General features: G+C 74.5%; 51 protein-coding genes and 1 pseudogene. 20 read left to right on the top strand and 32 right to left on the bottom strand.

The features are described from left to right. Positions 1 to 210: 210 nt before the first annotated feature. The 9 genes from IE330_RS17845 to IE330_RS17810 form a co-directional block, all read right to left on the bottom strand. Positions 211 to 1,446, bottom strand: a complete 1,236-nt coding sequence (locus IE330_RS17845; protein ID WP_190137026.1) for a TrbL/VirB6 family protein — start codon at positions 1,444 to 1,446, stop codon at positions 211 to 213. Between the two features lie 248 nt (positions 1,447 to 1,694). Further along, positions 1,695 to 3,746, bottom strand: coding sequence for a glycosyltransferase (locus IE330_RS17840; RefSeq protein WP_229925724.1), 2,052 nt, complete (start codon positions 3,744 to 3,746; stop codon positions 1,695 to 1,697). Between the two features lie 267 nt (positions 3,747 to 4,013). Next, positions 4,014 to 5,657, bottom strand: a complete 1,644-nt coding sequence (locus IE330_RS17835) for a dipeptide ABC transporter ATP-binding protein (RefSeq protein ID WP_190137024.1) — start codon at positions 5,655 to 5,657, stop codon at positions 4,014 to 4,016. After that, positions 5,654 to 6,706 carry an ABC transporter permease gene (locus tag IE330_RS17830; protein ID WP_229925723.1) on the bottom strand — a complete coding sequence of 351 codons (1,053 nt, stop codon included), beginning with the start codon at positions 6,704 to 6,706 and terminating at the stop codon, positions 5,654 to 5,656. The genes IE330_RS17835 and IE330_RS17830 overlap by 4 nt, the downstream gene beginning before the upstream one ends. Then, positions 6,703 to 7,854, bottom strand: coding sequence for an ABC transporter permease (locus IE330_RS17825; protein WP_190137023.1), 1,152 nt, complete (start codon positions 7,852 to 7,854; stop codon positions 6,703 to 6,705). The genes IE330_RS17830 and IE330_RS17825 overlap by 4 nt, the downstream gene beginning before the upstream one ends. 19 nt (positions 7,855 to 7,873) lie before the next feature. Beyond that, the gene (locus tag IE330_RS17820) at positions 7,874 to 9,604 is read right to left on the bottom strand and encodes an ABC transporter substrate-binding protein (protein ID WP_190137022.1); all 1,731 of its coding nucleotides are present in this window, start codon (positions 9,602 to 9,604) and stop codon (positions 7,874 to 7,876) included. A 212-nt stretch (positions 9,605 to 9,816) separates the two neighbouring features. After that, entirely contained in the window at positions 9,817 to 9,909 is a 93-nt protein-coding gene (locus tag IE330_RS40050) for an Ms4533A family Cys-rich leader peptide (RefSeq protein WP_349239331.1), read from the bottom strand. A 67-nt stretch (positions 9,910 to 9,976) separates the two neighbouring features. Continuing rightward, entirely contained in the window at positions 9,977 to 11,512 is a 1,536-nt protein-coding gene (locus tag IE330_RS17815) for a DUF3152 domain-containing protein (protein WP_190137021.1), read from the bottom strand. An 8-nt stretch (positions 11,513 to 11,520) separates the two neighbouring features. Further along, positions 11,521 to 12,573, bottom strand: coding sequence for an alpha/beta fold hydrolase (locus tag IE330_RS17810; protein WP_190137020.1), 1,053 nt, complete (start codon positions 12,571 to 12,573; stop codon positions 11,521 to 11,523). Between the two features lie 224 nt (positions 12,574 to 12,797). Here IE330_RS17810 and IE330_RS17805 point away from each other — a divergent pair, with 224 nt between their 5' ends. The 4 genes from IE330_RS17805 (at position 12,798) to IE330_RS17790 (ending at position 14,805) form a co-directional block, all read left to right on the top strand. Then, entirely contained in the window at positions 12,798 to 13,016 is a 219-nt protein-coding gene (locus IE330_RS17805; protein ID WP_190137019.1) for a hypothetical protein, read from the top strand. 166 nt (positions 13,017 to 13,182) lie between these two features. Further along, positions 13,183 to 13,824, top strand: a complete 642-nt coding sequence (locus IE330_RS17800; RefSeq protein ID WP_190137018.1) for a TetR/AcrR family transcriptional regulator — start codon at positions 13,183 to 13,185, stop codon at positions 13,822 to 13,824. Between the two features lie 143 nt (positions 13,825 to 13,967). After that, on the top strand, positions 13,968 to 14,195 hold the full coding sequence (locus IE330_RS17795) for a DUF3107 domain-containing protein (RefSeq protein WP_190137017.1): 228 nt from the start codon (positions 13,968 to 13,970) through the stop codon (positions 14,193 to 14,195). A 340-nt stretch (positions 14,196 to 14,535) separates the two neighbouring features. Beyond that, entirely contained in the window at positions 14,536 to 14,805 is a 270-nt protein-coding gene (locus IE330_RS17790; RefSeq protein ID WP_190137016.1) for a hypothetical protein, read from the top strand. A gap of 154 nt (positions 14,806 to 14,959) precedes the next feature. Here IE330_RS17790 and IE330_RS17785 read toward each other — a convergent pair whose 3' ends face one another. Further along, a complete protein-coding gene (locus IE330_RS17785; RefSeq protein ID WP_190137015.1) occupies positions 14,960 to 15,733 on the bottom strand; it encodes a ferritin-like fold-containing protein in 774 nt (257 codons plus the stop codon). Between the two features lie 502 nt (positions 15,734 to 16,235). Here IE330_RS17785 and IE330_RS17780 point away from each other — a divergent pair. Together IE330_RS17780 and IE330_RS17775 are read left to right on the top strand one after the other, a co-directional pair. After that, a complete protein-coding gene (locus IE330_RS17780; protein ID WP_373314675.1) occupies positions 16,236 to 17,717 on the top strand; it encodes a DEAD/DEAH box helicase in 1,482 nt (493 codons plus the stop codon). Between the two features lie 324 nt (positions 17,718 to 18,041). Next, on the top strand, positions 18,042 to 18,923 hold the full coding sequence (locus IE330_RS17775) for an alpha/beta fold hydrolase (protein WP_190137014.1): 882 nt from the start codon (positions 18,042 to 18,044) through the stop codon (positions 18,921 to 18,923). A 25-nt stretch (positions 18,924 to 18,948) separates the two neighbouring features. Here IE330_RS17775 and IE330_RS17770 read toward each other — a convergent pair whose 3' ends face one another. Beyond that, positions 18,949 to 19,863, bottom strand: a complete 915-nt coding sequence (locus IE330_RS17770; RefSeq protein WP_190137013.1) for an NYN domain-containing protein — start codon at positions 19,861 to 19,863, stop codon at positions 18,949 to 18,951. A 216-nt stretch (positions 19,864 to 20,079) separates the two neighbouring features. Here IE330_RS17770 and IE330_RS17765 point away from each other — a divergent pair, with 216 nt between their 5' ends. Then, positions 20,080 to 20,232, top strand: a complete 153-nt coding sequence (locus tag IE330_RS17765; RefSeq protein ID WP_190137012.1) for a DUF8834 family protein — start codon at positions 20,080 to 20,082, stop codon at positions 20,230 to 20,232. Between the two features lie 105 nt (positions 20,233 to 20,337). Here IE330_RS17765 and IE330_RS17760 read toward each other — a convergent pair whose 3' ends face one another. From IE330_RS17760 to IE330_RS17745, 4 genes are all read right to left on the bottom strand, one after another. Beyond that, on the bottom strand, positions 20,338 to 20,940 hold the full coding sequence (locus tag IE330_RS17760) for a MarC family protein (protein WP_190137011.1): 603 nt from the start codon (positions 20,938 to 20,940) through the stop codon (positions 20,338 to 20,340). Positions 20,941 to 21,114: 174 nt separating this feature from the next. Then, positions 21,115 to 21,990 (bottom strand): PHP domain-containing protein, encoded by an 876-nt coding sequence (locus tag IE330_RS17755; protein ID WP_190137010.1) that lies wholly within the window; start codon positions 21,988 to 21,990, stop codon positions 21,115 to 21,117. A 382-nt stretch (positions 21,991 to 22,372) separates the two neighbouring features. Then, complete coding sequence (locus IE330_RS17750; RefSeq protein WP_190137009.1) at positions 22,373 to 23,014, bottom strand: DUF6758 family protein; 642 nt, start codon at positions 23,012 to 23,014, stop codon at positions 22,373 to 22,375. A gap of 656 nt (positions 23,015 to 23,670) precedes the next feature. Continuing rightward, entirely contained in the window at positions 23,671 to 24,264 is a 594-nt protein-coding gene (locus tag IE330_RS17745; RefSeq protein ID WP_190137008.1) for a suppressor of fused domain protein, read from the bottom strand. Positions 24,265 to 24,765: 501 nt separating this feature from the next. Between IE330_RS17745 and IE330_RS17740 the strand changes: the two genes are divergently transcribed. Next, positions 24,766 to 25,881, top strand: coding sequence for a magnesium and cobalt transport protein CorA (locus tag IE330_RS17740; protein WP_190137007.1), 1,116 nt, complete (start codon positions 24,766 to 24,768; stop codon positions 25,879 to 25,881). A 42-nt stretch (positions 25,882 to 25,923) separates the two neighbouring features. Beyond that, positions 25,924 to 26,451: a hypothetical protein gene (locus IE330_RS17735; protein ID WP_190137006.1), complete on the top strand. Its 528-nt coding sequence runs from the start codon at positions 25,924 to 25,926 to the stop codon at positions 26,449 to 26,451. A gap of 33 nt (positions 26,452 to 26,484) precedes the next feature. On the opposite strand, the gene IE330_RS17730 is transcribed toward IE330_RS17735, so the two are convergent. Then, complete coding sequence (locus IE330_RS17730; protein WP_190137005.1) at positions 26,485 to 27,267, bottom strand: hypothetical protein; 783 nt, start codon at positions 27,265 to 27,267, stop codon at positions 26,485 to 26,487. A 272-nt stretch (positions 27,268 to 27,539) separates the two neighbouring features. On the opposite strand from IE330_RS17730, the gene IE330_RS17725 reads away from it, so the two are divergent. From IE330_RS17725 to IE330_RS17715, 3 genes are read left to right on the top strand one after another with little or no spacing between them, the layout of a single operon-like run. Next, positions 27,540 to 28,814, top strand: coding sequence for a magnesium transporter MgtE N-terminal domain-containing protein (locus IE330_RS17725; RefSeq protein ID WP_190137004.1), 1,275 nt, complete (start codon positions 27,540 to 27,542; stop codon positions 28,812 to 28,814). Continuing rightward, positions 28,804 to 29,400, top strand: a complete 597-nt coding sequence (locus IE330_RS17720) for a DUF1003 domain-containing protein (protein ID WP_190137003.1) — start codon at positions 28,804 to 28,806, stop codon at positions 29,398 to 29,400. Before IE330_RS17725 ends, IE330_RS17720 begins: the two co-directional genes overlap by 11 nt. A 44-nt stretch (positions 29,401 to 29,444) precedes the next feature. Further along, on the top strand, positions 29,445 to 30,578 hold the full coding sequence (locus IE330_RS17715; RefSeq protein WP_190137002.1) for an Mrp/NBP35 family ATP-binding protein: 1,134 nt from the start codon (positions 29,445 to 29,447) through the stop codon (positions 30,576 to 30,578). A gap of 133 nt (positions 30,579 to 30,711) precedes the next feature. Here IE330_RS17715 and IE330_RS17710 read toward each other — a convergent pair whose 3' ends face one another. From IE330_RS17710 to sigE, 5 genes and pseudogenes are all read right to left on the bottom strand, one after another. Then, entirely contained in the window at positions 30,712 to 31,386 is a 675-nt protein-coding gene (locus IE330_RS17710; protein WP_229925722.1) for a hypothetical protein, read from the bottom strand. A 241-nt stretch (positions 31,387 to 31,627) separates the two neighbouring features. Next, positions 31,628 to 32,092: a sec-independent translocase gene (locus tag IE330_RS17705; RefSeq protein WP_190137000.1), complete on the bottom strand. Its 465-nt coding sequence runs from the start codon at positions 32,090 to 32,092 to the stop codon at positions 31,628 to 31,630. A 141-nt stretch (positions 32,093 to 32,233) separates the two neighbouring features. Further along, a pseudogene (locus IE330_RS17700) lies at positions 32,234 to 33,865 on the bottom strand (S1C family serine protease); the annotation flags it as partial. A 612-nt stretch (positions 33,866 to 34,477) separates the two neighbouring features. Further along, entirely contained in the window at positions 34,478 to 35,464 is a 987-nt protein-coding gene (locus tag IE330_RS17695; RefSeq protein WP_190136998.1) for a zf-HC2 domain-containing protein, read from the bottom strand. After that, complete coding sequence (sigE, locus tag IE330_RS17690) at positions 35,461 to 36,231, bottom strand: RNA polymerase sigma factor SigE (RefSeq protein WP_190136997.1); 771 nt, start codon at positions 36,229 to 36,231, stop codon at positions 35,461 to 35,463. The genes IE330_RS17695 and sigE overlap by 4 nt, the downstream gene beginning before the upstream one ends. Positions 36,232 to 36,366: 135 nt before the next feature. Between sigE and IE330_RS17685 the strand changes: the two genes are divergently transcribed. After that, positions 36,367 to 37,065, top strand: coding sequence for an O-methyltransferase (locus IE330_RS17685; protein ID WP_190137031.1), 699 nt, complete (start codon positions 36,367 to 36,369; stop codon positions 37,063 to 37,065). A gap of 352 nt (positions 37,066 to 37,417) precedes the next feature. On the opposite strand, the gene IE330_RS17680 is transcribed toward IE330_RS17685, so the two are convergent. Continuing rightward, a complete protein-coding gene (locus IE330_RS17680) occupies positions 37,418 to 37,585 on the bottom strand; it encodes a DUF3117 domain-containing protein (protein ID WP_003966491.1) in 168 nt (55 codons plus the stop codon). A gap of 358 nt (positions 37,586 to 37,943) precedes the next feature. Here IE330_RS17680 and chcB point away from each other — a divergent pair, with 358 nt between their 5' ends. Further along, complete coding sequence (gene chcB, locus IE330_RS17675) at positions 37,944 to 38,744, top strand: 2-cyclohexenylcarbonyl CoA isomerase (protein WP_190136996.1); 801 nt, start codon at positions 37,944 to 37,946, stop codon at positions 38,742 to 38,744. 19 nt (positions 38,745 to 38,763) lie between these two features. Here chcB and IE330_RS17670 read toward each other — a convergent pair whose 3' ends face one another. Then, positions 38,764 to 39,351, bottom strand: coding sequence for a DNA-3-methyladenine glycosylase I (locus IE330_RS17670; RefSeq protein ID WP_190136995.1), 588 nt, complete (start codon positions 39,349 to 39,351; stop codon positions 38,764 to 38,766). Beyond that, the gene (locus IE330_RS17665) at positions 39,348 to 39,803 is read right to left on the bottom strand and encodes a DivIVA domain-containing protein (RefSeq protein WP_190137030.1); all 456 of its coding nucleotides are present in this window, start codon (positions 39,801 to 39,803) and stop codon (positions 39,348 to 39,350) included. The genes IE330_RS17670 and IE330_RS17665 overlap by 4 nt, the downstream gene beginning before the upstream one ends. A gap of 245 nt (positions 39,804 to 40,048) precedes the next feature. Between IE330_RS17665 and folP the strand changes: the two genes are divergently transcribed. Next, the gene (gene folP / locus IE330_RS17660) at positions 40,049 to 40,909 is read left to right on the top strand and encodes a dihydropteroate synthase (protein ID WP_190136994.1); all 861 of its coding nucleotides are present in this window, start codon (positions 40,049 to 40,051) and stop codon (positions 40,907 to 40,909) included. A 252-nt stretch (positions 40,910 to 41,161) separates the two neighbouring features. Here folP and IE330_RS17655 read toward each other — a convergent pair whose 3' ends face one another. Next, the gene (locus tag IE330_RS17655; protein WP_190136993.1) at positions 41,162 to 41,914 is read right to left on the bottom strand and encodes an LOG family protein; all 753 of its coding nucleotides are present in this window, start codon (positions 41,912 to 41,914) and stop codon (positions 41,162 to 41,164) included. Between the two features lie 140 nt (positions 41,915 to 42,054). Then, the gene (gene dapE, locus IE330_RS17650) at positions 42,055 to 43,146 is read right to left on the bottom strand and encodes a succinyl-diaminopimelate desuccinylase (RefSeq protein ID WP_190136992.1); all 1,092 of its coding nucleotides are present in this window, start codon (positions 43,144 to 43,146) and stop codon (positions 42,055 to 42,057) included. Between the two features lie 162 nt (positions 43,147 to 43,308). On the opposite strand from dapE, the gene IE330_RS17645 reads away from it, so the two are divergent. Next, on the top strand, positions 43,309 to 44,226 hold the full coding sequence (locus tag IE330_RS17645) for a heavy metal transporter (protein WP_190136991.1): 918 nt from the start codon (positions 43,309 to 43,311) through the stop codon (positions 44,224 to 44,226). Between the two features lie 301 nt (positions 44,227 to 44,527). Beyond that, the gene (locus tag IE330_RS17640) at positions 44,528 to 44,929 is read left to right on the top strand and encodes an ATP-binding protein (protein WP_190136990.1); all 402 of its coding nucleotides are present in this window, start codon (positions 44,528 to 44,530) and stop codon (positions 44,927 to 44,929) included. Positions 44,930 to 45,049: 120 nt separating this feature from the next. Here IE330_RS17640 and IE330_RS17635 read toward each other — a convergent pair whose 3' ends face one another. Continuing rightward, positions 45,050 to 46,135, bottom strand: a complete 1,086-nt coding sequence (locus IE330_RS17635; protein WP_190137029.1) for a bifunctional succinyldiaminopimelate transaminase/glutamate-prephenate aminotransferase — start codon at positions 46,133 to 46,135, stop codon at positions 45,050 to 45,052. Between the two features lie 148 nt (positions 46,136 to 46,283). Beyond that, complete coding sequence (fdxA, locus tag IE330_RS17630; RefSeq protein ID WP_030686520.1) at positions 46,284 to 46,604, bottom strand: ferredoxin; 321 nt, start codon at positions 46,602 to 46,604, stop codon at positions 46,284 to 46,286. Positions 46,605 to 46,747: 143 nt separating this feature from the next. On the opposite strand from fdxA, the gene IE330_RS17625 reads away from it, so the two are divergent. The 3 genes from IE330_RS17625 (at position 46,748) to IE330_RS17615 (ending at position 49,804) form a co-directional block, all read left to right on the top strand. Continuing rightward, complete coding sequence (locus tag IE330_RS17625; RefSeq protein WP_190136989.1) at positions 46,748 to 47,812, top strand: GNAT family N-acetyltransferase; 1,065 nt, start codon at positions 46,748 to 46,750, stop codon at positions 47,810 to 47,812. A 142-nt stretch (positions 47,813 to 47,954) separates the two neighbouring features. Continuing rightward, positions 47,955 to 48,809 (top strand): transglutaminase-like domain-containing protein, encoded by an 855-nt coding sequence (locus IE330_RS17620; protein ID WP_190136988.1) that lies wholly within the window; start codon positions 47,955 to 47,957, stop codon positions 48,807 to 48,809. A 95-nt stretch (positions 48,810 to 48,904) separates the two neighbouring features. Continuing rightward, positions 48,905 to 49,804, top strand: a complete 900-nt coding sequence (locus IE330_RS17615; RefSeq protein ID WP_190136987.1) for a transglutaminase family protein — start codon at positions 48,905 to 48,907, stop codon at positions 49,802 to 49,804. An 8-nt stretch (positions 49,805 to 49,812) separates the two neighbouring features. On the opposite strand, the gene IE330_RS17610 is transcribed toward IE330_RS17615, so the two are convergent. From IE330_RS17610 to IE330_RS17595, 4 genes are all read right to left on the bottom strand, one after another. Next, positions 49,813 to 50,448, bottom strand: coding sequence for a response regulator transcription factor (locus IE330_RS17610; protein ID WP_190136986.1), 636 nt, complete (start codon positions 50,446 to 50,448; stop codon positions 49,813 to 49,815). Positions 50,449 to 50,473: 25 nt separating this feature from the next. Beyond that, entirely contained in the window at positions 50,474 to 51,736 is a 1,263-nt protein-coding gene (locus IE330_RS17605) for a sensor histidine kinase (RefSeq protein WP_190137028.1), read from the bottom strand. 53 nt (positions 51,737 to 51,789) lie between these two features. Continuing rightward, complete coding sequence (locus IE330_RS17600) at positions 51,790 to 52,608, bottom strand: ABC transporter permease (RefSeq protein WP_190137027.1); 819 nt, start codon at positions 52,606 to 52,608, stop codon at positions 51,790 to 51,792. A 143-nt stretch (positions 52,609 to 52,751) separates the two neighbouring features. Further along, the gene (locus IE330_RS17595) at positions 52,752 to 53,696 is read right to left on the bottom strand and encodes an ABC transporter ATP-binding protein (protein WP_229925721.1); all 945 of its coding nucleotides are present in this window, start codon (positions 53,694 to 53,696) and stop codon (positions 52,752 to 52,754) included. Positions 53,697 to 53,895 lie beyond the last annotated feature (199 nt).

The raw sequence follows: 53,895 nt of genomic DNA, 5'->3' as shown, positions 1-53,895 counted from the left end.
GGGCGTGTCGCGGCCGCGGGGGTGCGACAGGTGTGGCGCGCCGGGGGCGGGGGCGCGCGTGGTGGGGGGCGTGGCGGGGTGCCTGGCGTGGTTGGGGCGGCGCGCACCAGGGGTGGGGCGGCGCGCACCAAAGGCGGGGCGGCGCGCACCATGAGCCAGGCGGCGCACACCGCGGCTGGGGTGGTGCACACCGTGGCTGGGGGCGTGCGGTCATGCCCCACCCCCGGCGGCGTGCGCGGAGGCGCGGCCGAGGACGCGGACGGCGCGGACGAGCAGCACCACGGCTCCGGCCCCGCAGGCGAGGGCGGGCGCGCTCCAGGTGAGCGCGGCGGTCTCCGCCGGGGACGCGAGGAAGCCGCACCCGGGCAGTCGGGCCGCGCCGACGAGGGCCAGGGGTGCCGCCTGGGCCGTGCCGACGGCCGCGTACACCAGGGCGGGGGCGCGCGTGGAGCCGTGCGCCGCGAGCATCCGGCCGAGCCACAGCAGCACGGCGAGCGCCCCGGCGCCCGCGCACACCGCGCCGCTGCCCGCGGGCCCGGCGGGATCCGCGACCAGACCCGTCACCGGGCCCGTGGCGAGGCTCGCGCCAGGGGCCGCGTCAGGGCCCGTCTCAGGGCCCGCGGCCAGGTCGCCGCCCACCGCGCCGAGCACGGAGTCCGCCCCGGCGAACGCCAGCGCCACCGCGCCCGCGTACAGCGCGACCACAGTGATCAGCAGCGGCCGTACGGACGCGGCGAACTCCGCGAGGCCCCGGCTGGCGCCGAGCCGGCGGCGGGCCCGCGCCGTGAACAGCCGCGCGCACGCCATGCCGGGGGCGACGGCTGCGGCGAGCCCGAGGACCACCACGGCCGACGGGGCCCAGGGCCGGCCGGTTCCGTCCGGCACGGTGGCGCGCAGCAGCCCGTCGCCCAGGACGGCGTACGCGAGCAGCCAGCAGACCCACGCGCGCGTGGCCGCCCCGGAGCGCGCGGCGCGCGGCGGCGCGTGCCGCAGGGCGGTGGTCAGGGGCGCGGCGAGGGCGAGCGCCCCCGCGAGTGCCTCGGCGAGCCGGACGCCGCGCTCGGGCAGGGCGAGCCCCACGACGGCGAGGGCGCACACGGCGCCCGGCAGGAGCGCGCACACGGCCCAGCGCGCGTGGAGTACGGGCCGGGCGCCCGCCCGGGAGGTGTCGTGGCCGGTGCCCGCGGCGCGCGGGTCCCCTCCGGGCGCGGTCCCCGGCGCGGTCGCCGGGGTGTCGCAGACGGCGCTGTCGCGCGGCACGCGCGCGTACATCTCCTCGGCGAGGGAGAACACGTCGCGGTGCCGGTACCGCGCGGCCGTCCGGTCGGTCATGCCGTGCGCTTCGAGCGCCGCCGCGATCTCCAGGGGGTCCACGGCGCGCTCGCACAGGGCGCGGTGGCGGTGCAGCAGCGCCTTGACGGGGTCCCCGGGCGGAGGGCTCGGCACGGCACCCGGGGCCGGGTCAGCACCACCGGAGGCCGCGCTTCCGCCCGGCCGGTCCGGAGCACGGCCCGGCCCGTCGGCGGCTTCGCCCGGCCGGTCCGCGGCTCGACTCGGCCGGTCGGCCTCCCCGGGGGCCCCGGACGCGGCCGGTCGTCCAATCCCGCGCCCCCGCGCCAGTTCGTCCGAGCGCGGGTCCCACCCGGCCGCGCCCTCAGGCGCCCGGGGCACGTCCGTCGACGGTTCGATGCGGGTCACGAGGCCGCCTCCCGCAGGTGGCCGGGCAGGCCGTGGCGGGCGGCCCAGCTCGGCCCGGCGGCGGGCGTGGAGCCGCCGAGCGCGCCACCGGGCGCTCCGGGCGCACTGGGTACTCCGGGTACGCCGAGGGCTCCGGGTACGCCGAGGGCTCCGGGTACTCCAGGTACTCCATGAGCCGAAGCGCCCCCGTACGAGGCGACCGCCGCGCCCCCGTAAGGCGCGACCGACGACCCCCGTCCGGCCGTCCACCGGCCCGGCACCGACGCCTCGGCCGGGTGCCCGAACGGCACCGGTGCGCCGGCCTCGTCGACGGCTTCGCGGCGTACCGGGCAGCGCGAGACGATCTCCAGGTACAGGCCGTGGAACGCGGCGACGTTCTGCTCGACCGTGAAGAGTTCGAGCGCCCTGGCGCGCGCCGCCGCCCCGAGGCGCGCGCGCCGCGCGGGGTCGCGCAGCAGCGCCACGCACGCCTGCGCGAGCGCCCGCGGGTCGCGCGGGGGCACCACCAGGCCGGTGCCGCCGACGACCTCGACCACCGCGCCGACGTCCGTCGAGACCGTGGCGCGCCCGCAGAGCATCGCCTCGACGAGGCCGACCGGGAAGCCCTCGACGACGCTGGAGAGGACGACCACGCCTGAGGCGGCGTACACGGCCGCGAGGTCGGGCACCCCCCGGCCGCCGCCGACCTCCTCGAAGGACACCGGAGGCACCGGGGGCACCGGAGGCACCGGGTGGGGGCCCGCGGCGCCCGTACCGCCGGCCCCGGCCGGGAAGAGCTGGGCGGCCAGCTCCCGGCAGTGCGCGAGGTACGTCGAGGCCCCCGGCCCGTCCGCGGCCGTGCCGACGACGCGCAGCCGTGCCGCGGGCACCGCCTCGCGGACCTCGGCGAAGGCGTGCAGGAGGGAGACCAGGTCCTTGGCGGGCTCGATCCGGCCGACCCAGAGGAGGGTGCCCGGGTCGCCGGGGCCCTCGCGTTCGCCGACCTCGGCGAAGCGCTCCGCGTCCAGGCCGGGGTGGACCGTGCGCAGCGTGGCGCGGTCGGCGCCGCACCGTTCCTGCCAGCGGCGGGCGTGGGCGCTGCCGGACGTGACGACGGCGGCCCTGCGGTAGGCCTCGGCGGCGAGCCTGCCGTGGAGGGCGGCGACCAGGGCCCGCGCGGGCCCACCGGAACCCGCCGCCCCTCCCCCGGGGCCCCCTCCGCCGAACCCCTCGGGCACGCGCACGCCCTCCGCGACCGCACCCGCATCCGCCCCGGCCCCGGCCCCGGCGTCGGCCACGCCAACTCCAGCCCCAACCCCAGCCCCAGCCCCAGCCCCAGCCCCAGCCAGATAGTGCGCCCGCAGCCGCACCCCGTACTCGGTGACGAGCAGCGGGACGCCCGCGAAGTGCCGGGCGAGCAGCCCCGGCAGGGCGGCGGCACCGGTGGACGTGGCGTGGCAGAGGTCGACCGCGCCGAGCGCGTCGTCGCCGTACCAGTCGAGGGACAGCGGGCGCAGCAGCCGTTCCAGCTCCGCCGCCACGGCGAGCAGGTCGGGGACGCGGGCGGCGCGTGCGGCCCGGTGCGCGCCGGGTGCCCGGCAGGCGCGCTCCAGGGCGGCCACCGCGGCCTCGGAGCGCAGGGCACCGCTGAGGGGGCCGGTGTCGCGGGCGAGGTCGGCGAGCCCGTAGAGCCCGCTGCCGAAACGGTCCGCCAGAGCGGCGGAGCCCTCCTCCGCGCCCTGTTCAGGGGGTGGCGCCGCGCCCTGTCCCGCTCCCGCGCACACCGCCGCGGCGAGCTCGCCGAAGGCCTCGGCGAACCGCCGCCCGGCGCGGCGCCGGCCCCACCGGACCGGCCGCCCGGGGGGATCGCCCCACAGGGGGGCGCTGCGTACGGCGCGGACCTGGGGCGGCAGGGCACACCGGCCGAGCGCTTCCTGGTGGGCGCTGCGGCTCAGCGCGTACACGTGGAACTCGTGCTGCCCGAGCCCGCGCACGAGCCGGTCGCACCAGAGCCGGGCCTCACCGTCCACATACGGATAGCCACCCTCCGTAAGCAGTCCGACGCGCACGTGTGCACCCCCGTTCTCCCGTATGGGGAGCCGCCGTTGGACCGACGGCTCGCAGCGGGACGAACGTATGCGGACATGCCGGTGGCGCGACGGACGGTTGTCCATCGCGCCACCAAAAGGGGTGAAGCGCAGTAACTTTCCCGCGTCGGCGGCGTTCCGCCGCGCTATGGACGGCTCACGCCGCGCCGACGGGCGCCCCGGCCCGGCGCCGTGAACTCCCGTACGGGACGGTGTTCACACGTCACCCGCACGCCGCGCGTCAAGGCGTCACACCGCGGCGAGCTCCTCGGGCACCGCCGCCGACCGTGCCTGCGCGCGGCGCGCGGCGCGCCGCTCGGCCGCGACCGCCGGGTCGAGGGCGGGCACGGCGGCGAGCAGTTCCCGCGTGTACGGGTCCCGGGGCGCGCCGTAGACCTCGTCCACGGAGCCGTACTCGACGAGCCTGCCGCGGCGCATCACGGCGATACGGTCGCTGACCTGGCGCACCACGGCGAGGTCGTGGGCGACGAAGACCAGCGCGAGTCCCAGTTCGCGCTGCAACTCGGCGAGCAGCGCGGTGACCTGGGCCTGGGTGGTGACGTCCAGCGCGGAGACCGGTTCGTCGCAGACGATGAGCCGGGGTTCGGCGGCGAGGGCCCGGGCGATGCCGACGCGCTGGCGCTGGCCGCCGCTGAACTCGTGCGGGTAGCGGTCGTAGTGCGCGGGGTCGAGGCCGACGCGCTCCAGGAGGTCGCGTACGCGGGCGCGGATGGCCCCCTCGTCGCGATCGCCCCGTGCCCGCAGCGGGTCGGCGACGGACTCGCCCACCGAGCGGCGCGGGTTGAGCGAGGAGACGGGGTCCTGGAACACCATCTGGGCGCCCGGCACGGGGCCGGGGCGCTGCTTCTCGGCGCCGCCGTGGAGCAGCCGGCCGGAGGTGGGCTCCAGGAGCCCCACGAGCATCCGGCCCAGGGTCGTCTTGCCGCTGCCGCTCTCGCCGACGACGCCGAGGGTCTCGCCGGCGCGCACGGTGAGGGAGACGTCGTCGACGGCGGTGAAGGCGCCTCTGCCGCGCCCGAACGCGCGCCGCAGCCCCTGGGCCTCGACGACGACGTCGCCGAGGTCCCCGCCGCGTTCCTCGCGGGGGGCGTCCACGCGCGGCACCGCGCTCAGGAGCCGCCGCGTGTACGGCTCGCGGGGCGCGGCGAGGACGTCGGCGACGGGGCCGCGCTCCACGACGCGGCCGTGGCGCATGACGAGGACGTCGTCGACGCTCTCGGCGGCCACGCCGACGTCGTGGGTGACCAGGAGCAGGCCCGTGCCGGTCTCCTCGCGCAGGGTGTGCAGCAGGTCGAGGATCTGCGCCTGCACGGTCACGTCGAGGGCCGTGGTCGGCTCGTCGGCGACGATGAGTTCGGGTTCGCAGGCGAGGGCCATGGCGATCAGGGCGCGCTGGCGCATGCCGCCGCTGAACTCGTGCGGGCGGGAGCGGGCCCGCCGGGCGGCGTCGGCGATGCCGACCCGGTCGAGCACGTCGACGGCACGCGCGCGTGCGGCGCGCCGCGAGGCCCCGGAGTGGGTGCGGTAGACCTCGGCGATCTGGTCGCCGACGGCGTAGTACGGGTCGAGCGAGGACAGCGGGTCCTGGAAGACCATGGCGGCGACCGAGCCGCGCAGCCGCCGCAGTTCCTGGTCGCCGGCGGCGCCGACGTCGACGCCGCCGACCCGGACGGTCCCGGTGACGCGCGCCCCGGTGTCCCGGTGCAGGCCGAGGAGCGCGGCGGCGACGGTGGACTTGCCGGAGCCGGACTCGCCGACGAGGGCGAGGGCCGCGCCGCGCTCCAGCGTGAAGGAGACCGCGTCGACGGCGCGCACGTCGCCGAAGCCGACGCTCAGGCCGTCCACGCGCACCAGGTGTTCGTCGAGGCTCATGCGAGCACCACCCGTCGGTCGGCCACCGCGTACAGGACGTCCGCGACGGCGTTGGCGAGGACCACGAAGAAGCCGGTGACGAGGACCATGCCGACGACCACCGGCAGGTCGACGACCCGGACCGCCTGCACCAGCTCGCGGCCGAGCCCGGGCAGGCCGAACAGCGTCTCGGTGAGCAGGGCGCCGCCGAACATCGTGCCGAAGTCGTTGGCGCTGAGCGCGATGACGGGCGCGAGGGCGCCGCGCAGCGCGTGCCGGCCGATGACGGAGCTCTCCTTGACGCCGTACGCGCGGAAGGTGCGCACGTGGTCCTCGGCGAGGGTCTCCAGCATGGCGGAGCGGGTCAGGCGCGCGTACTTGGCGGACTCGATGAGGGCCAGCGACAGCCAGGGCAGCAGCAGGTTCCACGCCCACTGCTGGGGGTCGTCGGTGAACGGCACGTACTGCGGGAACGGCAGCCACTGGAGCTGGCCGCAGACCACGATCATCAGGAGCAGGCCGATGACGAACACCGGGGTGGCGGTGCCCGCGAGCGTGACGGCGGTCAGCACGCGCTCGGTGAGGCGGCCGCGCCGCCAGGCGGACAGCACGCCGGTGCCGACGCCGAGGATCAGCCAGAGCACCATGGCGCCGAGCGCGAGGGAGCCGGTGACCGGCACCTTGTTCAGGATCAGGTCGGTGACCTGCTGGTCCGTCTGGTACGACAGGCCGAGGCAGGGCGCGTCGCAGTGCAGCACGCCGGTGCCGGTGGAGTAGTCGTGGCCGGCGACGATGCCGCGCAGGAAGTCCACGTACCGCGTGTACAGGGGGTCGTCGAGCCTGAGCTGCTCGGCGACCTGGTGCACCTGGGCGGGCGAGCAGCGCGGGCCGCAGGTGATCTGGGCGACGTCGCCGGGGGCGACGTAGAAGACGGCGTAGATGACGACGGACAGGACGAAGAGGGTGACGACGGCGCCGACGGCGCGGCGCGCGACGAAGCCCGTGAAACCGGTGAGGCCGAGGCGGCCGGTGAGACCGGTGCGGCCGGTCGGGCCGGAGGTGCGCATCATGCGGAGGCCTCCCCCTTCTCGGCCCGGTCGACAGACTCGGCCCGGTCGACCTGCTCGGCCCGGTCGACAGGCTCGGCCCGGTCGACCTGCTCGGCCCGGTCGACCTGCTCGGCCCGGTGGGTCTGCTCGGCCCGGTCGACCCGCTCAACCTGCTCGGTCTTCCTGGTCCGCTTGGCCCCCACCCGCAGGCGGGAGGCCGCGCGCGGGTCGAGGGCGGTGCGGACGCCGTCGCCGAGGACGGTCAGGGCGAGCACGGTGGTGAACAGCGCGGCGGCGGGCAGCAGCAGGTACTGCGGGGCCGCCTGGTACCAGACGTCGGCGGAGGTGAGCATCTGCCCCCAGGACGCGGTGGGCGGCTTGACGCCGACGCCGAGGAAGGACAGGGCCGCCTCGACGACGATGTTCGTGGGGAAGAGCAGCGCCGCGTACGTGATGACGGGCGCGGCCAGGGCGGGCAGCAACTCGCGGCGGGCGACGCCCACCGTACGCCAGCCGCTCAGCCGGGCCGCCGCGACGTGGTCGAGGGACTTGAGGGTGATGGTCTGGGCGCGGACGAGTTTCGCCATGCCGCCCCAGCCGACGAGGCCGACGACGAGCGCGACGAGGACCGGGCGCGGGAAGCCGCTCGGCACGACGGCGAGGAGCCCGAGCGCGAGGACCATCAGGGGCAGCGCCACCATGACGTCGGTGGCGCGGCTGAGCGCGAGGTCCACCCAGCGGCCGCCGAGCCCGCTGGTGAGCCCGACGGCGACGCCGAGCACGACCTGGAGGAACGTGGCCACGAGCGCGACGCCGAGCGAGACCCGGGCGCCGTACACCAGGCGGGCGAACAGGTCGCGGCCGGTCTGCGGCTCGACGCCGAGCCAGTGCTCGGCGCTCACGCCGCCGAAGGAGCCGACGGGCACGCCGCCGCGCGCGGAGTCGACGAGTCCGGGGTGGTACGTGGTGGGGTCCTGGCCCTCCAGGGCGGTGAGCAGCGGCGCGGCGAGCGCGACCAGGACGAGCAGGGCGACGACCGCGCCCGCGACGAGGGCGGCGCGCCGGGTGCGCAGCCGCCTCCAGAACTGACGGGCCCCGGAGGTGACGGGAGCGGCCGCCGTGACGGCGCCCGCTCCCGCGCTCTCCGAGGCCAAGAGGGCCTCACTCATGGCTGTGACCTGACCGGCCCTACTTGACCGCGACCTGGGACACGTCGAGGACGCCGGTCCAGTCGCTGATCACGACGTTCTTGACGTCCTTGCCGTACAGCCGCTTGTAGACCGGGTGGAACAGCGGGACGTTGACGGCCTTCTCGCCGATCTTCTTGTCGAGGGCGCCCCAGCGCTTCGCGGCCGCGGCGTGGTCGGTGAGCTCGTTGATCTCGTCGATCTCCTTGTTGACGGCCTTGTCGTCGAGGAAGGAGGAGTTGAAGTTGTAGCCGTCCTTCACGATCTGGCGGCCGTCGAAGATCGGGGCGAGGAAGGGGCCGCCGGAGGGCCAGTCGGCGCCCCAGTGGGCGAGGAAGAGGCCCGGCTCCTCCTTGGCGTCGTGGACCTTGTCCTCGTAGTCGTTGTCCTCCAGGCCCTGGAGCTTGACGGTGATGCCGGCCTTCTTCAGGGCGTCCTGGAGGGCGGTGGCGATCTCCGGGCTGGTCTCGAAGTTCTTGGCGTTGGAGTGGGTGAGGGTGATGGTCAGGCCGTCCTTGTGACCGGCCTCCTTCAGGAGTTCCTTCGCCTTCTCGGGGTTGCCGGACGCGCCCGCAGGGAAGTGGTCGAACTTCTCGTACCCGAAGGCCTTCTGGTTCGGCAGGAAGGTCGTGGCGGGCTCGGCGAGGGAGGAGCCGCCCGCGGCGTTGACGACCGAGGAGCGGTCGACGGCGTAGGCGATGGCCTGGCGGACCTTCGGGTCGTCGAAGGGCTTCTTCTTCGGGTTGAAGGCCAGGTAGTTGGTGTAGCCGAAGTGGCCGGTGCCGACCTGCGCGGCGAGCTTCTTGTCGCCGGTGACCTTGGCGAGTTCGGCGGGCCCGAGGTTGGTGTCGGTGGTGACGGCCGCGGCGTCGGCGCCCTGGCTCGCGGAGAGCCGCTGGTTGATCACGGAGGAGTTGAGGCCGGAGCGGACGTCGATGGTGTCCGGGTAGGCCTTGCGCTCGGCGTCGGTCTTCGCCGACCAGTGCGGGTTGCGCTCCAGGCGCAGCCGCTCGCCGCCGTTGGTGTTCTCGACGACCTTGTACGGGCCGGAGGAGACGGGGTGCTCCTCGTACTTGGTGCCCTTGTCCTTGGCCTTCGGGACGGGGGCGAACGACGTCTGGGTGGCCACGTAGTCGAAGTCGCCGACGGGCTTGTTCAGATGGAAGACGATCGTCCGGTCGTCCGGCGTCTCGACGGACTTCAGGCCCTTCTTGTCCTTGTAGGGGCCTTCGTACGTGGCGCCGCCGATGAGCCAGTCGCGCAGGAAGGGCGCGCCGCCGGAGAGTTCGGCCGCGAAGGAGCGCTCGATGCCGTACTTGATGTCGGCGCTGGTGATCGGCGAGCCGTCCTCGAACTTCAGGCCCTGCTTGAGCTTGTACGTCCACACGGTGGCGTTCTTGCTCGGCTTGCCGAGGCTCTCGGCGAGGTCGGGTACGACCTTGGTGCCCTCGGCGCCGTCCTCGCGGTTGCGCGTGGTCAGGGTGCGGAAGACGAGGCTCGGCACGTTGCCGCCGCCGGAGGTGTACAGGCGGGCGGGGTCGAAGTTCTTCTGGGGGTCGCGGTTGAGGATGGTGAGGGTGCCGCCCTTCTGCGGCTTGCTGTCACCGCCCGCGTCGTTCTTGTCCTCGGGTCCCGCGCAGGCGGCGGCGCCCGAGGCCAGCACGACCAGGGCGGCGGACGCCGTGACCAGGCGGCGGGATATGACGGACGGTGAGCGACGCAGGCTGCGCATCGGAGTGCCTCTCGGAAAGCGGAAGGGAAGAGCGGAAAGGACGAGAAAAGGGGGGAAGGGCGCGAGGGGGCCCGCCACGGGCGCGCACACCGATGACCGCCGGTCCACCATGTGGACGATGGTCCGCATCGTGGACGGCGCACGGAGCGCGGCCACACGCGGGACGGCACGGGGAAAAGGGAGGAACGCGACGCACGCGCCGGAGGCGGGCGTCAGCGACAGTGAATGTCGGCCACGCAGAGCGCGGTCACGCCGAACAGCGCCAGCTCAAGGGCGGCGCTCGGGGAGGCGTGACGGATCGACATGGGGAGAAATATGGACGATGTCGCGTGTCATGTCAACGCGACGTCTCACACTCCGAGCCGAGGCGTCTCACTTTTCGGGAAACGCCCAGGGGTTGGGCTTGCAGTGGATGCCGTCGTGGTCGAGGAACTTGGTCTGCTGCTGCATGACCGGGGCCAGCTCACCGTCCCGCCGGCAGTCCACGTGGCCGTGTCCGAGCCGGTGCCCCACCTCGTGGTTGATCAGCATCTGCCGGTACGGGTGGATGCGGTCGCCGTAGGTCTTGGCGCCCTGCGCCCAGCGGTAGGCGTTGATCATGACGCGGTCGGTGGCGGCCGAGTCGCACGACACGTTCTGCTGCAGGGTGTCGAGCCCCGACTTCGCGCACCACTTCGCGGTGGTCCCCGGGCTCGCCAGCGTGATGACGAAGTCGGGCCGCCCCGAGGAGATCCGCTCGAAGGTGCGGGCCCCGCCGTGGGCCCAGCTCCGCCGGTCGTTCAGGGTCTTCTGCACGGCCTGCGCGAACAGCTCGCCGTCCAGGCCCATGCCCTTCTCGACGTCCACGCGGTAGCGGAACTTCCGCCCCTTGCCCGGCCCCCGGTCGAAGCCCGCGATCGCCGCGAAGTCCCCGGACGCGGTGAGCTTCGCGTCCAGCGGGTACTTCCTGCCCATCTTCTGCTCGTACGTCTCCGGGGTCGGCGAGTCCGAGGGCGTGGGCCGGTTGTCCGAGCGCGAGGCGGAGTCGCGGGCGTCGCGCCCGCCGCCCCGCTCGTCGTCGGCGGCCCGCGTACCGGGCCCCGAGCCCTTGGCGTCCCCGGCGACCTGACCGGCCACGACGACGGCGAGGGCGGTGGTGACGGCCGCGGCGTCGATCCCGGTGACCGTACGGACCCGGCCGCGGCGGCGCGGCGGGGTGGCGTCGGCCACGGCGCCCGGCGCGCCGGTGTCCGTGCCGTCGCCGTCGTCCCCGGCGTCGGTCCCCCACGCGGTCACGGACGCGTACGGGTCGCGGGGGCGGGGGGCGCGGCTCACCGGCTCGGCCCCTGCCGCGTACACATCCGCGCCCTCGAAGCCGTCCGGGGCGCCGAGGGCGTCGAAGGCAGCGATGTCCTCACGTCTCGGCCCCGACACGCGCGACACCGCTCCCCCCGCGCGGGTGCCGGACCCGCCGGTCTTCGGCGCGGCGCCGCCCACCGTGCCCCAGCCGCCCCCGGGTTCACGCTGCTCCGGGTGGCCGCCGCGCACCCGCGGGACCCCGCGGGGAGGCGTGGCCGGGGAGGCCTGGTGTGCGGGGGTGCCGTGCGGCGGCGTCCCGTGCCCGAACGTTCCGTCACCGGGGGTGCCGTCCTCCTTCGCGCCGCGCACGGGGGTGCCGTGGGCGGGGGTGCCGTGCGCGGGTGTGCCGTGGGCAGGGGTGCCGTGCGGCGGTGTCCCATGTTCGGGGACGGCGCCCGGCGGTGTCCCGTAGGCGGGCGTCCCGTGCGCGGGCGTGTCCCCCTGGGAGGTGCCGCGTCGGCGGCGGCCGGTGCCGACAGGTCCGGGAGGGCTCGCCTGGGCCCGGGGTATGCCGGACGCATCGGCGGTGTCTGCGGTGTCGGCCGGGCCCCGGCGGCTATGACGTCCCACGCGGCGCCTCAGCTCCTCGTACCCGGTTCACGGCGGTCCTTCGTACCCGGCTCACGGCGGTCGTCCGTCACACCAACACCATCGCGCACCTCATGGGGATCGCTCAACTCACCCGTATCAGCCAGGAGTTCGCGGATCGCGGCAGCCACAGCGGCCGGCTCCTCCATCATCGCCACGTGCCCCGCCTCCGGCAGCGTGAGCAGCCGCGATGCGCGGAAGGCCGCGGCGGCCCTGCGCGCCATCCGGTACGACACGAGCTGGTCCCGGCCGCCGTAGACGAGCAGGGTCGGCGCGAGCACGCGCTCGGCCTGCCGCCACAGGCCGTGCTGGCCGCCGAGGGTGTACGCGTTCACGATGCCGCGGGCCGTGCGGGCCATGGCGTCCCAGAAGTAGGGGTGCGCGAGCCGGCGCTCCATCTCCCGCACGGCGACGGCGAACGCCTCCGGCGAGACCTTGGCCGGATCGCCGTAGCAGAGCTCCATCACACCGCGGACGCGCTGCTCCGGCGTCCAGTCCTTGGTGAGCCGGGTGAAGAGGGCGGCCACGCCGGGCAGCGCCAGCAGGCCCGTCGGCACGGCGGTGCGCTGCACGCGCAGCTCCGGCAGGGCGGGCGAGACCAGGGTGAGGGTGCGCACCAGGTCGGGGCGGACCGCGGCCACGCGGGTGCATATGGCGCCGCCCAGGGAGTTGGCCACCAGGTGCACGGGGCCGCGGCCGCGGGCGTCCAGCAGGCGGATGACCGCGCGCGCGTGCCCGGTGACCGAGTAGTTCCCGTCGTCCGGGGGCGGCGAGTCGCCGAAGCCCGGCAGGTCGAGCGCCTCCCCGTCCACGACGTCCGTGAGCAGCGGCATCAGCGCCGACCAGTTCCGCGAGGAGCCGCCGAGCCCGTGCACGTACAGCGCGGGCGGCAGGCCCGGGGCGGCGCCGGGCCGGGCGCGCACCGAGAGCGTGAGGCCGGGCAGCGCGACCGTCTCCGTGCGCTCGCCCTCCGTGCCGCTCACGACACCCGGCTTGGGGGCGGCGGTGGCGGCAAGCACGTGCGGCAGCTCGGTCGAGGACATGCGGCAATGTTACGAGACGATCACGCCAGGGATCACGTGTTCGGGGTCACAGGTACCGTTCGGGTCGCGTAACAGATCGCGTAGCGGCCCTGCCGGGTGTTGCCTACGCTCAGAGGGAACTCGCGGGTAAGAGGCGCGAGCGGGGCACTCGTACCGCAGGCCGTTCCGCACGGGGACCGACGTCCCGGGCGGAGGAGATCAGAGATGAGCCGAGGAGTTCCCACATGACCGTTGACCCGACCGACCCGGACACGTTCGAGACCGAGGAGCCCGAGGGCGGCCTCGGCCAGGAGACGCCCGAGGCGGACGCGGCCGAGCAGCACGCGGAGCTGGCGCCGCAGCGGGACGAGCCGTTGCGGGACGTCGACCCGGAGGCCGGCAACGTGGCCGACCTGGCGGAGCAGGCCCGCGTCGTCGACCTGGACGAGGACGACTACCGCTGAGCGGGGCGCACGTCCGCGGAGCTGCCCGTGTTCGCCCTGCTACGCACCGCTTCCGCGGGCATCCAGTCCGTGAAATTCTGCGCTCGCACCGCGCACATCACAGTTACCGAAAAGTACGATGGCGGCGCGGCGCACACCGCGACTAAGGACGATTCTGGGAGGCGGCGTGACAGCCATCGAGCAGACAGAGGCGGCACGCCCGCGGGGCACTCGCCTGCCGCGCCGTGCCCGACGCAACCAACTCCTCGGCGCGGCCCAGGAGGTCTTCGTCGCGCAGGGGTACCACGCTGCCGCGATGGACGACATCGCCGAGCGGGCGGGCGTCAGCAAGCCGGTGCTCTACCAGCACTTCCCGGGCAAGCTCGACCTGTACCTGGCCCTGCTCGACCAGCACTGCGACAACCTGCTGCAGGCGGTGCGCGCGGCCCTGGCGTCGACGACGGACAACAAGCAGCGCGTCGCGGCGACGATGGACGCCTACTTCGGGTACGTGGAGGACGACGGCGGCGCGTTCCGGCTCGTCTTCGAGTCGGACCTGACCAACGAGCCGGCGGTCCGCGAGCGCGTGGACCGGGTCACGCTCCAGTGCGCGGAGGCGATCTGCGAGGTCATCGCGGAGGACACCGGCCTGCCCACGGCCGAGGCGATGCTGCTGGCCTCCGGGCTCGGCGGCCTCGCCCAGGTGGTGGCGCGCTCCTGGCTGCACAGCGACGGCGGCGTGCCGCGCGAGAAGGCCGTGCAGCTCCTCACGTCGCTCGCCTGGCGCGGCATCGCGGGGTTCCCGCTGCACGGGGCCGAGGGCCACTGAGGCCGGCGGGCGCCGGTCCGCTCCCGCCGCGTGTTCGCTCCTGGCGTGCGCGGCCGGAGCCGTCCGCGTCCCCTCACCGGGCTAATCTGTGCTGGTACGGCGCGGGCGGCCGCGCACATCACTGACCGGCGGAGGGACAAAGCGTGGAGGTCAAGATCGGCGTGCAGCACGCGCCGCGCGAGATCGTTCTGGAGAGCGGTCAGAGCGTCGAGGAGGTCGAGAGCGCGGTGGCCGACGCCCTGGCGGGCAAGGCCCGGCTGCTGACCCTGGTGGACGACAACGGCCGCAAGGTCCTGGTCCCCGCCGACCACCTCGCGTACGTGGAGATCGGCCAGCCGACCCCGCGCAAGGTGGGTTTCGGCGCGCTGTAGGACGCACAGCCAGGCGCGCCGGCAGGGCGCGCGGAGAACGGCCCGGTGGGTGACCCACCGGGCCGTTCTCGTGTGTTCACTCCCTGTTCATCCGGCGTACGGGGACCATCGGTGCGAACCGGACATGAATGGGGGTGGAGGGTTGCGTTCCGAACGCCGGGGGTAGACCGGCTAGGACCGATTTGCCCCACGATTCAGCCCCCACGATCCACACACGGATCACACGATCCACACCGGCCACACGATCCGCACGGCCCCGCAGTGCACCGCACCGCACCGCACCGCACCGCACCGCACCGGCCGCACGATCCGCACCCGGCCATGAGGGAGGGAACACACCGTGATCCTGGAAGCACTCGGCTCCGCACTCCTCGGCCTGGCCCTCGCCTGGGCCACGGTCCACCGCCTCGCCCACCGCCTGCCGGCCCGCGCCCTGGTTCTGGGGACCGGGGTGGGCGGGGCCTTGGTCGGCGCGTTCATCACGCACATGGCGCTCGGCTCGGGCCGGGCGCCCATGACGCTCCTGGGCGCCCTGGCCGTCTCGACCGCGCTCCTCTCCCTCCTCCTCCGCCCCGACCCCCGCCTACGCCGCCACCAGGCCCCGGCGTAGGTCCGCACGCGCAAGGCGAGGCCCGCACGGGTGGGCGGGTGGGAAAAGGAACGCACAACGGCGGGAAAGCGCTACGCGCCCGGGCCGCAGGTCGAAGCAGGGAGCCACGGGTGGGCGGGCGGGAAGGAAAACCCCGCCCAAGGCCAGAGGCCAGCTACGCCGCGAGCCCCAGCGCAGCCATCCGCTTAGTGTGCGCCTCCGTGATCCGCGAGAACATCCGCCCGACCTCCGCGAGGTCGAACCCGTCCGCGACCCCGCCGACCAGCATGGTCGACAGCGCGTCCCGGTCGGCCACCACCCGCTGGGACTGCGACAGGGCCTCCCCCATCAGCCGCCGCGCCCACAGCGCGAGCCGCCCGCCCACGCGCGGGTCCGCCTCGATCGCGGCGCGCACCTTCTCCACCGCGAAGCTCGCGTGGCCGGTGTCGTCCAGGACGCCGAGGACGAGCCCGCGCGTATCGGCGTCGAGCCGGACCGCGACCTCCCGGTAGAAGTCACTGGCGATGGAGTCGCCGACGTAGGCCTTGACCAGGCCCTCCAGCCAGTCGGACGGCGCGGTCTGCCGGTGGAAGCCGTCGAGCGCGGCGACGAAGGGCTCCATGGCCTCGGTAGGCTCCACGCCGATCGCCGCGAGCCGGTCCCTGAGCTGCTCGAAGTGGTGGAACTCGGCGGAGGCCATCTTCGCCAGCTCGGCCTTGTCGGCGAGCGTCGGTGCCAGCTTGGCGTCCTCCGCGAGCCGCTCGAACGCCGCGAGTTCCCCGTAGGCGAGCGCGCCGAGCAGGTCCACGACCGCGGCGCGGTACTGCGGGTCGGCGGAAGCTTTCGCCCAGTCCTGGGCGGCCACCCCGGTGGGGGCCTCGGCGGCCTCGGCGTCGGCTGCGTCGTTCGCGGGCTGAGCGGCGTTGTCAGGCGTCTCCATGAAGCGCACAATAGCCCGCCTGCCCGGTGGCGGAAGGCCCTGGTCAGCCACTGTGACGCCATCGACGTACCGCCCGCTACGGCGGACGCGGACCGGCCCCGCGCGCGGGGGCGCGGGACGAGTGACGCAAATCGCCGGACACGCCTGCGGGATTCCGGGGTACAGTGGTAATGCGCCCGCCGAGTATGTCGACGGGCCGCATGAATGAGGATGCCCGGTCGGTGGCCCGATCGGCTCCGACCAGACAGCCCTCCAGGGCCGGGCGCACCGAGCGCGCGGCATGCGGAGGGACCCCCTCAGCGGTGTGAGCGCTCGAGCGTCGGCAGTGGTCCCGTGCCACCCGGTTCGCCCGGCTCGATCCAACAGGCGGCCGGCAGTCCCCGGCACGGTCACGACCCCCAGCGTTCGCCTCGCGCCGCGGCTCACAGAAGAGGCCATAGCCCTGACTACGACTTTCCGGGATCTCGGGATCCTCCCCGAGACAGCCGAGGCCCTCGAGGCCGTCGGCATCGTGAACCCCTTCCCCATCCAGGAGATGACGCTCCCCGTCGCCCTCTCGGGCACCGACGTCATCGGCCAGGCCAAGACCGGCACCGGCAAGACGCTGGGCTTCGGTCTTCCGCTCCTCGAGCGCGTCGTCGTCCCCGCCGACGTCGAGGCGGGCCGCGGGACCCCCGACGACCTCACCCAGGCCCCGCAGGCGCTCGTCGTCGTCCCCACCCGCGAGCTGTGCACGCAGGTCACCAACGACCTGCTGACCGCCGGCAAGGCGCGCAACGTCCGCGTCCTCGCCATATACGGCGGCCGGGCGTACGAGCCGCAGGTCGAGGCCCTGAAGAAGGGCGTCGACGTGGTCGTCGGCACCCCGGGCCGGCTGCTCGACCTCGCCGGGCAGCGCAAGCTCGACCTGAAGCACGTCAAGTGCCTGGTCCTCGACGAGGCCGACGAGATGCTCGACCTGGGCTTCCTGCCCGACGTCGAGAAGATCATCAACATGCTGCCGGTGAAGCGGCAGACCATGCTGTTCTCCGCGACCATGCCGGGCGCCGTCATCGGCCTGGCCCGGCGGTACATGTCGCAGCCCACGCACATCCGCGCCACCGCGCCGGACGACGAGGGCCAGACCGTGGCGAACACCGCGCAGTTCGTCTACCGCGCGCACTCCATGGACAAGCCGGAGATGGTCGCCCGCATCCTCCAGGCGGAGGGCCGCGGCCTGGCGATGATCTTCTGCCGTACCAAGCGCACGGCCGCCGACATCGCCGAGCAGCTCGAGCGGCGCGGCTTCGCCTCCGGCGCGGTCCACGGCGACCTCGGCCAGGGCGCCCGCGAGCAGGCCCTGCGGGCCTTCCGCAACGGCAAGGTCGACGTGCTCGTGTGCACCGACGTCGCCGCGCGCGGCATCGACGTCGGCGGCGTCACGCACGTGATCAACTACCAGACGCCCGAGGACGAGAAGACGTACCTGCACCGCATCGGCCGCACCGGCCGCGCGGGTGCCTCCGGTACGGCGATCACGCTGGTCGACTGGGACGACATCCCGCGCTGGCAGCTCATCAACAAGGCGCTCGACCTGGACTTCGGCGACCCCGTCGAGACGTACTCCACGTCCGAGCACCTCTTCGCCGACCTCGGCATCCCCGCCGGTACGAAGGGTGTGCTGCCGCGCACCGAGCGGACCCGGGCGGGGCTCGACGCGGAGGAGCTGGAGGACCTGGGCGAGCCCGGTGCCCGGGGCGCGAAGGGCCGCTCGCGCGGTCGCGGGCGCTCTGGCGCTGCCGCCGCCGAGGAGACCGAGGCCGAGCGGGCCGCCGCCCGGGGCGAGCGCAGGCGCCGCCGGACGCGGGCCGGGGCTCCGGTCGCCGGTGCCGCGGAGGGTACGGCCGCTGTCGCGGAGGCCCCGGCCTCCGCGCCCGCCGAGCCCGCTGCGGCGGCGCCTCGGCGGCGGCGGCGTACGCGGGGCGGCAAGGCCTCCGAGGCCGCGGAGCAGTAAGCCCCTCCGGGGCTCTCTCCCACCCGCCCACCCGTTCCACCCCGGCTTTGGACGCCCGGCCCCGACGCACTGCGCCGCAGCCGGGCGTCCGGCTTTCCGCCGCTACCGCGGCGGTGTTTCCCACCCACCCACCCGTTCCACCCCGGCTATGCCCGCCCGGCCCCGACGCCCAGCGCTGCGGCTGAGTGCCCGCCTTCCCCGCCGGTGGCGCGGCGGGGGCTGGGACAGCACCTAGGTGCCGCGCGACCGTTTCGCGAGGGCCCAGGCCAGGTGTGGCGCCGCAGGGCAGCAGCGCAGGGGCGCGTACGCGTTACCGTACGGCGTATGAGTCGGCCGCCCACCTTCACGCCCCCGCCCGGTGTCGTCGCCCGCCCGCTGGTGACCTCGCGCGGCACCTTCGCGACCCTGGACGCCGCGCCCGCCGGCCAGCTCAAGGGCACCGCGCTCCTCCTTCCCGGGTTCACCGGCAGCAAGGAGGACTTCATCGTGCTGCTCCCGCTCCTGGCCGCGGCGGGCTACCGCGCGGTCGCCGTGGACGGGCGGGGCCAGTACGAGTCGGAGGGGCCCGACGACCCGGCCGCGTACGCCATGGAGGAGCTGGGGCGTGACGTCCTGGCCCAGGCCGCCGCCCTGGGCGATCCGCCCGGCACCCCGCTGCACCTGCTCGGCCACTCCCTCGGCGGCCTGGTCTCCCGCACCGCCGTCCTGCTCGCGCCCGCGGGCACCTTCGCCTCGCTCACGCTGATGTCGTCGGGCCCCGGCCGCGTCGCCCCCGCCCAGCGCACCCGCGCCACCCTGCTCACGGACGCGCTCGCGGCGCACTCGATGGCCGCCGTCTGGGAGATGATGCGCGCGGTGCAGCCGCCGGAGGACGCGGACATGGCTGGTGCCGACGGTGCCGACGGTACCGACGGCGCGCTGCGGGCCCGCTGGCTGCGCAACAACCCCGTGCAGCTCATCGTCACCGGCAGGCAGCTCTGCGTCGAGCCGGACCGCGTGGACGAGCTGGCGGCCGTGGACATCCCCCGGCACGTGGTGTCCGGCGAGCGCGACGACACCTGGCCGGTGCCGCTCCTGGACGACATGGCCCGGCGGCTCGGCGCGCACCGCACCGTCGTCACCGGCGCCGAGCACTCCCCCAACACCGACCGCCCCGAGGCGACCGCGACCGCGCTCGTCGCCTTCTGGGACCGTACGCGGCGGTGAGCCGCGGCGGGCGCCCGGCGGCGCCTCAGTAACACTTCTGGAGGTGCTCCCAGAAGCCGTCCCGCAGCACCCGCCGCAGGTCGGACTGGCCCCGCAGGGAGTAGTCGAGCAGCCGCTCGGCCTCGACGAGGAGCTCCTGGTCGACCGAGCCGGGCAGGTAGGGGTGGCCGGGCAGCAGGCCCACCAGGGCCTCGCGGCCGCGCGCCGACAGCCACTTGGCGGAGATCTGGGCGCCGACGAACCGTACGTCGTCCCGCGAGGGCCGCGGGGCCGCCGACAGAGCCTCGTAGGGCACGGCGGGACGGCGGGTGATGTACGGCTTGAAGAAGTCGGCGTCGAAGGTGCGCTGGCTGTCGACCTCCCACAGCAGCGGCTCGGCCTGGTTGCGCCCCTCGGGTGCCTCGATGCCCCACAGGTGCACCCGCGCGCCGTACCCCTGCGCCGCCTCGACCGCCGACACCAGATCCTCGTCGCCGCCGATGAGGGCCGCGTCGCTGATGGCGCGGTGCCGGGCGAGGGACTCCAGGTCGGTGCGGATGAGGGAGTCGACGCCCTTCTGCTGGTTGTTGGCGTTGAGGTTGCCGAGCCGCACCTTGACGTCGGGGAGCTCGGCGATGGACTGCTGCTCGATGGTGTGGATGCGGCGCCGCGCGCCGTCGTACCAGTACACGCGCAGCAGCCTGCTGTCGGCGAAGATCGTGCGTGCCCGGTCGATGAGCGCCTCGATGAGGCCCTCGGCGTCCAGCTCGAAGGCGCGCCGGTCCTCGGTGCCCACCGCGAGCCGGCCCGCTGCGGCGTACAGGTACCCGGCGTCGACGAAGATCGCGTGAGTGGACGGGGTCTTCGCCACCTCGGCGAGCATGCGCTCGAGGAGGCCGTTGGTGCGCTCCAGCAGGGCCGTGACCTCGCCGGTCTTGTGGAGGGTCTCGTCCGTGTCCATACGGAACGCATTGTCGCGTCCGTCACACAGGGGGCACAACCGGTGGCCGTTACTCAGCGAACACAACCAGCCGCGCTACGGTGATACCCACGGACACTCCTTAGCCTCCCAAAAAATTTCCTTAGCGTAGGGAATGTTTAACCGAGGCAACTCGTTACACCCGTACGTAGCAAACAGTTCTCCTCCAGGAGGATCACCGGACGAAGGGAGAAGCCCATGCGCTTCGAGATCATGCGACTCGACGACGTCGACGGCACCGCCGTGGACTCCACCGTCGTGGACGCCGCCTCCGTCAACCGGATCGTGCAGCAGGCGGCCGCCACCGGCCAGCGCCTCTACATCCGCCCGGCCGACACCACGGCCTCGTAACGCCCGCGCACGTCCCCTCACGCTCCAGAGCCCTGTACGACACCGGATTCCGCCGATGTCGTACAGGGCTCTGTTGGTGTGCGCGCCGGGTCCGCGCGGCGGGCGTCAGCCGCCGCGGATGACCTGGGTGACGCCGTTGATGATCTGCTGCACGGCGATGGCCGACAGCATCATGCCCGCGAGGCGCGTCACCAGGACCACGCCGCCGTCCTTGATGACCCGGATGATCAGCAGCGAGAAGCGCATCGCCAGGAACAGCACGACGTGGATGGCGAGGATCGCCGCCCAGACGGAGACCTGCTCCATGCCGCTGGCGTGCTGGACCGCCAGGATGACCTGCACGATGGCGCCGGGCCCGGCGAGCAGCGGCATGCCGAGCGGCACGAGCGCGACGTTCACGTCCTTGGTCTGCTGCGGCTCGTCGGTCTTGCCGGTGAGCAGGTCGAGCGCGACCAGGAGCAGCAGCAGCCCGCCCGCGATCATCAGGGCCTGCGTCGAGACGTGCAGGTAGTCGAGGATCTGCTGCCCGACGACGCCGAAGACGGCGATGACGCCGAAGGCGACGCAGACGGCCTGGAAGGCCATCTTCTTCTGCACCTTGACGGGGCGGCCCGCGGTCAGCGCGAGGAAGATCGGCGTGATCCCCGGGGGATCCATGATGACGAAGAGGGTGAGGAAGAGGGAGCCGAAGACGGCGACGTCGAACACAGTGATGGCCTTGCGGAGAGTCGTACGAAGGGAGGGGTGGGGGGAGGTGGGGGAAGTGGGGGCAGGGGCGGGGGCGCGGCGGGCGCCGCGGGGCGTGCGCGCCGCCGGGTGGGGGCGCGCCGATGACGCGTGCGCCTGAGGGGCGCGGTGTGCGAACGGGTGGGTGCGCCGCCGCTAGGCGGGCAGGTCTCCGCCCGCGCCCGGCACCGGGAACGCCCCGGTGGCGCGGCGCGTGATCTCGCCGTAGATCTCGGGGTCGGTGGTGAACTCACCGAGCGAGACGGTCTTGCGGCTGCCGTGGTAGTCGCTGGAGCCGGTCACGAGGAGGCCGAGGTCGGCGGCGAGGCCGCGCAGGCGGGGGCCCGCCTCGGGCGCGTACGCCAGTTGCTCGGGGTGGTCGACCTCGATGCCGTCGAGGCCGGCGGCGGCGAGCTCGGCTATCGCCGACTCCGGGACGATCTTGCCGCGCTGGGCCGCGGCGGGGTGCGCGAAGACGGTGACGCCGCCCGCGGCCTTGACGAGGCGGATCGCCTCGAAGGGGTCGAGCTCGGTCTTCTCCGCGTAGGCGCGGCCGCCGTCGGCGAGCCACTGGGGCGTGAAGGCGTCGGAGACGCTCGCGACGACGCCGAGCTCGACGAGGGCCTCGGCGACGTGCGGGCGGCCCACGGAGCCGTCGCCCGCGATCCGCGCGACCTGTTCCCAGGTCACGGGCACACCGAGCTCCTGGAGCTTGCGGACCATCTCCCGCGCGCGCGGCACCCGGTCGTCGCGCACCAGCTCGCGCGCGCGGGCCAGCTCCGGCTCGTCCGGGTCGAAGAGGTACGCCAGCATGTGCAGCCCCACGCCGTCGAGGCGGCAGGACAGCTCGGCGCCGGTGACGAGGGTGAGCCCGGGGGGCAGCGCGGCGACGGCCTCGGCGTGGCCGCGGGTGGTGTCGTGGTCGGTCAGGGCGATGACGTCGAGCCCCGCGGCGGCGGCGTTGCGGACGAGCTGGGCCGGGGTGTCCGTGCCGTCGGAGGCGGTGGAGTGGGTGTGCAGGTCGATGCGCACGCGGGGCTCCACGCTTTTCGGGACGGACAGGGCCCTTAAGGATAACGGCCTGGCCGGGGCTGCGTCCGCTACGGGTCCTCCCCCACCCACCCGCCCCCCACCGGCCTGGCGGCCTCGTCCTCAAACGCCGGACGGGCTGGAATCGTCCGCCGGGCGCCGTCGTCGGCTGCGGGACGAACGACGACCGCGAGTCAAGGACATCTCACCCCGTCCGGCCGACGACGGCGAGACGGGGCACTTTCAGCCCGTCCGGCGTTTGAGGACGAGGCGCGGAGCGCCGATGACGGGGGAGAGGGGCGGAGCCCCAGACGGGAGGGCGGGGGGCCGGGGGCGGCAGCCACCGGGATCGGGGAGGGGTGGGGCTGGGGCGCGCCGTGCGGGCTCAGGGCGTGAGGAGCCGGGGCGAGAGCGCCCCGCACGGCAGCAGCTCCACCTCTGCCCCCGCGTCCCGCAAATCCGTGAGCACCAGCTCGTCGTACATCAGCAGCCCCGACTGCTCGGGCCAGGCGATCGCCCACAGCCACAGCCCGCACGCCTCCCCCGCGAACACGGCCCGGTCCTCTGGCGTGCCGGAGACGTGCCACAGGGGCGTCGGGCGCCCCGCGGCGAGCACCTTGGCCGCGGGCGGCTTGCCCACGTTCATGGCGGCGCCGGGGTCGGGGCCGTCGATGCCCGCGTAGCGCGCGCCGAGGCCGATGCCCAACTCCTCGGCGACGAGGATGAGTTCGCCGACACCACCGAGCGGCGCGGGCCCCGAGCAGGCCACGGCGGTCGCCCGGCCGCCGCTGCGGTCGTCGCCCGCGCAGGCCACGCCGGTGAACAGCCACCCGACCGGCAGGGGCCAGGGCATCCAGACGGGGACCTGGGCGCGGTGCACCACGACGCCGAGCGCCTCGACACTGGGCGGGATCACGGGCTGCAGTGGATGCACGGTGCCGTGCACGTCGCACTGCCAGGAGTCGGCAAAGAGGCCGGGAGCCCTGACCCGGCCACCACACTTCGGGCAACTGGGTTCGCCCCTCATAGCGCCCCACGGTCCTCCCCGGCGGACGCCTCGTCAAGGACGATCACCCGTCCGGAGTGCGGCCGCAGCGCCCCCGCGGCCACCCCGCGAGCAGCCGTGCGCGGCCCCGGCGCAGGTCCGGGCGGCCGCGAACGGACGCACGGCGCCCCGGGCCGGACCCGGGCGAATCCAGAATGGCTCAGGGAGGGATCGAGCCGCCCCTGGGGCACCGGACGACAGGGCGGCGACCGGAAGGCCCCGGAAACGCATCGCCCCGACGGACGGCAGCCGGAGCGCCCCGGCTCACACCCGGGCGGAGCCCGCCGCGACCGGGGCGGTCCGGACGAGGCCGGGGCGCACGCGGCCCGGCCGAGCGCCGGGCCCGCACTGCCGGGGCAGACGGGCCCAGAACAGCATCCACGTATGCCCCTGGGGCGCACGCGAGGCACGGAGCCCACGGGGCAGACGGGGGCGCAGGGGACAGACGGGCAGACGAGGCAGGCGGGCAACGAGGCAGACGATCGGACGGACGGGCGGACACAGTCCAGCCCAAGCCCGCCCCGGAAACGCGGAAGCGCCAAGCCCCAGTCAGCCCACCCGCGGTGAACCCCACCCCATGGCCTCAGCACCAGCCCCGCCCCCGATACGCACCGGCCCCCGCCCAGGGCAGGCCCGGCTCAGTCCAGGGCCACCGTCGCCCGCAGCGGGTCGCGCAGGTCCGTGCCTCTGTTGAGCCACCGCTCCTGGAGGGCCTGCGCCCCGTGGACCCGCTTCCAGGCGGCCTCGTTCGGCGTCATGGGCAGCAGCGGCAGGAACCGTACGGGATCCATCGGGTCGGGCAGTTCCAGGTCGGGGACCAGGCCGCCGGGCTCGGCGACGAGTACGGCGGTGAAGGGGGCGCCCGGCCACAGCGGGCCGCCCACGTCCAGCGAGGCACCGGGCATGACCACGACGCCCTCGACCTGCGGGGACGCGGCCAGCACGGCCAGCGGCCTGAGCACCTTGTCGGTGTCGGCGAGGCCGCCCCGCACGGAGAGGATCAGCTCCGCCCGCGGGCCCTTCACCGGGTCGGCGAGCACGGCCGTGGGGTCGCTCATCGGCTGGGCGGACATGCCGAGGGTGGCGTACCGCACGACCCCGTCGCCGTCCCCGGCCGGGAACCGGAGGACCTCGACGCGGTCCGTGCCGAGGAACGTCACCGCCGCGCGCGCGTCCGGTTCGCCCAGGGCCTCGCGGAGCCGGGCCTCGACCGGAGCAAGAACATCAGCCATGCGGGGAGCATAGAACTCGTCAGTGATGGGTAAAGCTCGGGGTTTGGCGGACCGGTCGGCTGATACTGTTGGCTGCTGGCCCGGGCGGCACGCAGAAGCGTCGCTCTCAAGCCCGGACCTCAGGGCCCTCGGGTCCGTACTCGACGGACGGCGCCACGCGCGCCTGGGAACTCCCCCACGGGGGACCGGCCGGAGGAGGTGGGGCTGCAGTGGATCGAAGTCGACCGTGCAGTACCACTCGCTCTTCCGCCCGCTGACTCCCCGCAGCAGCGACGCTGCGGCTGTGTGCCCGGCACTTCTCGACCCTCCCGGCCGTGGCCGGCCCGTGCCCCGCACGACGGAAGAGCTCCGCGTTTCACCTGATCTGCATCAGTAGCGTTGCTGCCACCGCGACGGTGCGGTGCTCCCCGCTTTGCGGACGTGCCCCCAGCACAGCCGGACGTCCCCATTCCGGGTAGTTCCACCCGTCGCAGGCGGCCCTTTCGTCGAAGGAGCCTGCCCATGTCGATGATCCGCGACCTGCGCGCCGCAGTCCGCCCCGCCCTGCGGAAGGACAGCGTCTCCTACAGCTCGTACGACACCACCCGCGACCCGCGTGCCGCCTCGGCCGTCGTCGACTGCGCCGTCTACCGCGACGGCCGCCGCGTGTCCCGCGATGAGGCCCTCACCCCGCACGAGGCGATGCTCCAGGTGCGCCGCGACGGCGGCTTCGCCTGGATCGGCCTGCACGAGCCGACGGAGGCCGAATTCGCCGGTATCGCCGCCGAGTTCGGGCTGCACCCGCTGGCCGTGGAGGACGCCGTCCACGCCCACCAGCGGCCCAAGCTGGAGCGCTACGACGACACGCTGTTCACGGTCTTCAAGACCATCCACTACGTCGAGCACGCCGAACTCACCGCGACCAGCGAGGTGGTGGAGACCGGCGAGGTCATGTGCTTCACCGGCCGGGACTTCTTCATCACCGTGCGGCACGGCGGCCACGGCTCGCTGCGCACGCTGCGCCGCCGCCTCCAGGACGAGCCCGAGCTGCTCGCCAAGGGCCCCTCGGCGGTGCTGCACGGCATCGCCGACCACATCGTCGACGGCTACCTCGCGGTCGCGGACGCCATGCAGGTCGACATCGACGACGTCGAGAACGAGGTGTTCGCGGTCACCGGCAAGGGCGTCTCGCGCGGTGTCGACGCCGGGCGGATCTACCAGCTCAAGCGCGAGGTGCTGGAGTTCAAGCGGGCCGTGCAGCCGCTGCTGCGCCCCATGCAGCTCCTGAGCGAGCGGCCGATGCGGCTGGTCGACCCCGACATCCAGAAGTACTTCCGCGACGTGGCCGACCACCTGGCCCGCGTCCAGGAGCAGGTCCTCGGCTTCGACGAGCTGCTCAACTCCATCCTCCAGGCCAACCTCGCGCAGGCGGCCGTCGCGCAGAACGAGGACATGCGCAAGATCACCTCCTGGGCGGCGATCATCGCCGTCCCGACGGCGGTGTGCGGCGTGTACGGGATGAACTTCGACCACATGCCGGAGCTGCACTGGCGCTACGGCTACCCGATGGTCCTCGGCCTGATCGGCGTGGTCTGCTACACGATCCACCGCACCCTCAAGCGCAACGGCTGGCTCTGAGCGCGGGCGTCCGCCCCGGGGGCCGCTGGCTAAGCTGCCGTCATGACCGCTGACACACTCCTCGGGCGCGCCCTCGTCGAGGAGGCCACCAAGAAGTCGGGCCTCATCTGGGTGCGCGGCGCGGGCCCCGACCGCGCGCTGTGGCACGTCTGGCACGACGGCGCCGCCCACCTCGTGGGCGACGGCCCCGGCGAGCAGCCGTTCCCCGAGCTGGCCGACGGCGCCACGGCCGTGGTGACCGTACGCAGCAAGGACAAGGGCGGCCGGCTGCTGTCCTGGACGGCGACGGTGACGGAGCTGGCGCCGCGCTCCGAGGCGTGGGAGGCGGCGGTCGCCGAGCTCAAGGGCAAGCGCCTGAACGCCCCCGACGGCGAGCGGGTCGTCGAGCGGTGGGCGGAGCAGTGCCGGGTCCTGCGGCTCACCCCGCGCGAGGCGGACCTGGAGCCGCCCGAGGGCTCCCTGGCGGCCCCGCCCCTGCCCACGCCGGTGACGACGCGCGAGAGCGCTCCGGAGGCGCTGCCCCGGCTGCTGCTGCGCCGCGGGAAGAGCCGCGGCAAGAAGCGCCGCTGAGCGCCGGCCGCGCCCGGCCGCGCCCGGCCGCCGCTACGAGGTGGGCAACTGCTGGCCGTAGTCCACGGTCTCGCCCTTGTCCGGCTCCCGCAGCGGCACGAGCTGCCCCCACTCGCTGAGCCGCAGCGTGCCGGTGCCGCCCGCGCGCCGCAGGGTCAGCGGGTACGGCTTGCCCTTCAGGGACACCTCCAGGGTGCCGCCCGCGCCCTTGTCGCCGCTGATCCTGACGAACCGCCCGGCCCCCGTCCCGCCGCGCTCGCCCTTGGCCAGGGTGCCGTGCAGCGCGAGGGTGCCGTCGAGCAGGACGCCCTTGTCGGTGAACCCGCTCAGGCGCCGGTACGCGGGGTCGCCCTGGGGCACCTTCACGTACTTGCCGTCGAGCTTGGCGGCGGCCCCGCGGTCCGCGCCGCCCGTGCCCCCGGCGCCCTGGGCGCTCTCTTCCTTGTGCGCCCAGAAGTCCGCGTCCGCCTTCAGGTACAGGTTCCGGTCGACGCGCAGCAGCTCGAACGTGCCGCCCTTGGACGTCACCGTGCCCGTGCCGCCGTTGTGCGTGAGCCGCATGTCGAGCTTGTACGTGTGGCCCTTGCTGACGACGGTGCCGGACAGCCGCACGGCGGGCGCGGCCTCGGCCACCTGCCGGGCCTTGCTCTGGATCCGGGCCGCGGAGAGCTTGCCGACACCGTTGGTGCCGGCGTCGGGGTCCTCGCCCCCGCCTGATCCGCCGCCGCACGCGGTCAGTCCCGCACCGCCCACCACGAGCCCCGCGCACACCGCGCCCACCAGCGCGAACCTTCGGGAACGGGGGGCCGGTCGCATCGCAGTCACAGGTGGCGCTGCCTCTCGTGCCGACGTCGTCTACGGCCAGAGCCGTACCCCTGGACGGCCTGGCGTACCGCAGCGTACCGGTGTCTCCCCCGTCCCTCCGCGCCCGTCCGTCCGGACGCCTCACCAGGGCGGATACGACGGGTACGGGCTAGCCTGAAGCCCCCATACCCGGCATGCGGGACACACCCGGCGAACCGCGGTCCGCACGCCCCGTCCCCGTCCCGAGCACATGCCCCGTCCCCGTCCCGAGAAAGGCGCGGCACATGGCAGGAGGCGCGCCCCGGATCTTCGTCTCGCACCTGTCCGGCACCGCCGTCTTCGACCCGAACGGCGACCAGGTCGGCCGGGTGCGCGACCTCGTCGCCATCCTGCGCGTCGGCCGGAAGCCGCCGCGGCTGCTCGGGCTGGTCGTGGAGGTCGCGACGCGGCGCCGCATCTTCCTGCCCATGACCCGCGTGACCGGCATCGAGTCCGGCCAGGTCATCACCACCGGCGTGCTGAACGTACGGCGCTTCGAGCAGCGCCCCACCGAGCGGCTCGTGCTCGGCGAGATGCTGGACCGGCGGGTGCGCCTGGTCGAGACCGGCGAGGAGGTCACCGTCCTCGACGTGTCCGTGCGCCAGCTCCCGGCCCGCAGGGACTGGGAGGTCGACCGGGTCTTCGTACGCCGGGGCAAGGGGGGAGCGTTCCGGCGCAAGGGGGAGACGCTCACCGTGGAGTGGTCCGCGGTCGAGGGCTTCTTCCTGGAGGAGCACGGGCAGGGTGCCGAGAGCCTGCTCGCCACCTTCGAGCAGCTCCGCCCCGCCGACCTGGCGAACGTGCTGCACCACCTGTCCGCCAAGCGCCGCGCCGAGGTCGCCGCCGCCCTGGACGACGACCGGCTCGCGGACGTCCTGGAGGAGCTGCCCGAGGACGACCAGATCGAGATCCTCGGCAAGCTCCAGGAGGAGCGCGCCGCCGACGTCCTGGAGGCCATGGACCCGGACGACGCCGCCGACCTGCTCGCCGAGCTGCCCGAGGAGGACAAGGAGCGCCTGCTGACCCTGATGCAGCCGGACGACGCCGCCGACGTGCGCCGGCTGATGGCGTACGAGGAGCGCACCGCGGGCGGCCTGATGACGACCGAGCCGATCGTGCTGCGCCCGGACGCCACGGTCGCCGACGCCCTCGCGCGGGTGCGCCAGCAGGACCTGTCGCCCGCGCTGGCGGCGCAGGTGTACGTGTGCCGCCCGCCCGACGAGACGCCGACCGGCCAGTACCTGGGCGCCGTGCACTTCCAGCGGCTGCTGCGCGACCCGCCGTACACGCTCGTCGGCTCGATCCTCGACGACGACCTGCGCCCGCTCACCCCCGAGGACCCGCTGCCGGTCGTCGCCGGCTTCTTCGCCACGTACGACATGGTCGCGGCGCCCGTCGTCGACGAGGGCGGCTCGCTGCTCGGCGCGGTCACGGTCGACGACGTGCTCGACCACATGCTGCCGGACGACTGGCGCGAGACCGAGTTCCACCTCCCGGAAGGGGCCGGCCATGGCGCGTGACCGGGAGCCCCGGCCCCCCGGGCGCGACCGCGAGGCGCGGGACGAGCGGCGCGAGGCGCGGCCCGAGGGGCGCCCCCGGTTCCGCCTGGACCAGCCGCGCGCACCGCGCCGCAGGCTGCTGCCGGAGTACGACCCGGAGGCCTTCGGGCAGTTGTCGGAGCGCATCGCGCGCTTCCTCGGCACGGGGCGGTTCATCGTCTGGATGACGGTCGTGATCATCCTGTGGGTGGTCTGGAACGTCACCGCGCCCGAGCACCTGCGCTTCGACCGCTACCCGTTCATCTTCCTGACCCTGATGCTCTCGCTCCAGGCGTCGTACGCGGCCCCGCTGATCCTGCTCGCGCAGAACCGCCAGGACGACCGCGACCGCGTCACCCACGAACAGGACCGCAAGCAGAACGAGCGCTCCATCGCCGACACCGAGTACCTCACCCGGGAGATCGCCGCGCTGCGCATGGGCCTCGGCGAGGTCGCGACCCGCGACTGGATCCGCTCCGAACTGCAGGACCTGGTCAGAGAGGTGGAGGAGCGGCGCGACGTATTCCCGTCGGCGACCGGCCGGGCACGTGACGTAGGCGACCGCTGACCGGGCTTCCGGACCCCCCTACCGGGAGCCGTACCATCGAGTACATGGTTACGGAAGACGCGGTGCGCGAAGCGCTGGCGACGGTGAACGACCCCGAGATCCAGCGGCCCATCACCGAGTTGGGGATGGTCAAGTCCGTGGAGATCGGCGCGGAGGGCGCGGTCGCGGTCACCGTGTACCTGACGGTCTCCGGCTGCCCCATGCGGGACACGATCACGACGAACGTGACGGACGCCGTCTCCCGCGTCGAGGGCGTCACCCGGGTCGACGTGACCCTCGACGTGATGAGCGACGAGCAGCGCAAGGAGCTCGCCGCGGCGCTGCGCGGCGGCCAGACCGAGCGCGAGGTGCCCTTCGCCAAGCCCGGCTCGCTCACCCGGGTCTACGCCGTCGCCTCCGGCAAGGGCGGCGTCGGCAAGTCGTCCGTGACGGTGAACCTCGCCGCGGCGATGGCGGCCGACGGCCTCAAGGTCGGCGTGGTCGACGCGGACATCTACGGCCACTCGGTACCGCGCATGCTGGGCGCGGACGGGCTTCCCACCCAGGTCGAGAACATGATCATGCCGCCGTCCGCGCACGGCGTGAAGGTCATCTCCATCGGCATGTTCACGCCGGGCAACGCCCCGGTCGTCTGGCGCGGCCCCATGCTGCACCGCGCGCTCCAGCAGTTCCTCTCGGACGTCTTCTGGGGCGACCTGGACGTGCTGCTCATGGACCTGCCGCCGGGCACCGGCGACATCGCGATCTCCGTGGCGCAGCTCGTGCCGAACGCCGAGATCCTGGTCGTCACCACGCCCCAGCAGGCGGCGGCCGAGGTCGCCGAGCGCGCGGGCTCCATCGCCGTGCAGACCCACCAGAAGATCGTCGGCGTGGTCGAGAACATGTCCGGGCTGCCGTGCCCGCACTGCGGCGAGATGGTCGACGTGTTCGGCACGGGCGGCGGCCAGAAGGTGGCCGAGGGCCTGACGCGCACGACCGGCGCGACGGTGCCGGTGCTCGGCTCCATCCCGATCGACGTGCGCCTGCGCGAGGGCGGCGACGACGGCCGGCCGGTGGTCCTCTCCGCCCCGGATTCCCCCGCGGGCAGCGCGCTGCGCACCATCGCGGGCAAGCTGGGCGGCCGCCAGCGCGGTCTGTCGGGCCTGTCCCTGGGCATCACGCCCAGGAACAAGTTCTGACCGCGGGGCGGCCGCGGGCTGACCGCGGCCGGATCGCGGCCGACGCACGCGAGGGGCGCCGCCCGTGACGGGTCGCGCGAAGGGGCGCCACCCGTCACGGGTGGCGCCCCTCGCCGCGTACCGGCCCGGAAGGCTACTTCGCGTAGGCGCTGATGTCCTTCACCACGGAGAAGGCGAGGCCGTACGCGCTCATCCCGCGCCCGTACGCCCCCAGGTGCACCCCCTCCTTGGTGGAGCCGGCCAGCACCCAGCCGTACTCGGACTCCCGGTAGTGGAACGAGGCCGGTTCCCCGTCCACGGGCAGCGAGAGCGTGGACCAGTCGGAGCCGTGCAGGTCGTCGGCGAGGACCCAGGCCGTCTCCGTCTGCTGGTCCAGCCAGTCGTCCCGCAGGCTGTGGTCCATCTGGCCGGGCCAGGTGAAGGACAGCAGCCCGACCCCCGCCAGCCAGGCCGCGGAGGACACCGAGGTCGCCTCCAGGACGCCCGTGCCGTCGCCGCTGCGCCGCACCGGGTTGGCGGCGACGGTCACCACGACCGCGAACCGCTCCCTGTCGCCGTTGCCGTACCCGCCCTCGACCCGCACCGACGGCTCGTCGCCGTGGCCGATCGAGCCGTGCTCCACGGCGCCGTCCGCGGAGGTGCCGACCTGCATCAGCCAGCGCGGTCCCGTGAAGGCCTCGTCCAGGCCGTACCAGGGGAAGGGCGCCAGCAGGTAGCCGTCGACCGTACGCCGGGCGGAGGGCACCGCTTGCGACGCGGCACCGTCCGCGGCTGACGCCTGCACGCCCACCCGACTTGTCGTCTCCATGTACCCGGCCGCCTCCTCGCTCTCGTCGGTCCGGAGCGGCCCGCCCCCCTCGGGCGTCCTCACGCCGGACAACAAGGCAGGATAGCCACACCGATTCCGGATGCCGGTAAGGCAGTCGTCGGACGGGTGTCCGGAAGGCCACGGCCGTACGCACCCCGGCGCACCGGGCGGCGCACACGACGCACACCCCGGGAGGGCGACGTCCGCCGGGCGCGGGCCCGCCGCGGGCGGGCCGAGGGGCTCAGGTGGCGTCGGCGTCGAAGGGCGGCGGTTCGTCGGCCGCGGGCTTGGCGGGACGCTTGTGCATGTCGACCCGGCCGCCGCCGTTCGCGGAGGCCGCGGGCGGACCGGAACGGCTGCCGCCGTCGTCCGCCGCGTCACCCTCGCGCCCGTGCACGGCGTCCGCGACTTCGGCCATTTCCTTGCGCAGGTCGAAGCCGTTGCGGATTTCCTTGAGCCCCAGGTCGTCGTTCTCGAGCTGCTTGCGGATGAACCGCTTGGGATTGAGGTCCTCAAACTCGAAGTCCTTGAATTCCGGGCCGAGTTCGTTCCTTATGTCCTGCTTGGCGCTGTCCGAGAACTGCCGGATCTTGCGAATGGTCCGGGTCACGTCCTGGATGACCTTGGGCAGCTTGTCCGGGCCGAAGATGAGCACGGCGAGGATGACCAGCGTCACTATCTCGAATACGCCGATGTCGTTGAACACCCTGAGCTCCTTGCCGTCCGGACCCGCTCTACGGTACCCGCCGCTCCTGTCCGTCCGGTAGCCGCAGGGCGACCACGGGGTCAACAGGGACCCGGCCCGCCCGGGCCCCACCGGCCGCCTCCCCCGTCACGGGGGCGCCCGTCAGTCGCTGCCGGCGCTGCCGAGGACCAGCGTCACCTTCCGCTCCTCGCCGTCGCGCTCGACGGTCAGGTCCAGGCGGTCCCCGGGCCGGTGCGCGCGGACCTTCACGATCAGCTCGTCGCCGGAGTGCACGCGCCGCCCGTCGACCTCGGTGATGACGTCGCCCGGCTCCAGGCCGGCCTTGTCGCCGGGGCCGCCGCGGTTGACGGCGGGGCCGCCGCTCCGGCCCGTCCGGGCGATGCGCGCCCCGTCGCCGGTGAACCGCTTGTCGATGGTCACGCCGATCACGGGGTGCGTGGCGCGGCCGGTGTTGATGAGCTCCTCGGCGACGCGCTTGCCCTGGTTGATCGGGATGGCGAAGCCGAGGCCGATGGAGCCGGACTGGCCGCGCTCGGGGTCCGCGCCCCCGCCGGCGGAGCGGATGGCGCTGTTGATGCCGATCACGCGGGCCTGGGCGTCGACGAGCGGCCCGCCGGAGTTGCCCGGGTTGATGGGCGCGTCGGTCTGCAGCGCGTTCACGTACGAGACGTCGCTGCCGTCGCCCTTGTCGCCGCCGGCCGTGATGGGCCGCTCCTTGGCGCTGATGATCCCGGAGGTGACGGTGTTCTCCAGGTCGAAGGGCGCGCCGATGGCGACGACGGGGTCACCGACCCGGACGTTCTCGGAGTTGCCGAGCGGCAGCGGCTTGAGGCCGCGCACACGGGAGACCTTCACGACGGCCAGGTCGTACCCGGCGTCCCTGCCGATGACCTTGGCGCTCGCGGTCTCGCCGCCGCTGAAGGTCACCGATATCTCGCCGCCGGTGCCGCCCGGCTCCACGACGTGGTTGTTGGTGAGGATGTGGCCCTTGGCGTCGAGGACGAACCCGGTGCCGGTGCCGGCCCCCTCGTCGCCGCGCACATGCAGCGTGACGACGCCGGGCAGGGCGCTGGCGGCGATCCCCGCGACGCTGCCCTTGGGCCGCGCCCGGGACTCCGTACCGGACTGCGGCAGCTCCACGGCGCCGCCGCCGATGCCGCCCTCGCGCTCCAGGTACGCCCCGACGACGCCGCCGATCCCGCCGGACACCAGGGCGATGAGCAGCGCGCCCACCCCGGCGATCCGCAGCCCGCGCCGGTGCCGCTGCTCCTCCGTCGCGACGGGGGCGCCGGTCTGCTGGAGGGGCGCCTTCCAGGGGTCGTAGCGGTGCCAAGGGCCGCCGGTGGGCTCCGGGGCAGGGGCTCCCGGGGCCGGGGGTGCGGGCGGGGCGGCGCCCGGGGCCGGGGACGGAGCCGGGGCCGGGGTCTGGGCGGGGGTGCTCCGGGGCGGCACCCCCGGCGTCGCGCCGTACGCGGCGGTGCCGTGGGCCGGGGTCACCATCGGGTGCTGCACGGGCGGGGCCGGGGCCCAGGGACCGGGCTCGCCGTACGGCGGGGTGCTGTACGGGTCGGGGTCGTGCAGGGGGCGGGGGCGGTCGGCGGGGGGTGTGGCGGGGGCCGCGAAGCTGTCGCTGGGGGCGGGGGCGGGCGTACCGGCGGCGGGGGCGGGGCCGCCAGCGGGCGCGGCGGTGGCGTCGGGCGCACCAGGGGCAGCGGGTGCCTCGGCGGCGCCGGAAGCACCACTGGCAGCGGGAGTACCGGAGGCTCCGGGCGTACCGGAGACACCGGCAGTACCGGAGGCACCGGGCGTAGCGGAGGCACCAGTGGCACCGGGCGCACCAGTGGCACCGGCAGTACCGGAGGCGCCGGGCGTACCGGTGGCTTCGCCGTGGGGGGCGTGGCCGGGGCCGGTCTCGGCGGGCGGAGTCCCGTGGGCTGAGGCCGCGGAGGGCGCGGCGCCGGCGGCGCCGGGAGAGGGGGCCGCACCGGGGACCGCTGCGGAGGTGCCGGAGTGCGGAGCCGTGCCGACGCTCTCCGCCGGGGCACCAGAGGCCGGAACCGGAGCCGGGTCCGCGCCGTGGTCCCGCGTGGAGGCCTCGGGCGCCGGGGCCGTCTCAGGGCCCCAGGCCGGGGCGCCGGGGGCCGTGCCCGGGCCGCCCGGGGCGGGTGGGGCTCCGGGCGTGGTGGGCTGGTGGGCGGGCGTCGAGGGCCGGGGGGCGGCCGCCCCGGGGCCGTGGGAGCTGTCCGCTGCCCCGCCCGGCCCCGTGCCCACGCCGCCCGCGTTTACGACCTCGTCCATGCTCTCCCCAACAACTGCCCCGCGGCGGACGCCGATTCCGTGCCCCTCGGGCACACCGGGGAATTCAACCAGGTCCGCGCGCGAACGTCAGTGGATCTCCGCCGTCCCGCGCCGCTGGGCGAGGCCGGGCGGTGGTGTCACGTCCGCCGTGGCGTTCGCCGTGGCGTTCAGCATGAGCCCCGTGGTGGGTCCGGCCGGGCCTTCCGGGGCGACGGCGCGGACCAGCGGGGACATGACGCCGGCCCCGGCGAGCAGCGGAGCCGCGAGGTGCTGGGGCGTGCGCGGCGACGGGCCGGGCGTGCCGGAGAGCAGCGGCACGGCGGACGTCGTCGGCGCGGGGGCCTGGGGGCGCTGGCCCTGGACCGAGAAGGGGCTGGTGCCCCGGCGGCGGGTGGACTCGGAGACGCCCCCGGCGGGGGTCTGGGCGCGGGGCGGCGAGGCGTTGCTGTTCGCCCCGGAGCCGCCCGCGCGCTGCTCGCCGGAGCCGAGCGGGGCGTTCACCGTGACGCCGCCGAGGGCGATCGCGGCGAGGGACACCGCGCCGGCCGCCGCGAAGGCGAACCGCCGCCCGCGCCAGCCGGGCCGCTCGGGCTCGGTCCTGCCGACGGCGTGGATACGGAAGCCGCGCTGCTCGCTGGGCAGCACCGCGGCGTGGGCACCCGCGGGCACGTACCCGGCGAGGGGCTCGGCGTGGCCGCCGCGGACGGAGAAGACCCCGCCGGGGGGCAGCCCGGAGTCGGACGAGCCGGTGGCGAAGCCGTCGTCGTCGACGGGGGTGCGCGGGCCGCCCCGGCCGTCGAGGTCGTCCAGCTCGTCGAGGCTCATGCCCGGGAGGTTCTGCAGCCGGGCGAGGAAGCTCTCGCTGGGCGGCGGCGCCGCGGTCCGCGCGAACACGTTCTTGAGCCGGCGCTGGGCGTCGGCCTCGCTCTTGCAGGTGGGACAGGTGGCCAGATGCGCGAGCACCCGCTCGCGCGCGTCATGACCGAGCTCGCCGTCGACCAGCGCGGCGAGCCGGTCTCCCAGATGCTGCTCGGCACAGTGCCGCTCGGCTGGATTCGACCGTGATCCACTCACGCGGTCGCGCCCCCTCCTCCCAGCGCCACGGCTCCGGTGACGGCGAGCGACCGGCGCTCGGCACGCGCCTCGGGCGACCGGTGCTGAAGGGCCTTGCGGAGCTGGGAGCGGCCACGGTGGATACGGCTGCGGACCGTACCGAGCTTGACGCCCAGGGTCGCGGCGATCTCCTCGTACGACAGGCCCTCGATGTCGCACAGGACGACGGCGGCGCGGAACTCGGGCGCGAGGGTGTCGAGCGCCTGCTGGACGTCCGCGTCGAAGTGCGCGTCGTTGAACACCTGCTGGGGCGACGGCTCGCGGCTCGGCAGCCGCTCGGCGGCGTCGTCCCCGAGCGCGTCGAAGCGGATGCGCTGCTTGCGGCGCACCATGTCCAGGAAGAGGTTCGTGGTGATGCGGTGCAGCCAGCCCTCGAAGGTGCCGGGGGTGTACGTGGACAGGGAGCGGAAGACGCGGACGAAGACCTCCTGGGTGAGGTCCTCGGCGTCGTGCTGGTTGCCCGTGAGGCGGTAGGCGAGGCGGTAGACGCGGCCGCTGTGCGTGCTGACGATCTCTTCCCAGGTGGGAGGAGTCCACGTCTGGGCATCCGCGTCAGCGGCAAAGGTCGCGGTCTGAGCGGAGTCGGCGTGGTCGGCGGCAGCGGTGTCGGTCACGGATTTCGGCCTACCCGCCAACCTGAGGAGGCGCCGGAGCGATCCTCCTCTGTCCGCGGACGCGGCCGCACCTCCCCTGTCGGCTCTGGTGGTGTCCAGTGGAGCCCCTACCATAACCACCTCGCCCGTTAGCTCCGGATAAGTGTTTTTACCTAGATTTGCCTCTTGGGCCTGTGGTGCCGCCCGGCCGTGCGTGCCGTGATCCATCCGTCCCCCCGTCCGCTCACACCCTCCTTAACGCGCGGTCCCATCTGCGGGTTCCCGGGCCCAACGGATACAGTCACCGCCAGGCAACCACGGGGACAGGAGAGGGCCATTACCGCCAACCGGCAGACGAGCTGGGCGTTCGCCGACGCCTTTGTCGCCGAGGACGAGGCGCTGCTCTGGGCCCGCGAGCGCGCGCGGGACGCGGGGGTGCGCTCGGTGTCGCCCGGCGCCGGCGCCGCGCTGCGGCTGCTCGCCGCCACGGTGGACGCCAAGGCCGTCGCCGAGATCGGTACGGGCACCGGGGTCTCCGGCATCCATCTGCTGCACGGCATGCGCCCCGACGGGGTCCTGACCACCGTCGACTCGGAGCCGGAGCGGCAGCAGCTCGCCCGCATGGCCTTCCGCGCCGCCGGCTTCGCCGGGAACCGCGCCCGCTTCATCCCGGGCCGCGCCCTGGACGTGCTGCCGCGTCTCGCCGACGGCGGCTACGACCTGGTGTTCTGCGACGGCGACCGCATGGAGTGCCTCGACTACCTCGCTGAATCGTTGCGCCTGCTGCGTCCCGGGGGCCTCGTCTGCTTCGAGGGCGTCCTCTTCGACGGCCGCACCGTGGACTCCGGGCCGCAGCCCGTGGAAGTACTGCGGCTGCGGGAGCTGCTGCGGGCGGTACGGGAGAGTCAGGAGCTGGTGCCGTCGCTGCTGCCGGTGGGGGACGGGCTGTTGTGTGCGGTGAAGCGGTAGCACTCCGTGGGGTGCGGGTGGGTGGGGCGTGTGGGGTGATCCGTGAGCGTTCGTCTGCGGGTTGTCGGGGGGTGCTCGCGCCGTTCCCCGCGCCCCTTCAGGGCGTAGCCGCCAGGCGCAGGGGCAGAGGCCGGAGCCCTGCTTCCGGGATTCGTCTGCCGGTTGTCGGGGGGTGCTCGCGCCGTTCCCCGCGCCCCTTCGGGGCGCTTCCGTCAGGTGTGTGTACGCGATATGGGTTTGGTTCCGCCGACTCTCGACTGTCGGTCGTGTGTGGCTTGGCGGGGCGCTCATGGCACTGCCCCGGCGTCGTCTCGCGATGCCGGGGCAGTGGAAAAGTATGGGCGCCTGCGCGTCAGCCGACGACCTTCTTCAGGGCGTCGCCGAGCGCGTCGGCCTCGTCCGGGGTCAGTTCGACGACAAGTCGACCGCCGCCTTCGAGCGGAACGCGCATGACGATGCCCCGCCCCTCCTTGGTCACCTCGAGCGGGCCGTCGCCCGTCCGCGGCTTCATGGCCGCCATGCTCGTTCCCCTTCCTGAAACCAGCTTGTCGCAGCCGACAACCCAGGTGTCACCGGCATCGAACACATTGCTTCCAGGTCATTATCCCGCATCGCGGGACCCGATGACCAACATCGGTCGGCATCGCTTGGGCAACGCGCGCCCGCAAAACCACTCAATTCGGCGATGTGGCTGCAATACTTCGGCGCCCCAGGCGCTTCTCGCGCCTCACTTTCTTTGACGCAGGTCACATCCCCGGCCGCATACCGGTGGCCGATGATCTAGGTCATGCTGGGCGCACCGGAGCCCCGGGACACGCCGCCCCGGGGACGTGCGCCCACAGGGCCAGCCACACAGGACCAGCGGAGGGGACCCCACCATGGCCGACACCGTGCTCTACGAGGTGAGCGACGGGCTCGCGACGATCACGCTGAACCGCCCCGACGCGATGAACGCGCTGAACACCGAGGCGAAGGTGGCCCTGCGCGAGGCCGCGCGCGAGGCCGGGGCCGACCCCGCGGTGCGCGCGGTGCTGCTCACCGCGGTCGGCCGGGCCTTCTGCGTGGGCCAGGACCTCAAGGAGCACATCGGCGTGCTCCAGGAGGCCCGCGCGTCGGGCTCGGGGCAGACGATGAGCACGGTGCGGGAGCACTACAACCCGATCGTGCGCGCGTTGACCGGCATGCCCAAGCCGGTGGTGGCGGGCGTCAACGGCGTGGCGGCCGGCGCGGGCTTCGGCTTCGCCCTCGCGGCCGACTACCGCGTGGCCGCGGACACGGCGTCGTTCAACACCTCGTTCGCCGGGGTGGCCCTGACCGCCGACTCCGGGGTTTCCTGGACGCTGTCCCGCCTGATCGGCCAGAGCCGCGCCGCCGACCTGCTGCTCTTCCCGCGCGGCCTCAACGCCCAGGAGGCGTACGACCTGGGGATCGTCAACAAGGTGGTGCCCGCGGACGCCCTGGCCGACGAGGCGCGCGCGGTGGCCCGCGCGCTGGCCGACGGGCCGACCCTCGCCTACGCGGCGCTCAAGGAGTCCCTCGCGTACGCGGCCGGGCACTCGCTGGACGAGGCCCTGGACAAGGAGGACGAGCTGCAGACGAGGGCGGGCGCGTCCGAGGACCACGCCATCGCCGTGCAGGCCTTCCTCGACAAGGCCCAGCCGCGGTACCTGGGCCGCTGACGCCCCGGGGCGGCGCGCGTCAGGCGCCGCCCGCCCCGCGGGCCACGCAGTCCGCGAGGTGGTCGTCGACCAGGCCGCAGGCCTGCATCAGGGCGTACGCCGTGGTGGGGCCGACGAAGCGCAGGCCGCGCTTCTTGAGGGCCTTGGCCAGGGCCGTGGACTCGTCCGTGACCGCGGGCACCTCGGCCAGGGTCCGCGGCACCGGGCGGACGGCCGCGTCCGGGGCGAACGACCAGATGAGGCGGTCGAGCTCGCCCTCGGGCCAGTCGGCGAGCACGCGCGCGTTGGCGAGCGTCGCGTCGACCTTCGCGCGGTTGCGGATGATGCCCTCGTCGGCCAGGAGCCGCTCCCGGTCGGCGTCCGTGAACTCCGCCACCGCGGCGATCTTGAAGCCGGAGAAGGCGGCGCGGAAGCCCTCGCGGCGGCGCAGGATCGTGATCCACGACAGGCCCGACTGGAAGGCCTCCAGGCAGAGCCGCTCGAAGAGCGCGTCGTCGCCGTGGACCGGGCGGCCCCACTCCTCGTCGTGGTACGCCACGTAGTCCTCGGTGGACAGGCCCCAGGGGCAGCGCAGGGCGCCGTCCGGGCCCGCGACGGCGCCGCTCACCGGTCCTCCTCCGGACGCCCGTCCGGGCGGTCCGCCGGGCCCCGGCCGCCCGGTGGCCGGTCCTCGGGGCCGGGGGCGGGTCCCGGGGCGGGCTCCTGGGCGGCGTACTCCCCCGAGCCGTACCGCTGGAAGAGGCCCGGGCCGCCGACCGCCGTCGCCTGGGCGCCCGCGAGGGCGGTCTCCAGCTCCGCGATCCGGGCGTCCCGCTCGGCCAGTTCGGCACCCAGGCGGTCGAGGGCCTCGTCCACGTCCACCATGCGGTAGCCGCGGACCGTCATCGGGAAGCGCACGGCCTCCACGTCGGCGCGGCGCAGCGGCCGGTCCGGGGGCAGCGGGTCGGCGAACCGCTCCGGCTCCACCTCCGGCAGCGCGCCGCCGCCGGAGCCGCCCAGGACGGCCAGCGTCACCGCGGCGACCACCACCACGAGGGCGATGACCAGGAACAGGAACATGACCATCTGTGCGGGTCCCCACGCTCGGATGCCGACCGCGGCCGGTCGGCACGGAACTGTCTGGCTTACGAGTGTCTGGCTTACGGATGTCGGCTTACGGATGTCCGGCTTACTGTCCGGCTCCGATCGTGCCATGCGGCTGTGACAGTTAAGGTCGCAGGCGGCGGGGGCCGTCAAGGTCCGTGACCCGATCGGTGACGGCGGAGCCGCCGGTGACCACAGGGACGACAGGAGGCGCACAGGGGATGCTCAAGCTGGGCAGGCGCGTGTTCGAGGCGCACGAGCCGGTGATCATGGCGATCGTGAACCGGACCCCGGACTCCTTCTACGACCAGGGCGCCACGTTCCGCGACGAGCCCGCCCTCGCGCGCGTGGAGCAGGCGGTGGCCGAGGGCGCCGCCGTCATCGACATCGGCGGCGTCAAGGCCGGTCCCGGCGAGGAGGTCACCGCCGCGGAGGAGGCCCGCAGGACGGTCGGGTTCGTCGCCGAGGTGCGGCGCCGCTTCCCCGACGTCGTCATCAGCGTCGACACCTGGCGGCACGAGGTCGGCGAGGCCGTGTGCGAGGCGGGGGCGGACCTGCTCAACGACGCCTGGGGCGGGGTCGACCCGAAGCTCGCGGAGGTCGCCGCGCGGTACGGGGTCGGGCTCGTGTGCACCCACGCCGGCGGGGCGCGGCCGCGGACGCGGCCGCACCGCGTGGAGTACGAGGACGTCGTGGCCGACATCCTGCGGGTGACCGTCGGGCTCGCCGAGCGGGCGGTGGCCCTCGGCGTGCCCCGGGAGTCGGTGCTCATCGACCCGGGGCACGACTTCGGCAAGAACACGCGGCACTCGCTGGAGGCGACGCGGCGGCTCGGCGAGCTGGTGGACACGGGGTGGCCCGTGCTCGTGTCCCTGTCCAACAAGGACTTCGTCGGGGAGACGCTGGACCGGCCCGTCAAGGAGCGGGTGATCGGGACGCTGGCCACGACGGCGGTTTCGGCGTGGCTGGGGGCGCAGGTGTACCGGGTGCACGAGGTCGCGGAGACGCGGCAGGTGGTGGACATGGTCGCCTCCCTCGCCGGGTTTCGGCCTCCCGCCGTGGCCCGGCGCGGGCTGGCGTAGCCTCCCAGGGCTTCGCCCCTGGGCCGTCGACCGGGGCTCCGCCCCGGACCCCGTCGGCGCTCCGCGCCTCGTCCTCAATCGCCGGACGGGCTGGACTCTCCTGCCGCACGTCACCGCAACGGCGCTCCGCGCCTTGTCCTCAAACGCCGGACGGGCTGAGATCCTCCCGCCCGGCGTCACCGCAACGGCGCTTCGCGCCTCGTCCTCAAACGCCGGACAGGCTGACATCCTCCCGTCCGGCGTCGCGGTGGGTCAGCCGCTCACCTCCTTGGTGACCAGGCTGACCGCCTCCTCGACCTCGTCCGTGACGTGGAACAGCATCAGGTCGTGCTCGGAGGCCTTGCCCTGGGCCACCACCGTGTCGCGGAGCCAGTCGACCAGGCCGCCCCAGTAGGCGGAGCCGAAGAGGACGATGGGGAAGCGGGTGACCTTGCGGGTCTGGACGAGGGTGAGTGCCTCGAAGAGCTCGTCGAGGGTGCCGAGGCCGCCGGGCAGTACCACGAACCCCTGCGCGTACTTCACGAACATCGTCTTGCGGACGAAGAAGTAGCGGAAGTTGACGCCGATGTCGACGTGCGGGTTGAGCCCCTGCTCGAAGGGCAGCTCGATGCCGAGCCCGACGGAGACGCCCTGGGCGTCGCGGGCGCCCTTGTTGGCGGCCTCCATCGCGCCGGGCCCGCCGCCGGTGATCACCGCGAAGCCCGCCTCCACGAGCGCCTTGCCGATGCGCACGCCCGCCTCGTACTCGGGGGTGCCGGGGCGGGTGCGGGCCGAGCCGAAGACGCTGATGGCGCTCGGGAGTTCGGCGAGGGCGCCGAAGCCCTCGACGAACTCGGACTGGATGCGCATGACGCGCCAGGGGTCGGTGTGCACCCACTCCGCGTCGCCGCCCTCGGTGTCGAGGAGCCGCTGGTCGGTGGTCCCGGGCGTGATCTGTTCACGGCGCCGCACCACCGGCCCCAGGCGCTGCTCCTCCGGCGGACCCTGCGCTTCCGGATTGCCCATGAACATCCCCTTCCGCTGACGGCCGGACCCGGACCGGTTGCCCGGCCCGGCTGCGGCTCACTCGTTGTGCCACTTCAGCGTAGGTCTACGGGCGTTACGAGCGGCGTAATTCCCCAAGGCCTGCGGGGCCCGGGAAGGGGTCAGGAGGTGAGCCAGGCGCGCAGCCGGGCCTCCGCCTCGGGGATCAGCGAGGCCTGGACGCGCTCGTCCACCTTGTGGGCGAGCAGCGGGTTGCCGGGGCTGTAGTTCACCGCGGGCACGCCGAGGGCGCTGAAGCGGGACACGTCGGTCCAGCCGAACTTGGGCCGGGCCTCGCCCCCGACGGCCGCCATGAAGGCCGCAGCCACGGGGTGGTCGAGGCCGGGGCGCGCGCCGCCCGAGTGGTCGTCCACGACGAACTCGTCGACGCCGCAGTCGGCGAAGTACTCCCGGACGAAGGCCTCCGCCTCCTCGGGCGTGCGGTCCGGGGCGTAGCGGAAGTTGACGACCACCGTGCAGGAGTCGGGGATGACGTTGGTGGCGACGCCGCCCTCGATGCCGACGGCGTTGAGGCCCTCGTGGTACTCCAGGCCGTCGACGACGGGCTTGCGCGGCTCGTACGCGGCGAGCTTCGCGAAGATCGGGGCGGCCGCGTGGATCGCGTTGGAGCCCATCCACGCGCGCGCGGAGTGCGCGCGCTCCCCCCTGGTCTTGAGGTGGACCCGGAGGGTCCCCTGGCAGCCGCCCTCGACCTGGCCGTCGGTGGGCTCCAGGAGCACCGCGAAGTCGCCCGCGAGCCACTCCGGGTGGGCCTCGGCGAGGTGCCCCAGGCCGTTGAGGTGGGCGGCGACCTCCTCGTTGTCGTAGAACACGAAGGTGAGGTCGCGGTTGGGTTCGCGCACGGTCTGCGCGATGCGGAGCTGGACCGCGACGCCCGACTTCATGTCGCAGGTGCCGCAGCCCCACAGCACGCCGTCCTCGTCCAGGCGCGAGGGCACGTTCCCGGCGATCGGCACGGTGTCGATGTGGCCGGCCAGGACCACGCGCTCGGCGCGGCCGAGGTGCGTGCGCGCGACCACGTTGTTCCCGTGCCGGTCGACCGTCAGGTGCGGCAGGGCGCGCAGCGCGGTCTCGATGGCGTCCGCGAGGGCCTTCTCCTCGCCGCTGGGCGACGGGAAGTCGACGAGCGCGGCGGTCAGCGCGGCGGCGTCGGCCGTGAGGTCCAGCGGTGCGGGGGCGGTGGTTCGGTCCATGGCCCCGACCCTAACTCTCCGCCCCGAAGCACCCGCCACCCTCCGCTCCGAAGCGCCCGCCACCCTCCGCCCGCAAGCGCCCGCCGCCGCGCCCGTACCGGCGGACGGTCTCCTTCCGTATTCGCGCCGGCACGGTCGGTGCGCTCCAGTACCTTGGTGCGCGTGTCCGAGCCGTCCCCTTTCGTACGGCGCAGCCGCCTCCCGCGCACCGGGGCGGCCCTCGCCGTCCTGCTCGCCGTCGTGGCCTATGTGGTGGTGCAGTACGTCTCCGGCAGCCGCTCCGCGCCCCGGTGCGCGGTGGTGTCGGGCAACGGCGACGGGGCGCGCTACGAGATGGCCGCGGAGCAGGCCGCCAACGCCGCGACCGTCGCCGCCGTCGGCACCCGGCGCGGCATGCCGGAGCGCGCGGTGGCCATCGCCCTGGCGACCGCGCTCCAGGAGTCGGGGCTGCGCAACATCCGCCACGGCGACCGCGATTCGCTGGGCCTGTTCCAGCAGCGCCCCTCGCAGGGCTGGGGCACCGCGCGGCAGATCATGGACCCGGTGTACGCCTCGGTGCGGTTCTACGACCACCTCGGGAAGGTGCCGGGCTACTCGCGGCTGCCCCTGACGGTCGCCGCCCAGCGCGTGCAGCGCAGCGGCTTCCCGCAGGCGTACGCGAAGCACGAGCCGGACGCGGTGCTGCTCGCCGCGGCGCTCACCGGGCGCACCTCCGCGACGCTGACCTGCGAGGGGGGCCCGGGCGCCGCGGCGGGTGGCCCCCGGCGGGTGCGGCGGGCGCTGGTGCGGGACTTCGGGCGGGAGGTCCTGCCCGAACACGCGCCCGCGCGGGGGCGCACGGTCCGCGTCCCGGTCACCCGGACGGCAGCCGGCCCGCCCGGCGGCGGCACCCCGCACCGCGGCTGGGAGCTGGCGCACTGGGCGGTGGCCAACGCCTCGGCGCTGGGCATCGCGCGGGTGTCGTACGCGGGTCTGGAGTGGCGCGCCGGGGACGCGGGGGACGCGTGGCGGACGGCGGACTCCGGGGCGGCGGGGGCCCGGGCGGGTGTGCGCGACGTCCGAATCGTCGCTGGGCAGTAGTGCGGACGACCCCTCGAACGAGGGACGCCCGACCCCGCCGTCCGACGCACCGCGGGGGGTCGGGGACGTACCGGACGGGAGCTCCAATTCCCCTGCGGAGAACAGTGGTTGATACCCCGCGGGCGCCTTTCCGCTCAGAGTGTTTGCCCGAATTTATCCGCAGCCGATAATGCGACGCATTACCAACTCTTTACGTTGCCCCACCGCAACTTTCAGGGACTTCGAGCGGTAGTCACTGCGTCTGAACGCCGGACGTCCTCCGGCCGGCACACATCACCTTCCACTCCCGCTAAGGAGCATCATGTCCCTCCCCCTGACCCGTCGGATCGCCCGTGCCGCGCTGCTGGTTGCGGCGGGAGCGGCACCCGTGGTCGGTGCGGCCGGCTCCGCGAACGCCGCCGACCTGCCGGGCGCGTCCAAGCTGGGCGGGCTCTCCGCCGTCGACCCGGGCAGCCTGGGCGACACGGTCGACGGCGCGGCGCAGAAGGCCAGCGGCGCGGCCGCGGACACCGGCAGCAAGGCCGTCAAGAAGGGCGTGCCCACGGCCGGGAAGACGGTCGGCAAGAGCGCGAAGACCATGGCGCCCGCCGCGAAGGGCGCCGCCGACGACGTGACCGAGGGGGCCGGCGAGGTCCTGGGCGACGCCACGGGCAAGAACCTGCCGGCGCAGCAGCTCCCGGTGAAGTCCCTGCCGCTGAACTGACCCCTCCAGGTCGGGTACGCGCGAAGGGGTGCGGGGAGCCACACGGCTCCCCGCACCCCTTCGCGCCGTTCACGGCGGACCGCCGCCCGGACCGCCCCGGGCGGGCCGCCGTCCGGCCGCTCAGCCCAGGCGGGCCACCGCCGCCGCCACCCGCTCGTCCGTCGCCGTCATCGCCACGCGGACGAACCGCTCGCCCGCCTCGCCGTAGAAGTCGCCCGGGGCCACGAGGATGCCGAGGGAGGCCAGGTGGGCGACCGTGTCCCAGCAGGACTCGTCGCGGGTGGCCCACAGGTACAGGCTCGCCTCGCTGTGCTCGATGCGGAAGCCGTGCCGCAGCAGGGCCCCGCGGAGCGCGGCGCGGCGGGCGGCGTAGCGCTCGCGCTGGGCGTGGACGTGGACGTCGTCCCCGAGGGCCGCGACCACGGCGGCCTGCGTCGGGGCCGAGGTCATCATGCCGCCGTGCTTGCGGATCTGGAGCAGGTCGCCGAGGACGGCGGCGTCGCCGGCGAGGAAGGCCGCGCGGTAGCCCGCGAGGTTCGAGCGCTTGGAGAGGGAGTGCACCGCCACGACGCCCTCGTACGAGCCGCCGCACACGTCCGGGTGCAGGACCGAGGCCGGGTCGGCCTCCCAGCCCAGCTCCAGGTAGCACTCGTCGCTGGCCAGCAGGACGCCGTGCTCACGGGCCCACGCCACGACCCGGGCCAGGGTGTCCTTTGACAGGACACGGCCCGTGGGGTTGGAGGGCGAGTTGAGCCACAGGAGCCTCAGGTGCGTGGGGTCGAGGTCCAGCGGGTCCTCGTAGGTGACGTGCCCGGCACCGGCAAGGCGGGCGCCGACCTCGTACGTCGGGTACGCCAGGCGCGGGTACGCCACCACGTCGCCGGGGCCGAGGCCGAGCTGGGTGGGCAGCCAGGCGACGAGCTCCTTGGAGCCGACGATCGGCAGGACGTTGTGGTGGGTGAGGCCGCGGGCGCCCAGGCGGCGCCCGCACCAGCCGGTGATCGCGTCGCGCAGCTCGGGGGTGCCCCACACCGTCGGGTAGCCGGGCGAGTCGGCGGCCGCGACCAGCGCCTTCTGCACCTCCTCGGGCACCGGGTCGACCGGGGTCCCGACGGAGAGGTCGACGATGCCGTCGGGGTGGGCGGCCGCCGTCGCCTTGTACGGTTCGAGCCTGTCCCAGGGGAAGTCGGGCAGACGGCCGCGCAGCGTCGCGTCGGCGGGGCGGTGGGCGGGCGGACGGCCCGGGACGGCTGGCACGGGATGGCTCCAGGCAGTGAGTCGTACGTGTACAAATGCCCCGGCCCCGTACAGCGGCCATGGCCGTACGGGACCGGGGCGGCGCCGGCGGGGCCGCTTACTGGTTCTGCGGCGGCAGCGCTGCGACGAAGGGGTGGTCGCGCTCGATCAGGCCGAGCTTGCTGGCGCCACCGGGCGACCCGAGCTCGTCGAAGAACTCGACGTTCGCCTTGTAGTAGTCCTTCCACTCCTCCGGAGTGTCGTCCTCGTAGAAGATCGCCTCGACCGGGCAGACCGGTTCGCAGGCTCCGCAGTCGACGCATTCGTCCGGGTGGATGTACAAGGACCGGTTGCCCTCGTAAATGCAGTCGACCGGGCACTCCTCGATGCACGCCTTGTCCTTGACGTCGACACAAGGCTGCGCGATGACGTAGGTCACGCTGTCGTTCCTCCTCGATACGGGCGTTGGCGGGCCGTCCTCAGGCTCCGCTCGCCTGGCGCGCGGGAGCGCGGCGTCGTCGATGCCCGCACCTAGTATCTCCGTTCCCGGGCATGATCCGAACAGGAGGGGCGTAGAGAGCTGTGGAATTCACCGCGGGCGGACGGCTTGAGGTCCGCATCACCCCTGCTGACGTGGGGAAACGCGTCTCCGTCCGACGCCTGAGCGATGGTGGAGCGGCCGACGGCGCGTTCACCGACACGGTGGGCGTTCTCACATCGTGGAACGACGGTGTGGTGGTGATCACACGCCGGGACGGGCAGAGCGTCCGCATCGCGGAGCACACCCTCGTCGCGGGCAAGGTCGTACCGGCGGCCCCCGCGCGCCGGCGGGGGCCCGCGGCGACGTTCGCGGAGCTGTCGCGGGCCGCCGCGCGCGCCTGGACGCCGGTGGAGCGCGAGCGGCTCGGCGACTGGGAACTGCGGTCCGCGGCCGGTCCGGTGGCGCCCGCGGCGGCTGGGGGCGGGGACGCCGCCGGGCGGCGGGCGGGCTTCACGCGGCGCGCCAACTCCGTGCTGCCCCTGGGCGGTCCTGGGATGCCGCTGGACGACGCGCTGACGTACGTACGGCGTTGGTACGCGGAGCGCGGCCTGCCCGCGTACGTGCAGACCGCGACCGGCGCCGAGGGCACGCAGGAACAACTGTGCGCGGACCTCCAGGAGCGCGGCTGGGCGCGGGAGGTGACGGCCGAGCTGCGGATCGGCGCGCTCGCCCCGGTCGGCGACCTGGACGCGGACACCGGGCGCGTGGCGCTGTCCCGGGACCTCGACGCGGCGTGGCTGCGCCGGTACCGGCGCACCGGGGAGCCGGGCCCGCACGTGGTGCGGGTGCTGACGGGCGGGCCCTCGGTGTGGTTCGCTGCCGTGCCCGGCGACGGGGGCGTGCCCGCCGCCGTCGGGCGGTGCGTGGTCGACGGCCGCTGGGCCGGGTTCATGGCGGTGGAGGTGGACCCCGACGCCCGGCGGCAGGGGCTGGCCACGGCCGTGATGGCGGCGCTCGCGCGGCGCGCGCTCGACGAGGGCGCGTCAGCGGCGTGGCTCCAGGTGGAGGAGGACAACGACGCGGCGCGGGCGCTGTACTCGGGGATGGGATTCTCCGTCCACCACCGTTATCACCACTACAGGGAGCCCCGCCGGCCGGACGCCTGAGCGGGCGGACGCCGCCGGGCGCGGACGTCCGGGCGTCCGCATCCGGCGGCGCCGACGCGTACGACGAAGACAGCACGGGAAGCAGCACCCCGGCACCACCCCTCGGCCCGGCCGGGCCCAGACAGAAACGACAGAGGCACGGATGCGCGCACAGCCCGCGAAGTCCAGTGAATGGCGGCGCAGGTTCGCCGACGAGGCCAGGTCCGAGCGGCCCGACCTGTCCTTGCTGTGCCTGCTGCTGAGCGGGGAGGCGGACCCGCAGCTCGACGAGGCGGGCATCGACGCGGCGCAGATCGAGCTGGACGCGCTCGCCGGGCAGCTCCCCTACCGGCCCGGCGGGCCCGCGCAGTGGGCGGCCGCGGTGTCCGAGCTGCTCGGCGGGCGGCACGGCTTCCACGGCACGGCCACCGACTACCAGCGCCTGGAGTCCTCGCTGCTGCACGAGGTGCTGCGGCGCCGGCGCGGCCTGCCGATCCTGCTGTCGGTGGTGTGGATCGAGGTGGCCCGGCGGGCGGGCGCCCCCGTCCACGGCGTCGCCCTGCCCGGGCACTTCGTCGTCGGCTTCGGCGACGCGGAGGCGTACGGCACGCCGGAGCAGGTGCTCGCCGACCCGTTCAACGGCGGGCGGCTGCTCACCGGCGAGGACGCCGCGCAGCTCGTGGCGCAGACCTCGGGCGGCAAGCTCAACCCGTCCCTGCTGGCCCCGGCCGACCCGCTGAACATCATGCTCCGCATCCTGAACAACATCCGCGCCTGGGCCGCCGCCCGCTCCGAGCGCTCCCATGTGGCGCTGTGGGCCCTGGAGCTGTCGCTGCTGCTGCCGGCGCACCCGGCGCGGCTGCGGTACGAGCGGGCCCAGTTGCTCGTCGAGCGCGGGGACTTCCTGGAGGGGGCGCGCGGGCTCGACGAGTACGCGGACGTCGTCGAGTCCATCGAGCCCACGACGGCGGAGCGGGTCCGGCTCCAGGCGCGGGCGGCCCGGGCCAAGCTCAACTGAGCGGCTCCTCCCCCGGCGCCGGGCGGGGCGCGCCCCCGTGCGCCCCCCGTCGCCGGTGCGGGCTTGGGGAGCCTCGGGGCGGGCAACACCGTCGTATGCATCCCCGACCCGCCCGGCACACCCGCTGGCGCCGGGCCTTCGCGGACGAGGCCAGGGCCGAGCGGCCGGACCTCGCGCTGCTGTGCCTGCTGATCGGCACGGAGGCGGACCCCGCGCTCGACGAGCGCGGGATGACGGCGGTGCGGCGCCGGCTCGACCTGCTCGCGCGGCACCTGCCCCGCAGCCCCGGCGGCCCGCGCGCCTGGGCCGCGGAACTCGGTGACCTGCTCGGCGGGCGGTGCGGGTTCGCCGGCCGCCCCGGTGACTACGACCGCCTGGAGTCGGCCCTGCTGCACCGGGTGGTGCGGCGGGGACGGGGTCTGCCGATCCTGCTGTCGGTGGTGTGGATCGAGGTGGCCCGGCGGGCGGGCGCCCCCGTCTACGGCGTCGCCCTGCCCGGGCACTTCGTGGTCGGCTTCGGCAGCCCGGACGCGGACGCGGGCCGGGGGTGCGGCCCGTACGACACCTGCGGCGCCCCGCGTGCGTGCGAGGAGCCGGTCCTGGCCGATCCGTTCGCCGGAGGGCGCCTACTGAGCTGTACGGACGCACGGGTGATCGTCGCGGGCGCCACCGGGGCACCGCTGGAACCGGCGATGCTGCGGCCCGCCGGGCCCTGCGACATCGTCCTGCGGGTCCTGAACAGCATCCGCGCCTGGGCCGCCGCCCGGCCCGAGCGCACGGACGTGGCCCTGTGGGCGGTCGACCTGGCGCTGCTGCTGCCCGCGCCCGCGGACCGGCTGCGCTACGACCGGGCCCGGCTCCTGGTCGAGCGCGGGGACTTCCGCGCCGGCGCCGCCGACCTCGACGCCTACGCCGACGCGCTGGCCGCCACCGACGAGGCGGACGCGGAGCGGGTGCGGCTCCAGGCGCGGGCGGCCCGGGCGCGGCTCAACTGAGCGCTCCCCTACAGCCAGCCCTTGTCGCGGGCCACCTTGACGGCCTCGGCGCGGTTGCGGGCCGCGAGCTTCTGGATGGCCGTGGACAGGTAGTTGCGGACGGTGCCCTGGGACAGGTGCAGGGCGGCGGCGAGCTCGGCGTTGGTGGCGCCGTCGGCCGCGGCGCGCAGCACCTCGCGCTCGCGGCCGGTCAGCGGGTTCGCGCCCTCGGCGAGGGCGGCCGCCGCGAGCGTGGGGTCGATGACGCGCTCGCCCGCGAGGACCCGGCGTACGGCGTCGGCGAGTTCGGCGGCGGGCGCGTCCTTCACCAGGAAGGCGGCGGCCCCGGCCTCCATGGCGCTGCGCAGGTAGCCGGGGCGGCCGAAGGTGGTGAGCACGACGACCCGCACACCGGGCAGCTCGGCGCGCAGCTCCGCCGCCGCCTCGATGCCCGTGCGGCCGGGCATCTCGATGTCCAGGAGCGCCACGTCCACGGCGTGGGCGCGGGCGGCGGCGAGGACCTCGTCGCCGCGCGCGGCCTGGGCGACGACCTCGATGTCCGGCTCCAGGCCGAGCAGCGCCGCGAGCGCCTCGCGGACCATGGACTGGTCCTCGGCGAGCAGCACGCGCACGGGACGGGCCGGGGCGGGGCTCTCGCCGGTCATACGGGGGTTCCTGGGGCGCCGGTGGTCATGCGGGTGATCCTAGAGCGGACGACGCGGCGCCTTGCTCCCGGGCGGGCTCCGGGCCGAGCGGGACGCGCGCGGTGAGCCGGAAGCCGCCCCCGCCGGTGCGGGCGCGGCCGGAGGCACGGCGGCCGGAGGCACCGCGGCCGGAGGCACCGCGGCCGGAGGCTCCGCGGCCGGAAGCGCCGCGGCCGGAAGCCACCTCCAGGACGCCGCCGACGGCCTCCAGGCGCTCGGTCAGCCCGGTCAGGCCGTTGCCGTGGCCGAAGCCGGGGGCGGGACCCACGCCGTCGTCCTCCACGGCCAGTTCGAGCACGGGCCCGGCGAGGGTCTGGCGGCGGTGCAGCGTCACCGCGCAGTGCTCCGCCCCGCTGTGCCGTACGACGTTTGTGACGGCCTCGCGCAGCGCCCAGGCGAGCGCGGCCTCCCGCTCCTCGTCCGGCGCCGCGGCGCCGGGCACCTCCAGGGGCACGGCGGCCTCGATGCCCGCGGCGGTCAGCGCGGTACGGGCGCCCGCGAGCTGGCCGGGCAGGGTGAGCCTGCGGTAGCCGGTGACGGCCGCGCGGACGTCGACCAGGGCCTGGCGGCTGACCTGCTCGATGTCGGCGACCTGCTGGGCGGCCCGGTCCGGGTGGCCGGGCAGCATCCGCCCGGCCAGCTCGCTCTTCAGCGTGATCAGCGAGAGCGAGTGGCCGAGCAGGTCGTGCAGGTCCCGGGCGAGGCGCAGCCGCTCCTCGTTGGCGGCGAGCTGGGCGACCGTCGCGCGGGCCTGGCGGAGCTGGACCGTGGTGCGGACGAGGTGGCGTACGCCGGTCATGGCGAAGCCGACCAGGAAGGTGGTCACGCCGAGGCCGCCGGCCAGGTCCAGCAGGCCCGCGCCCTGGGCGCCGACGCCGATCGCGAGCATCAGCGCGGTGACGGCCGGGATCGCCCAGACCGCCTGCCGCATGGGCAGGACGGCGCCCGCGGACACCGACACGTACACCCACAGGCCGAGCCAGGCGGGGGCCATGGCGACGGACAGGGCCGCCGCGAGGGCCACCAGCGCGCCGAGCGTCGCGTGCACCCGGGCCCAGTGGAGCACCCGCGCCGTGTACCGGAAGACCAGGGTCAGGTAGCAGCCGACGAAGGCGGCCAGGCCCAGCCAGCCGAGCGCGGTCGCGGTCCCCGACCGGCCGCCGTCGAGCAGGTCCCGCACGGGAGCGGCCATGAAGACCAGCCAGATGCCGATCCAGCCCATCTTCACCCGGGCCTGACGGCGGTTCATGACGGGGTTGCCGAAAATGTGCAGGGGATGACGGCCGCAGTCCAGTGGATCGTTCACGCCTTCAGTGTGTCCTTCCGGTACAGCCAGGCGGCGCCCGCGGCGAAGAGCGCGAAGTACGCGACGAGCAGCACGACGTCCTTGGCGTGCGGGGCGCCGCCGAGCTCGATGGCGCGGCCGAGCCCGGCGTAGGCGTGGGTGGGCAGCCACGCGCCGAGGGTCTGGAGCCAGTGCGGGAAGGTGGTGGCGGGCATCCACAGGCCGCCCAGGACCGACAGGGTGAAGTACAGGATCATCGCGAGGGGCCGGGCCGTGTCGCCGTTCGCGAGGTAGCCGACGGCCACGCCGAGCGCGGCGAAGCACAGGCTGCCGGCCCAGATCGCGCCGGTCAGCGCGAGCCACTGCCAGGCGTCGAGGCGGACGCCCTTGAGGAGCCCGCCCGCGGCGAGGACCACGAGGATCGACGGCAGGCTGATCACGGCCGCGCTCGCCGTCTTGGCGAGGACGTAGCCGCGGCCCGGCAGGCTGGTCAGGCGGAGCTGGCGGACCCAGCCGCTCTCCCGCTCCCTGGCGATGCGCTCGCTGTTGCCCATCAGGACGGCGGTGAGCGCGCCGAACGACGCCATCGACACCATCAGGTACGCGGGCACGCTCAGGCCGCTGTCCGGCACCGTGGCGCCGTCGTTCTCCCCGCCCGCGGTGATCAGGAACAGCAGGGCCGGGAACAGCACCGAGAAGAACAGGAACTTCCGGTTGCGCAGGGTGCGCCTGATCTCCAGCTTGACGAGGGCGAGGGAGGACAGGCCCGCCGCGGCCGTGCCCGGGTTCCTCGCGCTGGTCGGCCGTGCCGTCGTCGTACCCGTGTTCGTCGTCATCCCTGTGTCCGTGGTCGTCGTCGCGTGCGTGGTCGTCGTCGCGTACGTGGTCGTCGTCGCGTACGTGGTCGCGGGCGCGGGCGTCGTGCCGGTCGCGCGCGTGGTCGTGGTGGTGCCCGCCGTCGGGGCGGGGCGGGGGCCGGTCATGCCGCCTTCGCCTCCTCCGCCGCGGTGATCGCGACGAAGGCCTGCTCCAGGCCGAGGTCCGCGACCTCCAGGTTGCGGGGGTAGAGGCCGAGCCCGTACAGCGCGTGGACGGTGGCGTCGGCGTCGGCGGACTGGAGCCGGACGGTGTGGCCGGACACGTCGAGCGCGGTGACGAACGGCAGCCGGCGCAGCCCGGCGGCGGCCCCGCCGTCCCCGGCCCGCAGCTCGTCCAGGTCGAAGCTGACCTTGCGGGCGCCCGCCCGGGCCTTGATCTCGGCGGCGGTGCCGTCGGCGAGGAGGCGGCCGCGGTGCAGCACCAGGACGCGGTCGGCGATCGCGTCGGCCTCCTCCAGGTAGTGCGTGGCGAAAAGCACCGCGCGGCCCTGGTCCGCCTGCTCCCGCATGGTCGCCCAGAAGGCCTGCCGGGCGCTGACGTCCATGCCGGTCGTGGGCTCGTCCAGGACGATGATGTCGTTGGCCCCCGCGGTGGCGAGCGCGAACCGGACGCGCTGCTCCTGGCCGCCGGAGAGCTTGTCGACCCGGCGGTCGGCGAGCTGCGTGATGCCCGCGTGGGCGAGGACGTCGTGCACGCGGTACGGACGCGGGTGCAGAGCGCAGGCCAGGCGCACCAGTTCGCGTACGGAGACCTCGTCCATGAGGCCGCCGCTCTGCAGCATCGCCCCGACGCGGCCCGCGGCGATCGCCTCGCGCGGGCCCGTGCCGAACACGCCGACCGTGCCGCTGTCGGGGCGCTTGAGGCCGAGCAGCAGGTCGAGGGTGGTCGACTTGCCCGCGCCGTTGGGGCCGAGGAGGGCCACGGTCTCGCCCGGCCGCAGGGTCAGGCTGAGGCCGTCGACGGCCCGTACGTCGCCGTAGGACTTGGTCACCGCGTCGAACCGCACGGCGTCCGCGTCCGCCGGGGTGGTCACTGTCGTCGTCATGTGCACCATCGTTGCTGGTCAGAGCGGTGCGGCGGCAGTGTCGACCGTGGTGACATCCGCATGACGGATGTCATGCGGGCCAAGTGACGGATGACGGTGACGGTGACGGTGACGGATGAGGGTGACGGATGACGGACGGCCCCGCGGAAAGGGGCGTACGCGACGGCGCCGGGCGGGTCCAGGAGTCCTGGACCCGCCC

Source organism: Streptomyces longispororuber, assembly GCF_014656095.1.
In the GTDB taxonomy this organism is placed as follows: Bacteria; Actinomycetota; Actinomycetes; order Streptomycetales; family Streptomycetaceae; genus Streptomyces; species Streptomyces longispororuber.
This window is presented reverse-complemented; position numbering and strand designations above follow the sequence as displayed.

Coding starts and splice junctions, on each gene's coding strand:
- IE330_RS17765 (WP_190137012.1), top strand. CDS start 20,080: ATGCGCTTCGAGATCATGCGACTCGACGACGTCGACGGCACCGCCGTG.
- IE330_RS17665 (WP_190137030.1), bottom strand. CDS start 39,803: ATGTTCCTGTTCCTGGTCATCGCCCTCGTGGTGGTGGTCGCCGCGGTG.
- IE330_RS17805 (WP_190137019.1), top strand. CDS start 12,798: ATGACCGTTGACCCGACCGACCCGGACACGTTCGAGACCGAGGAGCCC.
- sigE (WP_190136997.1), bottom strand. CDS start 36,231: ATGGTAGGGGCTCCACTGGACACCACCAGAGCCGACAGGGGAGGTGCG.
- IE330_RS17595 (WP_229925721.1), bottom strand. CDS start 53,696: ATGACGACGACAGTGACCACCCCGGCGGACGCGGACGCCGTGCGGTTC.
- IE330_RS17715 (WP_190137002.1), top strand. CDS start 29,445: ATGGTTACGGAAGACGCGGTGCGCGAAGCGCTGGCGACGGTGAACGAC.
- IE330_RS17770 (WP_190137013.1), bottom strand. CDS start 19,863: ATGGACACGGACGAGACCCTCCACAAGACCGGCGAGGTCACGGCCCTG.
- IE330_RS17750 (WP_190137009.1), bottom strand. CDS start 23,014: ATGAGGGGCGAACCCAGTTGCCCGAAGTGTGGTGGCCGGGTCAGGGCT.
- IE330_RS17680 (WP_003966491.1), bottom strand. CDS start 37,585: ATGGCGGCCATGAAGCCGCGGACGGGCGACGGCCCGCTCGAGGTGACC.
- IE330_RS17720 (WP_190137003.1), top strand. CDS start 28,804: ATGGCGCGTGACCGGGAGCCCCGGCCCCCCGGGCGCGACCGCGAGGCG.
- IE330_RS40050 (WP_349239331.1), bottom strand. CDS start 9,909: ATGTCGATCCGTCACGCCTCCCCGAGCGCCGCCCTTGAGCTGGCGCTG.
- IE330_RS17640 (WP_190136990.1), top strand. CDS start 44,528: ATGTCCCTCCCCCTGACCCGTCGGATCGCCCGTGCCGCGCTGCTGGTT.
- folP (WP_190136994.1), top strand. CDS start 40,049: ATGCTCAAGCTGGGCAGGCGCGTGTTCGAGGCGCACGAGCCGGTGATC.
- IE330_RS17615 (WP_190136987.1), top strand. CDS start 48,905: ATGCATCCCCGACCCGCCCGGCACACCCGCTGGCGCCGGGCCTTCGCG.
- IE330_RS17740 (WP_190137007.1), top strand. CDS start 24,766: ATGTCGATGATCCGCGACCTGCGCGCCGCAGTCCGCCCCGCCCTGCGG.
- IE330_RS17820 (WP_190137022.1), bottom strand. CDS start 9,604: ATGCGCAGCCTGCGTCGCTCACCGTCCGTCATATCCCGCCGCCTGGTC.
- IE330_RS17610 (WP_190136986.1), bottom strand. CDS start 50,448: ATGACCGGCGAGAGCCCCGCCCCGGCCCGTCCCGTGCGCGTGCTGCTC.
- IE330_RS17655 (WP_190136993.1), bottom strand. CDS start 41,914: ATGGGCAATCCGGAAGCGCAGGGTCCGCCGGAGGAGCAGCGCCTGGGG.
- IE330_RS17600 (WP_190137027.1), bottom strand. CDS start 52,608: ATGACGACGAACACGGGTACGACGACGGCACGGCCGACCAGCGCGAGG.
- dapE (WP_190136992.1), bottom strand. CDS start 43,146: ATGGACCGAACCACCGCCCCCGCACCGCTGGACCTCACGGCCGACGCC.
- IE330_RS17825 (WP_190137023.1), bottom strand. CDS start 7,854: ATGAGTGAGGCCCTCTTGGCCTCGGAGAGCGCGGGAGCGGGCGCCGTC.
- IE330_RS17835 (WP_190137024.1), bottom strand. CDS start 5,657: ATGAGCCTCGACGAACACCTGGTGCGCGTGGACGGCCTGAGCGTCGGC.
- IE330_RS17775 (WP_190137014.1), top strand. CDS start 18,042: ATGAGTCGGCCGCCCACCTTCACGCCCCCGCCCGGTGTCGTCGCCCGC.
- IE330_RS17605 (WP_190137028.1), bottom strand. CDS start 51,736: ATGAACCGCCGTCAGGCCCGGGTGAAGATGGGCTGGATCGGCATCTGG.
- IE330_RS17620 (WP_190136988.1), top strand. CDS start 47,955: ATGCGCGCACAGCCCGCGAAGTCCAGTGAATGGCGGCGCAGGTTCGCC.
- IE330_RS17830 (WP_229925723.1), bottom strand. CDS start 6,706: ATGATGCGCACCTCCGGCCCGACCGGCCGCACCGGTCTCACCGGCCGC.
- IE330_RS17730 (WP_190137005.1), bottom strand. CDS start 27,267: ATGCGACCGGCCCCCCGTTCCCGAAGGTTCGCGCTGGTGGGCGCGGTG.
- IE330_RS17810 (WP_190137020.1), bottom strand. CDS start 12,573: ATGTCCTCGACCGAGCTGCCGCACGTGCTTGCCGCCACCGCCGCCCCC.
- IE330_RS17735 (WP_190137006.1), top strand. CDS start 25,924: ATGACCGCTGACACACTCCTCGGGCGCGCCCTCGTCGAGGAGGCCACC.
- IE330_RS17745 (WP_190137008.1), bottom strand. CDS start 24,264: ATGGCTGATGTTCTTGCTCCGGTCGAGGCCCGGCTCCGCGAGGCCCTG.
- IE330_RS17710 (WP_229925722.1), bottom strand. CDS start 31,386: ATGGAGACGACAAGTCGGGTGGGCGTGCAGGCGTCAGCCGCGGACGGT.
- IE330_RS17725 (WP_190137004.1), top strand. CDS start 27,540: ATGGCAGGAGGCGCGCCCCGGATCTTCGTCTCGCACCTGTCCGGCACC.
- chcB (WP_190136996.1), top strand. CDS start 37,944: ATGGCCGACACCGTGCTCTACGAGGTGAGCGACGGGCTCGCGACGATC.